Genomic DNA, 57,671 nt, shown 5'->3' with positions numbered 1-57,671 from the left:
CGCACCGCCCCAGGACGTCCTCGACGACGAGCATCCCCTGCGGTCCGCCGAACCCGCGGAAGGCTGTCTGGGAGGTCTTGTGGGTCCGCGCGACCCGACCGGTCACGCGGACGTCGGGGATCCAGTAGTTGTTGTCGACGTGGCACAGGGCCCGGGCGAGCACGGGCTCGGACAGGTCCAGGCACCACCCGCCGTCGGAGGTCAGCGTCGCCTCGAGCGCCTCGAGCCGCCCGTCCTCGGCGAGACCCACCCGCCAGGTCGCGTGGAAGCCGTGCCTCTTGCCCGTCATGGTGAGGTCCTGGGTCCGGGTGAGCCGCACCCGGACCGGACGTCGGGTCAGCACGGCACCCAGGGCGGCGACCGCGGCATACCCGTGCGGTTGCATCTCCTTACCGCCGAAGCCGCCGCCCATGCGCAGGCACTGGACCGTGACCTCGTGCGCGGACAGCCCCAGCACCTGGGCCACGATCGCCTGCGTCTCGCTCGGGTGCTGCGTGCTGCTCTGCACGAACAGCCGGCCGTCCTCCTCGACCGTCGCCAGCGCCGCCTGCGTCTCGAGGGCGAAGTGCTCCTGGCCGGACATCTCCAGCTCGCCGGAGAACACGTGGGCCGCGCGCGCCAGGCCGGCCTCGACGTCGCCGCGCCGGACCGTGGGCTGGGCGCCCTGGAAGTTCTCGGCCGCGATGGCCTCGGCCAGGGTGACGACCGACGGCAGCGGCTCGTAGTCGACCTCGACCGCCGCAGCGCCCCGCCGGGCGGCCTCGAGGCTCTCCCCGAGCACCCAGCAGACCGCGTGCCCGTGGAAGCAGACCTCGGTCGGGAAGAGCGGTTCGTCATCTTTCACGCCGGCGTCGTTGACCCCGGGGACGTCCGCCGCGGTGAGGACCCGGACCACCCCGGGGACGGCGGAGGCCGGCTCCGCCCGCAGGCCGGTGACCCGGGCGTGGGCATGGGGAGCCTGCACGGGCCAGGCGTGCAGGACGTCCTTGGTCCGGGGCGTGAGGTCGTCGGTGTAGAGCGCCCTGCCCGTGACGTGCAGGACGGCGGACTCGTGGGGCACGCTCCGCCCCACGACGGCCCGGGCGGGGCGCTCGGAGAGGGAGGTCACGACCCGTCCTCCCCCGCACGGGGGTGGTCGGCGTGGAGCCTGAGCAGCGCACCGCCGAGCATGGCGCTGCGGTAGCGGGCGCTGGCCCGGTGGTCGGACAGGGGCGTGCCCTCCGAGGCGAGCACGCCGGCGGCCGCGTCGACGGTGGCGCGCGTCCACGGCATACCCTCCAGCGCCTGCTCGGTCCGCAGGGCACGGAGGGGGGTCGCCGCTACGCCGCCGAGTCCGATCCGGGCCCGGGCGACGGTGCCGTCGACCACGTCCAGGGCCAGGGCGACGGCGACGCTGGAGATGTCGTCGAGGCGGCGCTTGGCGACCTTGTGGAAGGCCGCGGTAGGGGCGGGCGGCAGCGGGACGCGGACCTCACGGATGATCTCGCCCGGGGTGCGCACGCTCTGTCGGTAGCCGGTGAAGTAGGCGGCCAGCGGCACCACGCGGTCCCCGTCCGGCCCGGCGAGCACGAGCGAGGCCTCCAGGGCCAGCAGCACGGGGGCCGCGTCGCCGACCGGGGAGGCGGTGCCCAGGTTGCCGCCCAGCGTGGCCGCGTTGCGGACCAGGCGGGAGGCGAACAGGGGCAGGAGCTGGGCCAGGAGCGGGACCCGGCCGTCGAGACGGCGTTCGATCTCGCTGAGGCTCAGCGCGGCCCCGATCCGGACCTCCTCGTCGGTGTGCTCCAGGGCGCGCAGCTCCGGGAGCCGGTCGACGGCGAGGAGGAACGAGGGCCGGGCGCCCCCGAGGGTGAGGTCCACACCCACGTCGGTCGAGCCGGCCAGCAGCACCGCGTCCTGGTGGTCGGCGAGCAGCTGCACCGCCTCGGCCAGGTCCCTCGGGCGCACGATCTCGGCGCCGTCGGACACCAGCCGGGTATGGCGTGGGCGCGGCGCAGGACGCTCGCGCCGCTCGGCGAGGGGGTCGGGCGTCGTCGGCCGGCCCAGGGCGTGGGCGGCGTCGCGGACGGGTCGGTAGCCGGTGCAGCGGCACAGATTGCCCGACAGGGCCTGCAGGTCGAACCCGTCCGGCCCGTGCTCCTCGTCCGGGCCGAGCGTGCGGGCGTCGGCAGCGCCATGGCGGTCGGGCCGGTAGTACTCGGCCGCCATGGCGCAGACGAAACCCGGGGTGCAGTAGCCGCACTGGGACCCGCCCCGGTCGGCCAGCTCCTGCTGGACCGGGTGGAGGTGGTCGGGGGTGCCCAGCCCCTCGGCCGTGACCACCTCCTGCCCGTCCAGGGCGGCCACGGGGACGAGGCAGGAGACGATCGCGTCCCACCGGGTGGGGGTCCTCGTCCCGGTGTCGGGCCGGGCGACCAGGACGGCGCAGGCGCCGCACTCCCCCTCCGCGCAGCCCTCCTTGGCACCGGTGAGCCCGCGGTCCCGCAGCCAGTCGAGCGTGGTGGTGTGGGGCGTCGCACCGGCCAGGGGCACGGACGTGCCGTTGACCGTGAGGGAGGGGGCGGGCGTCTGCGCGGTCGCCGGGCGCGACGTGGGCGTCATACCCGACGATCCTAGCGACCGCGGTGGGCCCGGCGCGGTCTTGTGCACCATGCCCGGGGGTGCGACCGTGTCGGGGACCCCCCCAGCTCTCGACCGCGGCTCCCCGTCACCCTGCCAGACCGAAAGAACGCCCCCGATGCGTCATACCCCCGCCTTCCTCATGACCGATCCCGCCGAGGTCGAGCGTCTGGTCCGCAGGCACCCCTGAGCCACCTTCGTCTCCGCCGCCAGCACCGGCCTGGTCGCCTCCCACTACCCCGTGCTGGTCGAGGAGGGCCGTGGGGACCTCTCGATCGTCAGCCACTTCGGCCGCCCCGACGAGACCCTGCACGAGCTCGGGCAGCACGAGATCCTCGTCATCGTCCAGGGCCCGCACGACTACGTCTCCCCCAGCTGGTACCCGCCCGGCGAGGTCATCCCCACCTGGAACCACGTCACCGCCCACCTGTACGGCACCCCCGAGATCCTGACCGAGGAGGAGAACTACGCCGTCCTGCGCCACCTGACCGACCACTTCGAGCGGCACCACCCGGGTGGCCGCAGCCTGAGCGAGGACGAGCACGGCACGCGTACCGCCGCCAGGGGCACCGTCGGGCTGCGCCTGCGGGTCGAACGCCTCGAGGCCCGGGCCAAGCTCAGCCAGAACAAGCAGCCGGGCGTCGTCGAGAACGTGATCGCCCACCTGGAGCGACGCAACCCCGACCTCGCCGAGGAGATGCGCCGGATCCGTCCCCCGACCGAGGGGGACCTGATCTAGGTACGGGGCCGGTCTGCCGTCGCTGCGTCCGACACCGGTCCGCAGCCCTCCCGGACCCGGCGGCCCGTCGGTCGGGCTACCGCCGCGAGGGCGGGGCCTCGTCGTCGGGTCCAGGGTCGGCCGGGCCGGACAGCCCGGGCAGCACGGCCTGTCCCTCCCGCAGTGCCTGCATGGCTCCGGGGTGCCGGCCGATCAGCGCATGACCCTTCCGGCGGTAGCGCACCAGCTGCAGGGCCCCCAGCGCCCAGAAGGGGAACTGCACCGCCATCGCGACCCGGAAGTCGGCCAGCTCGTACGTCGCGGGGCCGCCCGGAGCCCGTAGGTCCAGGACCAGCCCGATGAGTCCGATCGTCAGCAGGGAAGCGACGAACCCGCCGATGTTGATCATCCCGTTGGCCCGGCCGTAGCGCTCCGAGGGGTGGAAGGTGCGGGCCAGGTCGAAGCTGACCATGGAGCCGGGACCACCGACGGCCGTGACCATGACCATCAGGACCAGCAGCCAGAGCGGGGCCGGACCCGGCCACAGCAGGACCACCGCCCAGACGGTGGCGATGGCGGTGACCAGGACCAGGACCAGGGTGGAGCGGTGGTAGGGGATCCGGCTCGTCAGCAGACCGACCACGGGGCCGGCGACCATCGCGGTCACCGTCATCAGGATGAGCATCCCGCTGGCGAGCGTCGACTCCAGACCCTGCGCGATCAGGAACGGGTAGCCCCACAGCATGGTGAAGACCGTGGGTCCGAACTGGGAGGAGAAGTGGACCCAGAGCCCCAGCCTGGTCCCGGGGTTGCCCCACACCTCGGCCATGGTCCGTGCCAGGGCACGCATCTTGATGCGCTCGACGGCCTCGCCGGTGTACGGCGAGTCACGCACGACGATGACCAGGGCGATACCCAGCACGACACCGACCCCGGCAGCGATGCCGTAGGACCAGGTCCAGCCGAACCGGGCCAGCGCCGCCGCCAGCGGAGTGGCTGCGGCGACCGCCCCGAGCTGGCCGACCATGCTGGTCAGCTGCGTGACCATCGGGGCCTGCTTGACGTGGAACCACAGGGCGATCAGCCGCAGGAGACTGGTGAAGACCATGGCGTCCCCGCACCCCAGGAGGACGCGGGCGGCGACGCCGGCCTCGAAGGTCCCGGCGAGGGCGAACCAGAACTGGCCCGCGGTCATCAGCGTCAGACCGACCAGCAGAAGCAGCTTCGAGCCGTACCGGTCGATGAGCACGCCGACCGGGATCTGCATGGCCGCGTAGACCGCCAGCTGCAGCACCGTGAAGGTCGACAGCTGGGCGGCGGTGATGTCGAACCGCTCGGCGGCGATGATCCCTGCCACGGACAGCGACGTCCGGTGGAAGACCGCGAGGGTGTAGACGGACAGGCCGACCAGCCAGATCGCCCAGGCGCGCCGACGCCCGATGTTGTGCACCTGTCGCCGGAGCTCAGTACCCATCCGCGCCGCCCATGCCCGTCCGTCTCCGGCCCAGCTCGATCAACGGGTGCGCCGCCGCGTCGGTGGCGTGGGGTTCATGCCGAGGGCATCGACAGAACCTGCTCGTCGTCGCAGGTCAGAGGGCATGAAGAACCATCCCGTCTCGACGTCGGACCCAGTCAGCTGACCGTATCGTAGGTGCACGGCCAGGTTGGCGGCCCTGAACGTCGCCGTCCCACCATGGCGTGCCCTTCCCCGACGGTCAGGTGCGTGCCGACGCCGGCCCCGACACTTGACGTCGTGCCCGCGACGGGTGTGGCACGAGGCACGAACGTCTGGGCTGCTCGCTCCACTCCCAGCCGCTGTCGGACGGCCCTCCCGTCACGGGCGGACATCACGCCTCCCCGATGTGCGCTTCGTTCCCTCCTTGGTTCCAGCGGATCGCCCTGCTCGACGACGGACCGGACGGAGACCACCTCCGCGCGCGGCTGCGCGGTGCGGACCTGGCGGCGCCGAACCTGATCGACCTGGAGGTCGTGTCGGTGTGGCGCGGTCTCGCGCGGGGCGGCGAGCTGGACGCTCATCGTGTCGTCCGTCGCCCTGGACGACCTCCGCACACTGCCGCTGCAGCGGGTCGATCGCGGGGCCCTGCTCATGAGGCGCCGGCCGTGCCGCCGGTCGGGGTGGTCTGCGATGGCACGGGACTACCCTTCGAGCCTCTTGACGATGCGTTGAACGGTGAGCCAGCTGCGTGTGGTGATGTCTTTGCCATAGGTCCGTTCCAGCCAGGCCATGAAGCCCGACGTCTGGTTGGCGTCGCTGTTGTCGGTGATCGCCAGGACGACGCGGGCGGCCCCGTCGTAACGGACGACCTCTGTGCGCAGGCCGGGCTGGGCGGGGATGTGCTCCGGGGTTGTCGCGGCGTCCTTGAGGAAGGTCGCCGTCACGTAGGTGTCGTGCCCATGCGTCACTCCGGGAAAGGGGTCGCTGTCAAGGAGCACGCGCAGTTCGCTGTGGGAGCGGATGATCGCGCGGTTGGCCAGGCCGAGGTCGTCAGCGAGCGCGTCCTCGATCCGTTGCTCGAGCAGGTGCGCGTCGGCGTCAGGACTGCGGAAGACGATGTTGCCGCTGGACAGCACCGAGGCCACGTCTGCGAAGCCGAGCCGCTCGAACACGCCGCGCAACTTGTCGTTCGTCATGTTCGTACCGCTCGGCGCGATCCCCCGCAGAAGCGCAGCGTACTGAGGCACCCGGGCAACGGTAGCAAGAGGCAGGGTCGGAGGGGTGCGACCTGATGCGGCCACCGGGGCAGGACCGTGGGTACCGGTCGCCGAGCAGGTTCGACGATGCCTGCGCATCGACGGCGGTGACCGCGCCGAGGCGCTGCGGGGGGATGCTCTCCTGGTCGAGGTCACCTCTGGATCGGCCGACTCCCGTGACCTGGCGCGAGCCTGTGCCGCACGACTGCAGGCGCGCGGGGATGGGACGGCGACACCGACCTGGCCGGACGCTCGCGGCGGGGTGGTCGATGGCCCCCAGCCACTGATGGGGCCGTTCCGTTCGGATGTGGAGGAGCTCGCCGGCGTGCGCGAGGGCGACCCCACCCACGGGGGCGGGCGAGTCGACCTGATCACGGGGCAGGTCTGGCCACAGGCCGTGTACGACGATTCCGCACGGATGAGAGCGACGAAGAAGACGAGACAGCCGGCTCGAGGTGGTTGTGGGTCGCCCCGGTCGGCTCACGATCGGGCTACCGCGACATGGAAGTCTTCATCGCGGCAGTCGGCCAAGCCTCTTAGGCGGGGAACACGCCGCTGGAGAGGTACCGGTCGCCGCGGTCGCAGACCACGAAGACGATCGTCGCCCCCTCGACATCCTCGGCCACCTGCAGGGCGGTCCAGCAAGCGCCGCCCGCGGAGACACCACCGAAGACGCCCTCCTCGCGGGCCAACCGGCGGGCCGTCTCCTCGGCGTCGTTCTGGGTGACCTCCACGGTCCGGTCCACCGCTGACGGATCGAAGATCTTCGGCACGTACTCCGGTGGCCAGGCCCGGATCCCGGGGATCTTCGCGCCCTCCGCGGGCTGTGCCCCGACGATCTGGACACCGGGGTTGCGCGACTTCAGGAACCGCGAGACCCCGGTGATCGTGCCGGTGGTTCCCATCGCGGACACGAAGTGCGTGATCCGTCCCTCGGTCTGGCGCCACAGCTCCGGGCCCGTGCCGTTCTCGTGGGCACGGGGGTTGTCCGGGTTGCCGAACTGGTCCAGGACCCGGCCTCTACCCTCCCGCTCCATCCGCGTCACGACGTCGCGGGCCTCTTCCATGCCGCCCTCTGCCGAGGTGAGGACCAGGTCGGCTCCGTACGCCTCCATCGTCTGGATCCGCTCGGTGGAGGCGTTCTCGGGAATCACGATGACCAGCGGGTAGCCGCTGATCGCCGCCGCCATCGCCAAACCGATCCCGGTGTTGCCGGACGTGGCTTCCATCAGGGTGTCGCCGGGGGAGATCTCCCCTCGCGCCTCGGCGCCCCGGATCATGCTGATCGCCGGCCGGTCCTTGACCGAGCCGGCCGGGTTGTTCCCCTCCAGCTTGGCGAGCAGCACGTTGCCGCGGCGTTCGTTCGCCGGCCCCGGAAGGCGCTGCAGACGCACCAGCGGGGTGCCGCCGATGACGTCCTCCATCGTGAGGTACGGCCCAGAGTTGCTCACCCGCCGGAGTCTAGCGGCGGCAACCGCCGAAGAATCGCGCCGACTGATCGACTCCACACATCGCCCCCGCGACGATGACCCACGCATCGCCCCCGCGAGGATGAGGCTGGCCGGGAGAACGTACACACCCGCTCGAGGGCGTCAGGAGTGGCCGCCGTCGCGGACAGGCGGTCCTTCACGGACCTGAGTGCGCTTGCCGCGTGCACGGTCATAGCCACACGCGTAGCCGCATCTCGTCGCAGCGCCCTATCGCGGGTCGTCCACCGTGCCCGCACGTCGCTGAGGCGCCACGCACGGCAGATGGGCGTTCACCCAGGCCCAGTCGATCCGCTCCTGCTCCAGCCGCACGCGCTCGGCGAACGTGTCGGAGACCAGGTCGGCATATAGCCCGGCCTCGGGCTGGGTGAGCCGATCAAGGCGCGCCGACGTCGGGCTCGGCTCCCGTCCCCAGCGATCGCGATGCTCCAGCAGGGTCTGCCGGTCCATCAGTACGGAGCGTGTCTGCGGCAACCAGGCGCGCAACCGATCCAGGATCGCGAACCCGTGGGTGTCGAGGTCACCCCAGTAGTGCACCTGGGTCTGCCGAAGCCACGGAAGCGCACCCGCTCGGTCGACTTCGAAGCCCTTGCCCCAGATGACTACACCGTCGTCGGGGACGGGCACGCTGAGATAGCTGATCTCGTTCTCGACGATCATCGCCGAACGCACGCTCACCTGGGCCTGAGCCGCCTCCTCCACGCGCAGCACCGCCTCGGAGAACTCCCCTGCCAGTCCCAACGTCGGGTCCATCCGCAACCGGACCAGTTCTGGCTTGGTCCGCAGCCCCAAGGCGGTCACAAATCCTGCCGAGGTCGAAGGGACCTCGAGCAGGTGCGCCAGCACGGAGCGGTGCCGTTCGATGAACTTCGTGTCGACACCCGGGGCGTCGACCTCCCGCAGGTAGCGCCCGCTCCCCCGCGCCGCCAGGAGCCAGCGGTAGGCCTGCATCAACCGATCCCAGGACGCTCCGAACTGCAGAGCCTTGAGCGGGTTGGCCCCCACCCAATGACGCAGCACCGGCTCTTGGGCCAGCAGGGCCAGGATCTGGTCGAGCTGACGTACCTCGGTCGTCACGCCCAGCAGCGCCCACGCCTGCCCGTAGGACCGCACCACCGCCCGACCGGGCAACTCGTTGCGACCGATGACGCGACCGCCGACCTCCTCATAGGTCACGTGGTAGTACGCCCCTCCTTTGGATCCCGCAGCGAGGGCGGCCGCCCAGTCCTGAACAGCTCCGAGATCGTCACCGATCTCCGAAGCACGAGGGCGGCGCAAAGGCACGTCGATCACGGGGAAGGGCTCCCCCGCCGCGTAGCACCGCAGCAGGGTGCCGTCGTCCCAGCGACGTCGCACGGGGGTCCGGACATCGGCTGCCGTGGACCATCTCCTCGTCACACGAACTCACCCTCCACGGCCATCCCTGCGAAGATCCGGGCCGGTCGGCCGCCCACCAACGGCGATCTCATCCGCGCGCTCCGGCCAGTGCCTCCTGGACCTGCTTGGTCCGGACCTCCCGGAACTCCTCGATCGTGAGCGTCTGGAGCCTCGAGTAGCTGCCGGTGGGATTGTCGACGAAACCGATCGCCTGCACGTAGGGCTCGATGACGTGCACCTTCTGCAGCGGGGTCACGATGAGCAGCTGCAGTCCCAGCTTGGCGAACAGGTCGAGCGCGTAGCGGGTGGACACGTCCGAACCGCGCCCGAAAGCCTCGTCGATCACCGCGAACCGGAAGTCCCGCGCGCGCTCGGCACCCCACTCCAGCCCGAACTGGTAGGCCAGCGAGGCGGCCAGGATCGTGTAGGCGAGCTTTTCCTTCTGCCCGCCGGACTTGCCGTCAGAGTCGCGGTAGTGCTCCCACTCCTGATCGGTCTCGCGGTCGCGCTCGGAGGCGGAGAAGGTGAACCAGTTGCGCACGTCGGTGACCCGCCGCGTCCACGCACGGTCCGACTCGGCGTGTCCCTCGCGCCCGCGGAACCGCTCGATGAGGCGTTCGACGTCGAGGAACCGCTGCTCGGAGTACTGGTCGCCCTCCGGCCCGAGCGTGTCGTCGGTGGCCTTGCGCAGGTCGGTCCGGAAGGCCTGGATCTCGGTGTTGACCGTGCGCTCGCTCTCCAGCCGGATGTAGCGGCCCTCGTTGTAAGGGATCGCACCGAGGGCCTCGTTGATCCGGTCGACCCGGCCGTGGATCTCGTCGGACTGCCGCCGCAGCCAGCTGTTGAACTGCGCCAGCTCGCGGATCGTGTTGGTGTTGAGCTGACGCTTGAACTCCTCCTCGAAGCGCGGGAGGTCGTCGTCGGCCACCCGCTGGTAGAGGGCCAGGTAGTCGGCTCGGGCCTCGATGCTGACGTCCATCTCGGTCGTCGCCTCGGGCCAGCGGCGCCGCACATCTCCCATGTACTGCAGCAGGCTCTGCGTGTAGCCGCCGATCTCGCGGCCGATCCGGTCGATGAGGACCTGCAGGTCGGCCGTGAGCACCTCCTGGGCAGGCCCGCACGAGTCGGCGTCGCGCGGCAGGTCGGCACCGAGCCGTTCCTCCAGGGCTTCGTACGACATGCGCGCCCGGGCCAGGTCATCCTGCTGCTGCGAGGTCACGAACCGCTCGTCCCGGTCGCGCGAGCTCTCGGCCCGGTCGATCCGCTCCTGCAGCACCCGCATGTCGCCGGTGAGCCGTGAGAGCGTCTCCCCCAGCTCGCCGGACTCCCGGTCGTTCTCCTCCAGCCGGCGGGTGATCTCGGAGAGCTCGGAGGACCCGGAGACGAGCCGTTGCCGCTCCTGCTCGTCGGTCCCGGCCCGCGCCTCGGCCCCGGCCCAGTCCAGCTCCTCCCAGGAGCCGTATGCCGACAGCTGGCTGAGGGCCGCCAGCCGGGCCGCGAGGGCGGTCACCTCCGCCTGGACCTCGGTCGTGCGTGCCTCGAGAGGCTCGATCTCCCGCTGGAGACCGATCAGCTGCTCGGTGAGGGCCTCGACCTTGCGCTCGTTGGCCCAGCCGAGGACCCAGGAGCGGGCGTCGTCGACGCGGGAACGGTCGTCCTTCTCGTGGCGGTCGCCGGAACGCACCTGACCTTGCGCGGTGACGGCCCGGTGCTCCCGGCGGAACTCCTCCATGGTCTCGACGCAGCGATGGTCGGCACGACGGGTGAGCTGGTCGCGCAGGTAGTCGTGAAAGGGGCCGGCGGAAGCCTCGACCGTGTCCGCGAGCAGCAGCGCACCGGGCACGTCGACGTGCTGCAGCCGGACCCGCCGGGCGGGAACCCGCTCGTAGACGAGACGGGTACCGGTGACACGGCCGTCACCTCGGCGGTGCGTCAGCCGGTGGGAGTCGACCCAGGCTGAGACAGCGTCGTAGTGCTGCTGCGGCACAAGCAGGGAGAGGGCGAAGCCGCGCAGGACCCGCTCCGCGGCGCCGCGCCACCGGCTGAGTTCCTCACGCACGTCGAGGAGCTCTCCGGCGAAGGGCAGCTCGGCCTCGTCCAGCCCGAGCGTCCGGCACAGCTGCGCGCGGACGTCGAGCTGGCTGCTGGGCACGTTGCTGCTGCGACCAGCCAGGCTGGCCAGCTCGGTGCGAATCCGCTCGGCCTCCCTGAGCAGGTCGACCTTCTGGGTATGCAGGGTGGTGCGCTCGTCGTCGAGGTGCTCACGCCGACGGGCCAGCTCGGAGGAAAGCTGCTCGGCGCGGGCCAGCGTCGCCGTGAAGCCGGCGCCGTCGGTGACCGGGTCGAACTCCGCGACGCGGACCGCCGTGTCGAAGCGGGCCCAGCGCTCACGCCGCTGGCCGGCCTCGTCCCGTGCGGCCGCGATGGAGCGCTCGAGCTCGGCTACCCGGTTGCCGCCCGCACGTGCGCGTGCCTCGATGAGGTCAACCTTGGTGCGGCCGACGTCCTGCTGCCGCTGCCTGACCCGCTCGACCTGCCCGGCCACCGCGTCGCGCTCGGCGGTGTTGGCATCGATCTCCGCAGCCAGCAGGTCGATCCGCCGCTCGGCGATGAACATGCGCACGGCCTCCCGCTGAGCCTCGGCATCGTTGCGCCGCGCGGTGGCATCGTCGAACTTGCCGCTGCTGGCCACGAGCGGCTGGAGGGCCTCGAGCTGCTCACGGGCCCGCTTCACCGCGTCGTGCGCCTTCGTGAGGTCCTCGAAGTGGCCCACGATCTCGGCGACCCGCTGGGCCGCGTCGGCGGGCTCCAGCATGTGGTGACGGACGAACTCGTTGAGGTTGCCGACCGACTTCATGGACACCGTCTGGTGGAAGAGCTCCATCGCCTGCACGGACCGGATGCCGAGGAGCCGACGGACCCGTTCGCCGTAGCGTGGGAAGTCGTCGTGCAGGTCCGCCCCGCCGGCGCGAAGCCGGCGGCGCAGGTCGTTGAGCGAGCTGCCGAAGTCGACGAAGTCCGGCTCGATGGCCAGCTCGCGCCCCGCAGTGACGTAGAAACGGTATGGCTGGCCGGAGCTGTCACGCTGCTGGAAGACCTGCGCGAGGGTGATCGTCTCATCCTGTCCCTCGTTGGCGAAGACGGCCAGGATCACCGAGTAGGAACGGCTGTCGCGCAGGCCGATCGCCCGGGAGGCTCCTGTGGCCTCGACCCGCTCGGACTTGTAGTGCCCCTCGACGTAGCTGCGCAGCGTCCGCTCGCGTGACTCGGCGCCTGCTGCCTTGTTGTAGGAGATGCGGTGGGCCGGCAGCAGCAGCGTGGTCATCGCGTCGACCAGCGTGGACTTGCCGCTGCCGATGTCGCCCGTGAGCAGAGCGGTGTCGCCTGCGGGCGTCATCCGCCAGACCCGCTTGTCGAAGGTGCCCCAGTTGAGGACCTCCAGGCGGTGCAGGCGGTACCCGGCGCGGCCGGTCGGCGCAACTTCCACTGCCGAGAACAATGCGTCAGTCATCGTGACCACCCGGGGCAGTGCCGGCATACTCCTGCAGCTTGCCGGCGAAGTCGCCCAGCGTCTGGGCGTCGACGTAGGCCTTCAGAATGCGTCGCACCTCCCACTGGTCGGGCTGGCGAGGAAGCTGGCGCAGGAAGCCCAGTTCGCCAACCTTGCGGATCGTGGTGTCGACCTGATCGATCACGCGTGCCTCGTTGCTCGACTCCGGCAGGAACAGGCGCAGCGCGTCGATCATCTGGTCTCGGGTCAGCACCAGCTTGCCTTCGCTTCCGGAGGCTTCGAACTCCACGAGCCGCTTGCGCAGCAGGACGATCAGGAGGCTCACGTTGTAGGTGAGGCTGCGACGACGAACCAGCCGGGGCAAAGGCTCCTCCGCGTCGTCCTCGTCCGCGTTGCGCAGGTATGCATAACCCTCTACGTCGTCGACGACGAGCTGGACACCGATCGTGCTGAAGTGGTCGCGCACCGCTGCGGCGTGACGTGCCAGCGTGGACCAGCCGTCCTCGTCGGCCTCGCGATAGACGACGCCGCGCATCAGTCGGATGATCGCGGCAGCGACGGCCTGCTCCTCGGGTGTCCTCATCGTCGTCTCACCGTCACGCGAGGGAGACGCGCCCGACGTCGACCGGTGCTGTCGGCATACTCGATGACGCTCTCCTGGGTCTCGTCCATGACGACCTCGAGGTCGTCGTCGCTCAGCGCGAGGTAGCCCACGATCTCCGCAGCGCCCTGCTCGACGGGGTAGAAGTCCACGATGTCCTCCAGCAGCACCGTGCTGGCAGGCGGCACGATCGAGCGGATGTGGTCGGCCAGCCGGGCCTGGTCGACGAAGGTCTGGCCGAGCAGGACAGACAGGTCGACCTGGGCCTCAGCCTGAAGGTCCAGCACACTGTCCACCTCGGCGACCGGGCGCGCGTCATAGAGCGGTCGCTCGAACGGGAGGGAGATCTCGACGCCGGGCACGTCGACGACCAGCCCGAAGGGCGGTGGGGACTCGCGGCGGACCAGAGCGGCTGCCTCGACCGACCGGACCAGGTCGAGGACCCGCCGGTTCTCGAGCCACAGCTGATCGTCGAGGAAGCGGCGCAGCTGCTCGGAGATCTGCCGCACCGTCCGCTGGGTGCGCTCGGCGGCATCGGACCAGTCGTGGTGGATGGTGCGCAGCCGCCGGTCCGGGTCGACCTCCCCCAGGGACTGCACCCTGGTGAGCAGTTCGGACAACTCGTCCTGCCGGGTCTCGGAGAGCAACAGATCGTAGAACGCCTGAAAGCTGCGCCCCTGGTCGGAAGACGTGATGTCGGCCCGGCTGCCGACCAGTTCGGTGAGCAACTCTCCCTTGCCGCCCTGCCAGGAAGCGATCTGTTCACGCGCGCCGCGGTCGAGGGCGCGGAAGTTCTCCTCCACCTCGCGAAAGTCGGACAGGAGCTCTTTGGCAGTACCGGCGAACTGCTGGTAACGCTCACGGAGCGCCGTCGAGTCGAGCAGCACCACCTCGCCCGCCTCGGCGCGCTCGATCTCGGTGTCGAGCTCCTCCCGGCGGCGGTGGAGGTCGGCCAGACGGGCGTCGGGGTCGCGTTCCGCGCCCTGGGCGATCTGGCGTAGCAGGTGAAAGACCGTCTCCAGGCGGGAGGCGGTGCCGACGAAGGAGCGGGCGCGCAGCCCGGTCACCCAGGCGTAGGCCTTCTCCAGGTCGCTGGTGGCCTCATAGTGCACCTCGTCCGACCCGTGCGGGTAGAACCTGCGCAGCCACCCCGCATCAGTAGCCGCCCACTCCTGCAGGTAGTCCGCGGCCGCTCGCGGATAGCGCGGGCGGTCCGGCACGGCGAGGTTGAGCGCATACAGCTGATCGTCCAGGGCCGCCGCCAGCTCGGTCGCGCTCACCGCCCCGTGGGTTTGCTCGACAAAGTAGCGGCCGAGGAAGGACAGCACGAGAGCCGCATTTCCGGCACGCAACAAGCGCCACGAGGGATGCCCATCCCGCAGCAACTCGATCTCGTCGTGCTCCACGTTCAGCCCGTCCGTCGTCCTCGGTGCTCTGCTGTCGGACGTCAGCCTAAGGATGAGCACCGACAGAGCCAGAACCGGGCCTCGCCGGCACAACGGATTCCTACCCCCCGAACCACCTCAGCGCAAGGCGACCCGCTCCACGCAGGCCTGGCGCTTATGTGTGCGGCTCATTGGCTCTCTGCGGCATCGTCGCGGTCGAGGCACCGACCACGTGGGGGTTAACGTCGCCGACAGGGAAGGCCGACCGCGTCTCCGCAGTTCACAGGCCTGTGTGGTGTCCGGAGGGGGACTTGCCCACATGGGACACACACCCTGGACATCCAGATCGGAGCGTAACCGCAGGTCAGAGGGGCATGCAAGGCACACCTCTCTCGACGGCACTCGGGTGAACCCGCGCCCCGGACCGACGTCATGCCATGACGGGCGGGAGTCCCTCACTCCCCCGTCCGCTCCCCAGTGACCCGTCGCTCCATGGCAGGACGTCACGACCCCCTGAGGTACCTGGCTTGGGAACGCACAGGTGCGTTACATCGCTGTCACGCCGATGTGCGCGCTCTTGTTGGATGGCATACCCATGCACTCATGGGGATGTCTATACCGTTGGTGGAGCGTCGGTCACAGAGCGAACCGTTGGCGGCCGACAGGACGCGTACACGCCCGGCGGTCACCTCGCACCCCGGTCTGGACCTCCTCGGCCGTGTCCCACTCAGCACCCCTTGACCGGGCTTCTTCTCGGGCGGGTCTTATCGGACACCCGAACAGGGATGCACTCGCTGACCTGCATCATTCCCGTTCAAGGTTCCTTAATCGGAACGGCGGCGCTGGAGTATCTGGGGTTCGCCAGCTTGCTGCATCGCCAGCTTGACAGCGCCAAGGTGCCGTAGAGAGGCCGAGCTCTAGCTCGTCAGGGACCCGGCGACGCGCCGCGCTACTGACCCCCGCCCGCCCGGCTGGCGGCGTCTTCGCGTTGCGGGCGGTGTCGTTCAGTCGCGGGAGATGCGAAGGGCGACCCAGAGCCCGCACCTTCGGCAGATGTAGGCCGGTTCGCTACCCAGTGCGTGGAGCGACCTGCGTGGCCGCAGGCGGCCGCAGCACGAGCATCGCTGCTGGGTGTCATCGACCATGTCGCGATGGTGCCACGGGCCCGTGACCCTCGGGGGTTACAGGTAGCGGCAGACGTCTTCGGGGGAGCAGGTGGCCGGGTCGCCGGCGGCGGCGTCCTCGCGCAGGTCGGCGATCTTGGCGCGGAGCTGCGCGAGCTCGGCGAGCTGCCGGTCGATCACCTCGAGGCGGGTGTCGAGCAGGTCGGTGACGTGCTGGCAGGGGGCCTGCCCCCGGTCGCGGATGTCCAGCACCTGGCCGATCTGCGCCAGGGTCAGCCCGGCGGCTTGCCCCCGGCCGATGAAGTCGAGCCGGTCGAGCACGTCGAGCCCGTAGTCCCGGTACCCCGCCGGGGTCCGGTCCGCGGCGGGCAGCAGCCCGAATTCCTCGTAGTACCGCAGGGTCTTGGTTGTCGTGCCTGACGCCTGGGCCACCTCACCGATCCGCATGCCACTCATTCTGCCTTGACCTTCCAGTGCCCTGGAAGGTCGATCCTGAGGGCGATGAAGGAGGAGCTCATGACGGCAACGGCAAAGGGCGGGTCGTATGACCTGGCGGTGATCGGGTCCGGTGGGGCGGCGTTCGCGGCCGCGATCCGCGCCACCAGCCTGGGCAAGCGGGTGGTGATGATCGAGCGGGGCACCGTCGGTGGTACCTGCGTGAACACCGGGTGTGTGCCCTCCAAGGCCCTGCTCGCGGCCGCCGAGGCCCGCCACGTCACACTCGACACCGCCCGGTTCCCCGGCCTGCCGGTCCCCGGCGTCGGGCCGGTGGAGATGCCCGCCCTGGTCGCCGGTAAGGATGAGCTCGTCGGATCGCTGCGCGGCGAGAAGTACGTGGACCTGGCTACCGAGTACGGATGGGACCTCCTGCCCGGGGAGGCCACGTTCGTCGGCACGCCGACCGAGCCGGCGCTGCGCGTCACCGGCCCGGGCGGCACGGTGAAGAGGGTCCGCGCCGCGCGCTACCTCATTGCCACCGGCTCCACGCCCTGGGTGCCGCCGGTCCCCGGTCTCCAGGAGGCCGGTTACCTGACCTCGACCACCGCGATGGAGCTGGACCACGTCCCAGAATCGCTGCTGGTCATCGGCGGCGGCTATGTCGCCATGGAGCAGGCCCAGCTCTTCGCCCGGCTCGGCGCCCGGGTCACCATGCTGGTCCGCTCCCGCCTGGCGTCCCACGAAGAACCCGAGGCCGCCACCGCCCTGCAGGAGATCTTCGCCGACGAAGGCATCCAGATCATCCGCGGGGCGGTGCCCACCGCGGTCCGCCGCGACCAGGCCGCCGGCGAGGTCGCGGTCACCGCCACCACCGCCGGCGGCGGCTCACAGGAGCTCCGGGGCGCTGAGGTTCTCGTCGCCACCGGGCGCCGCCCGGTCATCGGCACCCTCGGCCTCGACACCGTCGACGTGCGCACCGGCGACCACGGCGCGGTGGTCGTCGACAATCACCTGCGAACCACAAACACGCGCATCTGGGCTGCCGGTGACGTCACCGCCCACCCGCAGTTTGTGTACGTCGCCGCGGCCCACGGCACCATCGTCGCCGACAACGCCCTCACCGGCGCCGGCCGTGAGGTCGACTACCGCCACCTGCCCCGGGTCGTGTTCACCAGCCCCGCCCTGGCCACCGTCGGGATGACCGGCCAGCAGGCCTCCGCCACCGGGATCCGCTACGACAGCCGCGTCCTGTCCCTCGCGCACGTCCCACGCGCGATCGTCAACCGCGACACCCGCGGGCTCATCAAGATGGTCACCGACGCCGACACCGGACGCATCATCGGCATCACCGCCCTCGCCCAGGACGCCGGCGACCTCGCCGCCGCCGGCGTCTACATCCTCGACGCCGGCATGACCACCGACCAGGTCGCCAACCTCTGGAGCCCCTACCTGACCATGGCCGAAGGCCTCAAGCTCACCGCCCAGGCCTTCACCACCGACATCACCAAACTCTCCTGCTGCGCGGCATGAAACCCGCGTATAGGGATCCCCTTGCGGACACATCGTCAGACAGACGCGCGGCCAGACGTGCTGGCCGAACCGACCCTCAGTCGAACCGCCGCAGGCCATCTCGACAGAGACCTCTGACTGCATAACTATGCACTCACTGGGAGACCTCTCAAACGTCCCCATCTGCCGCTGGTCGTTCTCACCCTGAGGGGGCAGATGGAGATGCGGGGGCTGAGTAGGCAGGTCGTCGTTGACGGGCGACCGAGCTTGCGCCGGTCGCGAAGTGCGGGGTCAAGGTGTGGCTTCGAAGCCGGTGTAGCGCATGAGTCTGGCGGGCACGCCGGCTACGACCGCGTTGGCCGGGACATCCTTGGTCACGACTGCACCGGCGCCGACGATCGCGCCGTCGCCGATGGTCACGCCTGGGACGACCGTCACCGCTGCACCGAGCCACACCTTGTCCCCGATCGTGACCGGGGCCGGGCTCATGTCGGCCCGGCGAGCGGGGTCTACCCCGTGGTTGAGGGTGGTCAGGGTGGTGCCGTGGCCGATGAGGGTGCCGTGGCCGATGACGATGCCGCCTGTGTCCTGGAATCGGCAACCGCTGTTGATGAAGATGTCTTTGCCCAACGTCAGGTTCTTTCCGAACTCGCTGTAGAACGGTGGGAACACGACAACCGACTCGTCTACGGTCTTTCCGGTCAGCCGCGTGAGCAGGCCACGCACCTCTTCGGGGGTGCGGTAGCCGGTGTTGATCTCCGCGACCGTCCGCAGCGCCTCCTGGGCAGCGCCGTGCATAAACCGGTGCTCTTCTGAGCCGCCTTCGATCAGCGCGCCTCGGTTCACGTGGTCCAGGAATTCGTGCAGGTCCATCCTGGCGATCCTGCCACGCTGGTGCCGTGGACGCTCTCACCGGGCAGCCCGCCCAATCAGGCGCCGACGGGGTGGAAGCAGGCGGGCTGGCGCAGCACCGCCGACCCGGTTCTGGTTCGACAGGGCGCATGAGTTGCCGGTGGTGGCCCAAGGCTGTCGTCGGAGACGAGGGCTCGGTTGATGGCGAACAACGCGAACCCGGTGCCGTCCACGATCGTCGAGCAGATTGAGAAGGTGGGTGGACCCGCAGGCTCAGACCCGTGGTGGACGAAGGACGGCGACTCCGCCGAACTGCTGCTGCCCGACGCCGCAGTCGACTGGATCGAGGAATTCGCCAACCGGGAGTTACCACCGAAGCGCTGAAGCCTCCGGTCAGCGCACTCACTTGCCGCACCCCGTGGGCCCGCCGCTACGCTCGTCCCATGGCTCGTGGGGAGGCCGGCGGGGTCCTCGACGTCAGACTGCTCGGCAGGGTGGCCGTTCGCACCGCAGCAGGGTGGCGCGACGACTGGCCACGTCCGGCCGCCCGACGCCTGGTGGCCCTCCTGGCCCTCTCCCCCGCCCGGTCGGCCCCGCGGGAGGTGATCGCCGACCACCTGTTCGGCCATCTGCCGACGGACCGGGCCCTGCGCAACGTGTCCAAGGCGCTGAGCCAGGCACGGACCGTGGTCGGCCCCGGGGTGCTCCTGGGCGATTCCGTGACTGTCTGGATCGCAGGGACGGTGGAGGTGCGCACCGACCTCGCTCGCGACACCGAACTGGCGCAACGTGCCCTGGATTCTCCGCCGCCGAGTGCGGTCTGGCCAGAGCTGCGCGCCGTGCTGGCCCGGGCCGACCAGCTGCTGTCCGAGGACCTCTACGAGGACTGGGCTCAGGAGGAGCGGCGCGCCCACGGGGTACTGGCCAGGGAAACGGCGCTCGCGCTCGCCCGCAGCAGCGGGCGCGAGGCGGACTGGAGCCGGGTGCTGGCCGACGACCCGTGCGACGCCGAGGCCTGGGAGGCGGTGCTGACCGCCGCGGCCGCACGCGGCCCGGCCGAGCTCGACACCGCCTGGGCCGAGTGCCGGCTCGTCCATGCGCAGGAGCTGCGGCGGCCGCCCCCGCCCCCCTTGCGCCGCCTCGCGGAGGGCCGGGAGGAGCGCGGGGAACGCGCGGACGGACCCGACCTCACGGTCGGCCACGAGGCCGAGCTGGGGTGGCTCGCGGAACGGGTGCCGGCCGCGGCCCGGGGCGGGGAGAGCTGGTTGCTCCACGGGCCGGCGGGGATCGGCAAGACGCACCTGCTGCGAGGGGCGGCCCGTGACCTGCGCGACCAGGGGTGCCTCGTCCGGTGGGCCACCTGCGTGGCCGACGACAAGGGAGGACCTTTCACGCCACTGGTCTCGGCGCTGCGGCTCGGGCACACCGGATCCCGTCCCGTGATCGAGGCCCTGGAGCGGGGTCGCCCCGGCAGCCCGCAGGGCTGGTCCGCGGTCCGCCTGGCCGACGACGTCGCCGCCGTGCTCGACGCGTATGCCGAGCCGCTGGCCCTGGTCGTCGACGACGTGCACTGGGCAGACGCCGCGCTGCGGTCGCTGCTGTCCCGGCTCTGTACGCTCACGAACGGTCGGAGGTGGAGCCTGCTGCTGGCCGGCCGCAGCGACGAGAGCGACCACCCGCTGCCCACCGTGCCGTCGACCACCGCGACGTTGCGCATCACGCCGTTGACCTCCCGGGAGACCGCTCGCCTGGCACGCCGGCTGATCGACCAGGACCGCGCCACCGACCCGGTGGCCTCGGAGTCGGTCGTGCAGAGCCTGGTGGCCCGCAGCGGCGGCAACCCGTTCTTCCTGACCGAGCTGGCACGGGGCGCGGGCGGAGCCCCCGTGGTGGGAGGGGACATTCCGGAACGGATCCATGTCCTGCTGCGCCGGCGGCTGTCCCCGCTCAGCACCACCTCACGCCAGGTGCTGGAGGTGCTCACGCTGGCTGCCGAGCGAGCCACCGTCCCGCTGCTGGTACACGTCGTGGGTGAGCAGGAGGTGGACCGCGCTCTTGGCGAGCTGCGGTCGCACTCGCTGCTCGACCCCGTGTCTCCCGCCCCGCGGCCGGTCCATCCGCTGTTGCGCGAGGTGGTGGTCGCAGACCTGACGGCGGTGCGTGCCTGTGAGCTGCACGACCAGCTGGCGCACGCCCTGGGCCACCTCGCCGGGGAGACTGGGCGGCGTGACCTGGAGGAGGCCGCCGCCGGCCACACGCTCGCCGCCTGGACCGCATACCCGACCGGGGAGAGGGCGCCCGGCGCCGCCGCCGCCGGGTTGACCAGCGGTGGCCGCGTGCTGCGCGCCTTCGCCCCCGAGGCGGCCGCGAGGATCCTGGAGCAGGCCCTCGCGGCCTTCGCCGACAGCACTGCCGAGGCCAGGCGACACCTGAGGGCCGCTGCCGTGGACGGCTGGCTGGACCTGGGACGGTGCCGCCTGCTGCTCGGCGACCCGGAGGGTGCGGAACGGGCTCTGCGGGCAGGGCTGGGGCTGGCCGAGCAGCCGCTGGAGCGCGCGCGATGCTACCGCCGGCTGGCCGGCCTGCACTACCGCACCGGACGCATGGCGGAGACGGCCGGAGTGCTCGAGGTCGGCCTCCTGGCGGTGACCGACGAGCTGGCCCGCGCGGTGCTCGAGACCGAGCTGGGGTGGACACTGCACCGGCGCGGTCGCGCCCTGGAAGCGCTGCCGATCCTCGAGCGTGCCACCAGGGTGTTCGAGGACGGGGGCAGCTGGGACCTGGCGGCCTGGTCCCTCGACTACCTCGCCATGACCCACGTGGCTCTCGGGGCCCCGGAGCACGGCTTGACGCTCCTGGACCGGGCGCTCGCCCGGGACGGGGTGGGTGCCGACCACCACCGGCGCGGGGTCATCCTGATCCACCGAGGCCGGGTGCTCCTGCAACTGGGCAGCCTCGACGCGGCCCTGGGTGCCGTCGAGGAGGGCATCCGGATCCTCCGCCGCAGCCGGGACAGGTATGTGCTCAGCGTCGGCCTGCGCATCGCCGCCGACGTCCACGAGGCCCGCGGCGACCCGGCCGGTGCCGTCCGGGCCCGGACGGAGGAGCTGAACCTCCTCCGCGGCACGGCGAACCACCGGCACGCAGCCGTGGCGCAGGCGCACCTGGCCAGCCTCTACCGCAGGCTCGGACGCCCGGAGGAGGCCGACCGGGCCGCGCATGCCGCCCAGGACGCGGTGGAGCGGTCTGCCGACCCCGACGTGGCCGAGGAGGTGGCGCGACGCCTCGCCGACGGGAACACGGCGGGAACACCCGACTCCTAGCGTCCGGTCATCCGGCACCCGCCGGGAGACCGGAGGAGGAGTCTGATGAGCATCATCCAGGGGACACAGTCCGTCGAGGAGACCAGGCAGGTGCTGGAGGCCTACGCGGCCGAGCACGACACGTCGCTGATCGCGCCGGACGCGGTCTTCCACGACGTCGCCTCGGGGCAGGACTACGTCGGGCGTGAGGCCATCGCCGCGATGCTGCACCACGTCTACCACGTCGCCCTCCAGGCGCGGGCGGAGGTGGTGCGCACCACCGTGGGAGAGGGAACCGCGGTCCTCGAGGGGTTCGTCGTGGGCACGCACACCGGGGAGTTCGCCGGTGTAGCCGCGACGGGGCGGCAGGTGCGCGTCCCGCTGGTCGTCAGCTACCGCATCGCTGACGGCTACGTGCAGGAGGCCGACGTCTACCTCCTGGTGTCGAACTTCCTGCAGCAGGTCGCCTGACGCCGGGCGCACGGGACAAGGAGAAAAGATCATGGTCATCCGGCTCGTCGCACCCGTCGTTCTCCTGAGCGGCCTCGGTCTGGTGTTCCCGACCGCGGTCCCCGGGACCCCACCCCCCTCCTGGACCCACGAGCGGGTCCTTGAGTGCGAGGAGGGAACGGTGCACACCTACCTGACCCCTGCCGGTTTCGGCACGCCCTTCCACGTCGTCGGCACGGACGAGGTCATCATCCCCATGCATGTCGAGATCGTCCTACCATCGGGCGAGGGTCCATTTGTGACCATCGACATCCCAGGGTTCGACGCCGAGGACCCGAACGCCGTCCACTGCTGGTATGTGGATCCTGCCGGTCTCGAGGTGGACCTCTGGGGAGTCCGCCGCTAGAGGCAGCCAACCCTGACGCGGACCCGTAGACGGGGCCAGGGCCCGGGCAGCGGGGTGCACCGGCTTGCGGGCCGATATGCACCCTCACCCGCTCGAGGTGCGGCACGGAGCTGACGAAGGTGCGCGTGGACCCGCGTCCACAACGCGTGCGCCCAGGGCTCGCAGGGTCGACGGTGACCTCTCCCACGACCTTGACACCTCGCCCAAGGACACTTCGATCGCCGCCGATCCCGAGCAAGGCCCGGTTCGGAGGCGGATGACGATCCTCATGGTGCTGGGGTCGATCTCGAGCGGGGGATCATCTTCTTGCCACAGGCTGAAGAGCACCCCGAGGACTAGTCCTCCCCGTAACCGCTGCCGCGATCGTTGAGGCAGATCTGACCATCGCGTGGGGGTTCACGTCGCCGATCGTCGAAAATTACCGCGTTTCCGCTGGTCAGAGCCATGACTTGTGTCCGGAGGGGGACTTGCCCACATGGGACACACGCCCTCGACATCGAGATCAGCCCATAACCGCAGGTCAAGGCTGTCAAGGCGCTCGGGAGGTCGTGGATCAGTGCCTCTTGGTGCCGAGGTATGCCGTGATTACCTCCGGGTTCTCCCTCACCTGCGCCGGTTGCCCCTCGGCGATGGTCCTACCGCTGGCCAGGACGTGCAGCTTGTCACACAATGCGGTGATCATGTGCATGTCGTGATCGATGACGAGCACCCCACAACCGAACTCCTCCGGTGAGGTCGAGTCTCGAATGATCTGCTGCAGTTCGTCGGTCTCGACATCGTTGAGGCCGGCGGCGGGTTCGTCCAGGAGAAGGTACCGGGGGCCAGTGGCTAGGGCGCGAGCCACCTCGACACGTCGTTGAAGACCGTAGGCGAGCTCACCCGCGCGCGCATCGGCAAGGTGCCCGATTCGAAGCCGGTCCATCAGTTGGAGCGCCACCTCATCGACAGGTGAGTCGCTACCCCTGACGACGGCGGCGATATTGTCCCGGACCGTGAGCGACCGGAAGAGCCGGACGGTCTGGAAGCTGCGCGACACCCCAGCGCGCGCGATGTGACCGGCCGAGGCCCTGGTCACGTCCTCACCGTCTATGCGCACGCTTCCCGACTCGGCCGTAAGGATCCCGCTGATCACGTTCACGAGCGTGCTCTTGCCCGATCCGTTGGGACCCATCAGTCCTACGATTTCTCCCGGCATGACCGCCATGCTGACCTCTGACAAGGCCTTCACACCAGCGAAACTCTTCGTCACACGATCGACGATCAACCCGACGTTGCCCGCTCCGTGGGTCGCGGAACTCGGTTGGGGCACCTCAATCGGCGCGCTGGCCGTCGTCATTTGACTCTCCCTCCTCTCGGCAGGAGATCGCCGATCTCGCGATTGCCAAAGGCGCCACCTGGGCGCCAGATAAGCACCCCAAGGATGAGGACGGCGGTGGCCAGCTGGATGATGCCTGGCAGCGCCGGCAGGGACAGGGTGCCGATGCTCAAACCGTTCTCCAGGTCACGCAGTAGCTGCGAGAGCACGGTGATGGCGGCTGCTCCGGCAACTGCACCGGTGACCGACCCGAGGCCACCGATAACCAACATCGCCAGCAGCGCAAAGGTCTCGGCGAAGAAGAACTGGGCGGGGCTGAACGCCAGCGCGTTGAGCGCCCACATGCCACCGCCGACAGCCATCAGCACTGCGCTGACCATCCATCCGATGAACCGAGTCAGGGCCACGGGAATCCCGAGCGAGGCAGCCGCGACGGGGTCTTCTCGCACGGCCTGAAGGCGTAACCCCCATGGCGAAGCACCGTAGAGCAGAGCCACGGCGGTGATGAACAGCACGGTGACCAGCGCCTGCGGTACGCCTACCAGGTCCGGCACTCGAGAGATGCCGGTGGGTCCGCCCGTGAGACCGTTCCATCGATTGATGACCGCATGGATGACTACGAGCCAGGCGAGCGTAGCCATGGGTACGACGGAGACGTCCATGCGTGAGAACGGGGCACCGGTGGCGACCGCGAATACCGTGACTACCAGGACCCCCACCCCGACCGCCCCAATCAGGCCCAGCTCAAGGCTCGCGAGAGAATCTGGAAGGGCCGGCAGAGCATCCGTTTTGACGTCAGCAGGGATGGCGGCAAGTGCCGTCCCGTAGGCGGCGAGGCCGAAGAAGGCGACGTGGCCGAAAGAGATGATGCCTGAGTTGCCGACGAAGCACTGGATGGCGATCACCATGCCGGCCGTGAGCAAGAACTCCACTACCACCCGCTGGTCGCTGCGGCCGAGCATGGTCTCCCCCACGACTCCGACAACCAGCATCAGCACCGCCAGGGCCGCGAACGTGACCGCGGCAGCACGCAGCCTCAGCGTGGACCACCGGTTCATGCGAGTCTGCCTTCGACCCGGCGGCCGAAGCCGTGCGGCCGGAAGTACAGCAGGACGATGATCAGCGTTAGCGTGATCGCCTGCACGAACGGGACCAGGGAGTTAGGCAGGAAGACCTGCAGTGAGACCTCGAGAAAGGCTAGCGCAAATCCGCCTGCAACGGCTCCTCGCAGGTTCCCCAGGCCTCCGAGGACCACCGCGACGAACGCTTGAAGCAGCGGGGTGAATCCCATGCCGGGCGTGGCACTGCCGACCCGCATCACCCACAGCAAGCCAGCTACGGCTGCCAGAACCCCGGAGATGAGGAAGGCCAGCCGGATCAAATTTCCCGCCTTGGCCCCCATCAAGCGGGTGGCCTGGAAGTCCTGCGCGGCCGCCTGCATAGCAATGCCGTGACGGGACCGCTGCAAGAGGGCGCTGAGGGCCACCATGGCGACGGCCGCGATGGCGATCGTGATTAACGACAAGACTGGCACCCGAATGGTGCCCAGCGACAGCACCCGGTCAAGCCAGGCGGGGACCGCGATACCTTGCGGGCGCGGGGAGATCACGTTACGGATGGTCGCCTGGATGATCACAGCCACGGCGAAAGAGGAGAACACCACCGCGTATGCAGGCGCTCGACGCATCGGCCGGAACGCCACGGCCTCAGTGACCAACGAGGTTAAGGCCCCCAGCGTGAAGCCCACCACGACAGCCAGGAACAACGGCGCGCCCGCGGCCACGCACAGGACAACGCCGTAGCTGGTGACCGTCACGATCTCCCCATACGCGAAGTTCAACAGACCCAGCACGCTGAAGACGACGGCGAGGCCGAGGGCAAGCAACGCGTATATCGAACCCAGGCTCAGCGCATTGATGAGCTGTTGCGTCAATAGGGTAAGGCTCATGCCGACTGCCCCCCCAGGTAGGAGGCCTCCAGATCGTGTGCCGCCGCCGCGATCTGCGCACTCGTGCCGCTCGTCGTGAACCGGCCACCCGACAACACGTAGGCGTGATCGGCCAGCTCGAGGGCCTGGGAGATATTTTGCTCGACCAGGACGACCGTGAGCCCGTCCCGAGCGTGCAGCTCGGCGACCAGCTCGAACACTTGCTGGGCCATGACAGGGGCGAGTCCCAGCGAGGGTTCGTCGAGGAGGATGATCTCGGGCCGGGACATTAGTGCCCGGCAGATGGCAAGCTGCTGCTGCTCGCCCCCGGACAGGGTCCCGGCGTGCTGGCTGCGACGCTCACCGAGCACCGGGAACCGGTCAAACATCTCGTCTATGTCCTCGGCCATGGCCGTCCGGTCGCTGCGCGAGTACCCCCCCATCCGCAGGTTGTCGGCAACGGTCAGGCGCGGGAACACGCGACGCCCTTCCGGGACGAGCGTGAGGCCTCGACGGACGATGTCCTCCGGCGGCCGCCCCTGGACCGGTTGACCGAGAAGGGTTACCGTTCCAGCTCGGGGTTGGACCATGCCCACCAGCGCCTGTAACAGCGTGCTCTTGCCTGCCCCGTTGGCTCCCAGGACCGCGACGACCTCACCACGCCGCACCGTGAGGTCGACACCGTGTAGGACTCGGACCGGCCCATAGCCCGCCTCGAGTCCTTCGACACCGAGGATCTCGTCCCGCACCGTCATTGACTGCTCAACCTGCGCTGGGGACGTAGTCCGGCAACAAGGTCTCGATGAACTCGTACTGGCCGTCCGTCACCTCGATCAGGGTGACGGCCTTGTCCGCCTGGTGTGTTTCGGGGTCCATCTGCAACGAGCCGGTCACGCCGCTGAACTCGATGTTGTCCAGCTCTTCGGCGATCGCCTCCGGGTCGGCCTCCCCGGCCGCCTCGATGGCCTGCGCGACCAGGTATGCCTCGTCGTAACCCACGGCGGTGACAATGTTCTGCGGGGACGAGCTCGGGTTTGGGTCCTCAAAGGTCTCCAAGAATTCTGCAACTTGGTTCTCCTCGGAAGGCCACGCGTGATAGGTTGCGACCAGGCCCTCGGCGGCGTCACCGGCCTCCAGGACGCTCGAGTCGACCGACCCGTCGCCGGAGATGACCGGGATGTCAACCCCGGCCCCTCGCAGCTGGCGCAGGAACTGGGGCGTGTCCGGCGTGAACATCGACGTGAAGATGACGTCGGGCGCCGGGTCGAGGGCGGCAATGTTGGTCACCTGGACGTTGAAGTCGCTGGCCCCGATCCGAAATTCCTCCTCAGCCACGACCTGGCCTCCGTTCTCCGTGAAGGCGTCGGCGAAGTAGGCGGCCAGGCCCTCCGTATAGGCGTCGTCACTGGAACCAAGGACATAGGCGGACTCGTAGCCGAGCTCGTCGACCGCGTACTGCGCGGTGGCACCGGCCTGCACGGTGTCGAGCATGAGCAGGTGGTAGGCGCAGTCACCCGCCGAGGGCACCAGCGTGGGTGAGGTGCCATCGCCCGTGGAGATCGGGACTCCCTCCCCGCAGGCGACGGACGCCTGCGCACCCCATGGCCCCGACGCGGTCGTCCCGGTGATGTACACGGCGCCGTCGTCGAGCGCCTCCTCGACGCCGCGGACTGCCTCTGCCTGGTCCCCGCCCGTGTCGGCCGTGATCAGCTCGATGTCCCGATCCAGCACGCCACCGTTCGCGTTGATCTCCTCCACCGCCATCTGCAGCCCGTCACGAATTGGCACGTCGTAGAAGGACCAGTCACCGGAGTAGTCACCGATGTGCGCGATCCTGATGGGATCGTCGTCACCCGTCCCGCCGGAGCATCCAGCCACGAGGGTAAGGGCCGCGGCCACGGCAGCGGTTGTGACGGCTCGTGTCGAGCCGCGAGGGGCAGTGGTCATAGCAGCCTCCTGGCTGGGCTAGCTGGTCGTCCGGGGCGCTGGCACGCCTAAGGGCGAGCCCCGGACCGGTACCCGAACGTTATGAGCGCAACAACCTTGCTGTCAACGGGTAGCACATATAACGTACGCGTCATGCAGACTGTCTCCCAGCGGCTGCGCGCGAAGATGCCGCAGTTGCCGCCGGCCGAGTTGAAGGCTGCGCGCGTTCTGCTGGCCGACTATCCGGTCGCCGGCCTGACCACCACGGCCGCCGTCGCCGCGGCGGCCGGAGTCAGCGCTCCAACCGTGCTGCGCCTGGTCGATCGTCTGGACTTCAGTTCCTATCCAGCGTTCCAGGAGGCATTACGGCGCGAGTTGCAGGAGCAGGCTCGGATTCCGTTGCGGCAGGCCAAGGAGTACCAGGCGGAAGACGATCCGCTCGGCCGCTCGAGACAGGTGTTCGTACGAGGCCTAGAGGAAACTTTTGAGCGGCTGGACCCGGCCGACTTCGCTAAGGCGGTCACCCTGCTCGCCTCGCCAAGAAGCACGGTTTATGCCACCGGCGGCAGGTTCACCACTGTGGTGGCCAAGACTCTGGTGATGCTGTTAGAGGTGCTGCGGCCAAGGACTCACTACCTCAGCGTGGAAGATCGCACTTCCGTCATCGTCGACCTGGGGCCGAAGGACGTCGTGTTTGTGACAGACCTCCGGCGGTACCAACCGAGCACGGTGACATTTGCCGCAGAGGCCGCACGGCGGGGCGCGAAGGTGATTTTGTTGACAGACCACTGGATGAGCCCAATCGCGCAGCACGCCGACGCAGTTCTCACGACCAGTCTGGTCGCTCCTCACCCATTGGACTCCGTCGTCCATGCCATGGCCGTCGTCGAGGCCGTGGTCACGGGGGTCCTAGACGCCATGGGAGACCTCCCGATTTCGCGCATGAAAGACTACGACGAGGCTTGGGCGACGCACGGCTTCAGCAGCCCTTCAACCACCCGCTCAACTTCCACATCAGAGAACTGACGGAGGACCCGTGCCTGCCACTACCGACCTGGGCCTGATCGACCACCACTGCCACGGCTTACTGAGGCAGGCACCCAGCCCACAGGAGTTCCGCCTGCTCAGCACGGAGGCACACTGGCCGGCGCCGGAAGGCACCGAAAGCCTGGATTCCCCCGTGGGACTGGCCATCCGGGCGATCTGCGGTCCCGCGCTCGGTCTCCCCCGTCACGTCCCAGTGGCGGAGTATGTCGACCATCGTGCCAACATGTGCGCCCAGGACGCTCATGCGGCACTCATGCCGCTCACCGGAATCGAGCGGTATCTCATCGACACCGGATTCGCTGCTGACCAATTGATGAGCCCCGAGGATATGGCCGTTGCTACGGGATCGATCGGCGAGGAGATCGTGCGTCTGGAGGCCGTGGCCGAGCAGGTTGGACCAGGAAGTAGTGCCGAAGGCTTCGCCGCAGACTTCACCGCAGCCCTGGACGAACGCGCCATCGGTGCCGTCGGTTTCAAGTCCATCATCGCCTACCGGTGGGGCTTCGACCTCCGTGGTGAGGCTCCCGGGGACGGTGAGGTCCGTGACGCGGTGGGGCGCTGGCTGGCCGGAGCCGAGTCCTCCGGCGACTACCGGATTTCCGACCCCACCTTGTTGCAGCACCTCATCTGGGCAGCCATCCCCTACCAGAAACCCATTCAGTTCCACACCGGTTACGGGGACAGCGACGTGCTGCTACACCGTTCCGACCCCTCACGCCTGCGCGACTTCTTCGTGGCGACAAGGACAACGGGCACAAACATGATGCTGCTTCACTGCTACCCGTACATCAGAGAGGCCGCCATTGCCGCCCAGCTGTTCCCGCACGTGTACTGCGATGTCGGACTGGCGACGCAGTACCTGGGTCCGAGCGCCACGGTAGCCGTCCGGCAGGTCATGGAAATCGCCCCCTTCTCCAAGGTGCTGTTCTCCTCCGATGCCTACGGGCTCGCTGAGCTGTACACCGTCAGTGCCCATCTTTGGCGGCACGAGATGGACCGGCTGCTGGATGCGTGGATTGCCGAGGGCTGGACCTCGGCCGACGACGCGCGACGAATCGCCACCATGATCGCTTCCGGAAACGCCCTGCGCGCCTACAACCTAGGAACTGGGGGTCGCGAGGACGCCCGGGTCCTCGGGCGGGGCGGCTCGTGACAACAGGTAACGACAATCGTCCGACCACTGAGGCTGACTGGACCCAGTTGCGCCGTCGGGCGAATGAAGAACTGTCCCGTCGTCTCCCATCGGCTCGCCTCCTGCGGCGTGATATTCACGCCCATCCTGAGGTGGGTGGAGACGAGCAGGGGACGGCTCTTAGGGTCTTGGACCTCCTTGGCGAATCCGACCCCGTAAGGATCAAAGGAGGTTTCCTTGTCTGGGCAGGTGGTGGGCAGCAGGGCCCGGCTGTGGCCCTTCGGTCAGAACTGGACGCGCTTCCGATCCAGGAGGACAGCAATGAACCCTGGCGCTCCACTGTTCCCGGCGTGGCCCACCTGTGCGGTCACGACGTCCACACCGCGGCCCTCGTGGCCGTTCTCGGCACCGTGCAGGCCATCGGGACGCCAGTACCACTCATCGGTGCTTTCCAGCCACGAGAGGAGGTCTACCCCTCCGGAGCCAAGGACTTCGTCTCGAGTCCCGCGTTGGCCGGGAAGGACATCCGCGCGATGATCGGCGTGCACCTTCAGCCCATGATCGCGGCCGGTACCTTTTCCGCAGTGGCTGGCCCCATCAACGCAGCATCCGACAACTTCGATCTGCGGATCTGCGGGGTCCCCTCGCACGCGGCCTATCCGCACCGTGGACGCGACCCGATCGTCGCCGCCGCCGCAGTGATCCAGGCGCTGCAGCATGTGGTGTCACGGCGGGTCGATCCCATGAGTCCCAGCGTCGTGTCGGTCGGGCGGGTGATCGGCGGCGACTCCCACAATGCCATCCCGGAGGAGGTGCTGCTCCAGGGCACCGTGCGCACGTTCTCCGAAGATGACCGCCGCCTGGTCACCGCCGCCATCGCCCAGGTCGCAGAAGGCGTTGCAGCGGCTCACGGGTGCACGGCGAACTGCAGGTTCGAGTGGGGAGAGCCCGTCCTGGAGAACGACCATCGGTTGGCACACCTGGTCACCCGCGCCCTCGAGGATCATGGTCTTGCAGAGGCCGACCCGGTCCGTTCCTGTGGGGCCGACGATTTCGCCTGGTACGGCTCCTTGTTCCCGTCGCTGATGATCTTCGCCGGGATCGGTGAAGCGACGTCGCAAACTCCCGGGCTTCATCACCCCCGCTTCGTGCCGGCCGACGATGCCGTCGACACCGTGGCGACGATCATGCTCGTCGCCTACCTTTCAGCCGCACAGAGCCTGACTTCAACGACAGAGGCAACACATCCGCCGCACCGTGAAAGCCGAAGCAGCACGCCAAACCGACCACAGCCCGTCTGAATGCCGTGGGCTGGGCAGGCGTAGAAAGGGATCCGATGACTTCACCCCATAAGGCAAACGAGACAGGAACCGAGGACGGCGTGTTCGATGGCGTCTCCGCCCTGCTGGTCGCCTACATCGACAACGCCGGCCTTGCTCGGTCCAAGGTGCTTCCGCGTGCCCGCCTAGACACTGCTGCGGCCGGCGGAGCCACCATTTCCCGTAGCGTCGCGAGCCTGCTCGCCGTAGATGACGCGGTGCTGAGTACGCCCAACATCGATGCTGCCATCGGTGACCTCCGTTGCATACCGGACCTGGGTGCCCTGGCGGTCCTCGACGCAGAACGCGGCTTGGCCTGGGCTCCCTCCGACTTGTGCCGTCTGGACGGTGCGCCCGATCCGATCTGTCAGCGAACCGCTCTCAAAGACGTTCTCGCGACCGCGGAGGTGGCTGGGTTCGACTTCACCGTAGGTTTTGAGCTGGAGTTCTCCGTATTCCGCGGGACCAAGGATGACCCGGTCCTTGCCCATGCCGGCCCTGGCTACGGGAACACCCCCTTCATCGAGCTCGAAGCCTTCCACCTCGATCTGCTGGAGGCCCTGGCCGCGGCAGGCGTCCCCGTGTCACAGCTGCATCCGGAGTACGGCAATGGTCAGCTGGAGGTCTCGCTGGAGCCTGCAGACCCCGTGACTGCCGCAGACCAGTTCCTGCTCGCCCGGTTGGTGATAGCGCGCACCGCACAGGCCCACGGCCTGCTCGTCTCGTTCTCCCCCGTCCCCGTGCCGGGCGAGGCAACGAACGGCTGCCACATCCACCTTTCGGCCCGGCGGGACGGGCGCAACGTGTTCCACGACCCCAATTCCCCCACAGGCATCGGAGTGGCCGGTGAGCACATGATCGCAGGTGTCCTTGCCCACGTCGGGGACACTGTTGCCCTGCTGGGCGGCAGCGTGCTCAGCTTCACTCGGCTCCGTCCTCACAGCTGGGCCGGTTCCTATATTTGCTGGGGCAAAGGCAACCGCGAGGCGTCAGTTCGGTACATGGCCGGCCAGCAGGGCCGGGAGGATGCCCAGGCCAACATGGAGTTGAAGGTGGCCGATGCCGCCGCCAACCCCTACCTCGCCGTCGCCGCGTTCCTCGCCATGGCTCTCGACGGGGTCGACAAGGATCTGACTCTTTCCCCGGAGATCACCGTAGACCCAGACACGCTGACGGAGGCAGAGCGAGCGGAGCGAGGCGTGCGGACCTTCTCGCCCGACCTCGGTCAGGCCCTCGTAGCATTGGAGTCGAGTGAGTTGGTGACCCGTACCTTTCACCCGCTCCTGCTGGAGGCCTATCTCACCGTACGGCGTCACGAGTGGACAACGTACGGGCGTATGGTCGCCGAAGAGGTCGCGGCGCGTCTCCGGTTCCGATACTGACTTCCGAGGCCCTACCAGCCGGTGAATGCAGAAACTTCGGCGTTCGACACGAGCCCTCGTTCAACGTCAGCGAACGCCTGGTCCAGGACCGCCAGGGCCAGGTCGATATCGGAATCGGCGATGATCAAGGCGGGAGTCAGTTCGATGACGTTGCCGTGTGCTCCCACGCAGTAAGCGATCACGCCGAGCTGATAGGCCCGGAATACCACCTTTGCCGTCGTATCACCCGCAGGTCGCCCGTCTCGGTGGGACACTTCCACGCCACGAACCAATCCACGCCCGCGAATGTGTGTAATACACGAATGGCGGCTGGCCAGTTCGTCAAGCCCGCGCGCCAGCCGCTCCCCCTGCTTCTGGGCGCGGGCCGCAAGACCATCGCGCAACAAGACTCTCAGGACAGCACGTCCCGCCGCGGCTGCCACTGGGTTACCCGCCGTCGTCAGCAGCGCTGAGGCCGGAGCGGCGTCCAATATGCTCGCCGGCCCGACGGCGGCGGACAACGGAAGGCCGCCGCCCAGCCCCTTGCCGAATGTCACTATGTCGGGGGTCACGTCATCAACTTGAAAGGCGTGCAGCAGGCCCGTACGCCCTAGTCCAACCTTGGCCTCATCACAGATCAGCAACGCACCGAAGGCGCTGCACGTATCAGAGAGAGCCGTCAGGAACCCTGCGGGTGGAACTCGGACACCACCGTCGCACTGCAATGGCTCGACGATGACGGCCGCCACATCACCGCGCCCCAGCTCAGTGCGCACTGCAGTAAGGGCGGCTGCACTCGATCCGGGGATGGATTCGGAGGGGTAGGCAACCACGGCCACCGCCGACGCATCGGCACCCGCGCGCGAAAGATATAGACCGGAGACGCCTTCGGCATCCCCGAGTCCACCGTGGTAAGACCCGTCAAAAGTGACGACGCGTGGCCGCCCTGTCGCGGTACGGACGCTGCGAATCACGGCACTGTTAGCATCGCTGGCCGCGTGTCCCAGGTACACTTTTCTGTCCTCTTCACCCGGGACCAGGCTACGCAGTTCCTCGGCCAGTGAGACCGCCTCCGGATTGGTCATCGACAGGATGCTGGCTCCCGGCATCGAGCGGACGGCTGAGGAGACCGCCGCCACGACTTCCGGGTGGCTGTAACCGATCGTGGCAGCACCCCAGGCCGCCGACATGTCAAGGACGCGTCGACCGTCCTCGTCGATGAGGTGCGTGCCATTTCCTTCGATGGCGTGCGCCGGGAAGAAACGCAGATGCTGGATACGGGCAATCACTTCGCAGTCGCGGTCGTACAACCCTGCTGAGTTTGCGGTCATAATCGCGCCTTCCGGCCCGGGGGCGGTTGGGTCCAGGGTAGTTCAGACCTTACGTCTATTGGTCGACACGCCCATCAAGGCGTGGCTGGATGAGCAGGGCATGGACTACGCCAAGCGGGGGCGCCTGCACCAGAGACTGACGAGCAGTGGGAGAGCGCCCACCGGTCCTGACATCCCTGAGGGACAACCCCCTGGCAGCCTCTGGCCGCCGGGGGGTTGCTGCTGTCCCCGTGCACCGTTCGCCCCACCGCATGGTCCTGCCGCGATTGGTGGACCCCGCACCGACCCGCTTGCCGCGTGTGGTGGCCAGGAGGACCCCACCCGTCGGGGGTGGGGATCAGGCGAGGGGAGCAGGAGATGACCGACGACACGTCGCCCCACCCGGAGGTGGTGAGCCCCGCGATGACGGACCCGCACCGGCGGGCAGTTCGGGGCCTGGTGCCGGGCGCCTACGACACCGGGGAGGGAGGCCGTCGTGTGATGGTCGGCCGCGTGTCGTGGCTGGGGGTGATCTGGGGTGGGTGAGGAAGACAGGTCGGGGTCCATCGAGCTGTGCGAGGCACGGGGTGTCCTGACCGAGGTGGCCCAGGTGCTGCCGCGGGCACGGTGGGAGCTGTCTCGGATGCGGCTGGACGTGCTGGACGCCGAGGCCCGGTTCAGGTCCCTGGGCAGCCACGAATCGCAGCGCCCATCTGGCGCCACTTCGGTCACCCGTGGTCAGGCCCTGCGTGGTGTGGTCATCTCCTGCCGGTCCGCGGCAGCCGCCGGTGGGCGGGTCGAGCAGCGATTGAATGAGGCGGTGGCCGGGGTCAGGGCTGCCGGCGTCCTCGTGGACGCCCTGGCCCGAGCGTGTCAAGTTTTCTGTGTGAGTGATGTGGGTCACAATGGGTTTACAGGTAGGTGTTGACGCGGTCTGGGTAGACGAGGGAGAGCTCGCCGAGAGCGGCTTTCCAACCTTGGACGACGGAACCCTCCACGAGTTTGCCGGGGGCCTTGCGCGGCGAGCCCTTGGGCAGGCCGGCCTCCTTGGCGCGTTCTCGGGCGCGCTTGTCCTCGATGTTGCGGATCGCCAGCCACAGCAGCTTGATCGCGGCGGCGTCGTTGGGGAAGTGGCCGCGGTTCTTGATGATCTTGCGCAGCTGGTAGTTCAGGCTCTCGATCGAGTTGGTCGTGTAGATGACCTTGCGCAGCGCGGGCCCGAACGCCAGGAACGGGGTGAACCGGTCCCACGCGTTCTCCCAGGTGTGGTTCCCCCCAGATCGTGGAGGGTTTCGGGCTACGCGGCGTCCGGGACGGACGCTGCGGTGGACTGCTCGTAGTTGACGGGTGACATCATGCCAGCCGCGCTGTGGCGGCGCTGGTGGTTATAGAACCCGTAAGCCCAGTCGATGACGACCGCGCGGGCCTGGGCGCGGGTGTCGAACTCGTGCCGGGAGAGAACTTCCCACTCCAGGGATGAGAAGAACGCCTCCGCGGCTGCATTGTCGAAGCATTATCCGGTTAATCGGGGCCTTGGTGGGGGCGCGGGGGCACGTGTTGTGCTGTTGGTCACGCAGGGGTGCGGCGTGTCGCTGCCTGCTCGATGTGGGTGTTGAGCCGGCTGATCAGGCGTAGGTGTCGTTCGGTCTCGGCGTCCCAGCCTCGGTCGGTGGCGTCCTGGGCGAGGGCGGCGGCATCGTCGCGCTGGGCGGTCAGGACGGGGATGTGCTCGATGGTGGTCCGGTAGGCGGGGCAGTGCTCGCACAGGTTGGCGTAGGCGCAGGGCCCTTGCGCCGGGGCGCGGAGGCAGTAGCCACCGGCCAGGGCGGTCTTGATGGTCGGCGTGGTGCGCCAGTCGTGGTCCTGGTCCGGCTCGTCGGTGGCGTGGTCGGGCGTGGGTAGGGGGCCCAGGCGCGACTTGGCCAGGCTGAGGGCGCGTTCGTACTCGGCGCGGACGGTGCTGTCGAAGAGACGGGCGTAGCGCAGGCTCATCTCGGCGCTGACGTGGCCGAGGATGACCATGAGGGCTTGCAGGGAGACGCCGGCGTTGACCAGGGCGGTGGCGTAGGTGTGCCGCAGCTGGTGGGGGGTGATGTGTCCGAGCCCGGCGGCGCCGGCGGCCCGGTCGAGCTCGGCGCGCAGCCGGGACTGGCTGAGCCGGTGGCCGTGTGCGGTGAACAGGAAGTCCGCGGGTCTTCCGGTGCGTGGGTGCGGGAGAGGTCGGCCGGGGCTGCGGGTGGTGCTGATGCGGTCGACCAGGGTGAGGGTCTCGGTGTCGATCGGGACCATCCGCTCGGTGTCCAGCTTGCCGAGGGGCACCTTGAGCCAGGAGCCGGCGCCGGGGACGTCGATGACGGCGTCGAGCTCGAGGTCGACCAGCTCGCCGATGCGGAGTCCGCAGGCGCGTTGCAGCAGGAGGGCGTCGGCGGCCAGCCGGTTGGGTGAGTCGGCCAGTGCCTGGGTCAGGGCCTGGTCGGCCGCGGGCGGGAGGAACCGGGGCAGGGGCTGGGGCAGGCGCGGGTTGTCCGAGGCGTAGAGCAGCTTGCGCAGCGGTGCTTCGGGCCAGTCCCACTCGGTGATGTCGGTGAAGAAGTTGGCCACTGCCAGGATCCGTCGGGCCTGCTCGGGCACGGACAGCAGGCCGCCGGACCTGGTGTTCTCGGTCCGGGTGAGCGCGACCAGCCACGGTTCGATGTGCGTGACCCGGTCCAGACCCGCGGGGGTGAGGTCCGCCTCGAGGGTGGTGACGAAGGTGCCGAAGTGGGCCAGGCGGGTCGCCAGGGAGGAGACGGTGGTCATCTTGCAGGTCACGGACTTGCGGTCCAGGTAGCGCACCAGGATCGAGTGCATCGGCTCGGGCACGCCGCCCAGGCGTCGGGCGAACGGCCAACGCTGCTCCCACGGCGCAGGTGGGGCGGGGAGGACGCCGTGGTGGAACAGCACGGTCCGGGTCGCGGTGGCGCAGGCACGGTAGTGCTTCCAGGTGCGTCCGGTGGCTTCCTGTCGTGCCTGGCCGGCGGCCGCGAGGGCGTCGAAGTCGTCGTGGGTGACCTGGTCCAGGCGTTTGCCGGTGGCGAACAGGACCCGGGCCATCACTTGGGAGGCCATGGCCGAGGCGACCCGTTCGGAGTAGCCGACGGCGCGGGCGGCGGTGATGAACTCCTGGACGTCCTGCCCGATCACGGTGCCGGGCAGGTCGCGCCACAGGGAGGAGAACTTGCGGTGCACCAGGTACTCCCACGAGGGCCGCAACCGCCCGGTGACGAGCAGGAACGTCAGGAACGGGCGGGTGGCGGTGCTTGCGGACAGCTGCACTCTCAGCGGCTCGGCCGCCCAGTCCTGCACGTACGGCCAGCGCCGCAGGAACGCTTTCGCCGCGCCCGTGAAGGCGCTGTTCCCGCGACCGGTGCGGCCCTGGTGGGCGTGGTAGGCGGCCAGCACCTCTCGTGGTGTCTCCGCACGGTCGTGCTGTTCAGCTGGACGTGTCGCGTTGCCGGGTGCGGGCAGCATCGTAGGAAGCCTTCACGTGGGTCGGGGCGAGGTGGATGTACCGGGCGGTGGTGTCGACGTGGGCATGCCCCAGCAGGGACTGCATGACGGCCAGGTCGACCCCGGCCTCGGCCAGCGCGGTACCGAACGTGTGCCGCAGCGCGTGCGGGGCGCCGGCGCCGACCCCGCTGCGGGCGCGGTGGTAGCGGAAGATCGTGCGCAGCCCGGCCGGGGTCAGCGGATGACCTCGGGTAGGGCCCTTGGCCACCACGAACAACGACGGGCTGGGCGTGTCCGGGCGCTCGGTGAGCAGGTAGGCGTTGATCGCCGCGGCGAGGTCCCCGTCCAACGGGACCCGGCGGTCCTTGCCGCCCTTGCCGTGCACCAGCAACCACCGGCCGCCGATGTCGACGTCGGTCACGGCCAGGGCCAGCACCTCGCACGAGCGCAGCCCGCAGTACAGCATCAGCCCGGCGATCGCCAGGTCCCGTCGGCTGCGCAGGCTGGCCAGCAGCGCCCTGGTCTCGGCCGGCGTCAGGGCCCGAGGCAGTCGTCGCGGGGTCCGTAAGCGCAGCCGGGACCGGGGCGCGGGTCGACGCTTGGTGTGGGCCAGCAACCCGGAGCGTTCACCTTGGGCGAACCAGCTCGAGGGCCGTCCCTTGGGCACTGGAGAGACCCGGCCGGGCTCACGCATCGCCAGGTACTCATACATCCCCGCCACGGCGGCCAGGCGCAGGTTCACCGAGGCCGGGGCAAGGCGGTCGGTGCGGCGCCCGGTCAGGTCGAGCACGTTCGGTCCGCCCCGACCGGCCACGACCTGCTGGCGGCACGCGGACAAGAACGAGAGCAGATCATCAGTGCTCACCGCCTCGATGTCCGTGCCCGTGCGGTAGGCCCAGCGGCAGAACGCCACCAGCCCGAAGCCGTACGTGCGCACGGTGCGAGGCGAGTAGTTCCGGTCAACCAGGTACCCCAGGTAGGCGTTGGGGACGGCGACGAGCTCGGGCCGGGTGGGACAGAACAGCTCCCAGCGCTGCTCGACCTGGCGAAGACTGACAGCACCGGCGTCGGTGTCCATGCCTCATACCTACGCCTCCGCACCGCCCGAAGCGAACACCCCCACTGCGAGGTCGGCCACCTCCAGGACGTCCCTGCCGGGGCGATTGGCCGGTTAACAGGCACGACCCCACCCGGCCCATCGACTGACGGATCCCCAGGTCGGCGCACAACGTGGTGAACGAGGTCGCCGTGTAGGTCGACCCGCGGTCGGTGTGGAACACGAGACGTTCGGCCTGGTCCTCTCGCCAGATCGCCTCCTTGCCGCCGCGGGCCGTCACGGCCATCCGGATCGCCGCGCACGCCAGCTCAGCGTCGGGGTGGGCACTGGTCGCCGCGCCGAGCAGCCGGCGGGAGTACAGGTCGATGACGGTGGCCAGGTACAGCTTGCCCTCGGCCGTCGGGATCTCAGTGATGTCACCGACCCACCTGCAGTTCGGCGCTGGCGCGGTGAAGTCCCGGCACAGCAGGTCCGGGAACGGCTTCTTGGTCTTGTCTTGCCTGGTCAAGCCACCGCGCCGCTTGATGACGCGGGCGACCAGACCCTGGCGGCGCATCGATTCGGCGACCGTCTTCTCGCTGATCTCCCAGCCAGCGTCGCGCAGGTCGGCATGCAGGCGCGGGGAGCCGTGCAGCCCCTTGGCGTCCTTGAACGCGACCTTCACCGCGCGGTCGACGGAGTCGCGGCGCCGGTCGGTGTCGGTGAACAACCCGCTCGCGGCGCCCGGGCCGTTGGCGCGCTTGATCCACTTGTAGAACCACGCCAGGGAGACCCCTAGCAGGGCGCAGACGAGGGTGTGTGGCACGGCGTAGTTGGTCCTCTGGTCGGCGATGAAGCGTGCCACGCTCACTTCGTCGCCTCCAACACCGGCAGGACCACGGATCGCTTGAGGACATCACGCTCCATCCGCAGCTCGGCGTTCTCCGCGCGCAGACGCTTCAGCTCCTTGTGGTCGTCCTTGGACAGCTCGCCACGGCCCTCGCGTGCGGCGCGGGCCCGCTGGACCCAGTTGCCCAGCGTGCCCTCGTTCACACCGAGATCGCGGGCGACCTGCGCGATCGGCTTGTTCGTCTCCTCGACGATCCGGACCGCTCCCTCACGGAACTCCCGGTCGTACTTCTTCCTTGTCTCTGGCATCTCGATCCTCATTGTGGATGCCTCTACGCTCCGGGGGGAACCTCAGTGTCTTGGACGCCAGGTTGACGGCGACCTTGCTCCACCCGTGGATTTCCCCGTCGGCCAGCTCAAGCCGGAACGTGTGGCGGCTGAGGTCAGACATGGGCGTTCGGCACGTGGGACGCGGGGCTTAGTGCATTGCTGCACGCCCGAAGGGGGTGCAGGTGTGGTGCGGACCCACGAAGGGGCCACCGAGGCGAGCTTGCTGTCCACCCGGCTGCCGACTGCCCCAGCGTGGCCTGCCAGACCTTGTCCGTGCCTCAGTCCACTACTACAACACCTACGAGGAGCTCGAGCAGCTCCTCGCCGCACTTCCCCGCCCCCAGCTGAGCCGGAGCACCCGACCCCCTTTTGCGCTGCAGAGGCACAGCGCCTCCACCCATAACGACGCACTCGCGAAAGGTGGCCATCGCGTGGGGGTTTGTGTCGGAGACCGAGGAAACTGACGGCATATCCGCAGGTCAGCGGCTTGTCTTGTGTCCGGAGGGGGACTTGCCCACATGGGACACACACCCTGGACATCCAGATCGGAGCGTAACCGCAGGTCAGAGGATCGTGCAACGCACACCCATTTCGACGGCACTCGGGTGAACCCGCGACTCGGACCGACGTCATGCCACGACGGGCGGGAGTGCCTCACTCCCCCGTCCGCTCCCCTGTGACCCATCGCTCCATGGCATGACGTCACGACCGTGAGGTACCCGACTTCGGAGCGCGCAGGTGCGTGACATCGCGACTCCGCCGATGTGCGCGCTCTTGCTAGATGGCATACACATGCACTAGCGGGGATGGCTATACCGTTGGTGGAGCGTCGGTCACAGAGCGAACCGTTGGCGGCCGACAGGACGCGCACGCGCCCGACGGTCACCTCGCACCCCGGTCTGGACCTCCTCGGCCTTGTCCCACTCATCACCCCTTCACCGGGCTCTTTCTCGGGCGGGTCTTGTGGGACACCCGCACAGAGATGCACTCGCTGACCTGCATCGTTCCCGTTCAAGGTTGGTCTTACGGGACACGCGGGGGCAACTGGGCATGAAGTCTGTCGGTGGCCTCTGAGATGATTGCTTCATGAGCGGAGACCAACAAGGAGGTGAACGTTCCCTCGCGCTGTTCCCGTGTGGACCCCCCAGCGCGCAACAGGCGACGGCTCACGTGCAGGACTCGCTGACAAATGAGCTGTCCCGCGCCCGGTAGGCCCATGAGTTCAGACCCATTGACCGTCCGCGAGTTGAGCGAGCGACCGTTCACGATCCACTCGCTCAACAACTACACGCATGTAGGCCTGACGAGCCTCATCGACCACCTAGACCTGAAACCGGAACAGGTGCAGAAGATTATCCGAGTCGGCCACTACGATCTGGTGGAGAAGTTTAAGGCCGCGGGCGTCGATTACTCAGAACTCCGCAATGCGCTTGTTCCGCAACCCGGCCGGCATGAGGCGGCCTTCATCTTCGACTCCACGCGCTCCGAAAAGGACATGTACGGCTACTTCTTTGCGGAGAAGTGGATCCCCGCGCTGAAGCAGCATGGGCCAGAAAAGACCGCGCTTCGCGTCGGCGACATCCTCATGCTGCCTAACGAGTTCGTCTGGCGAGAGCTAGATCGACACCTCGTGGGGCCAGCAGGGTTCCCGCGACAGCCGCACGATCAGTACTTCGTCGTCTACATGACGAACCTGTCAGCTGGCCAATTGCGGCACGTCGACGCAGCGCTCACCGGAGCGACCGAGGCGTACCTCGGCTACGTCGACTGCTCAACGTGGAACCCACTCAAAGCAGGGATGTATCTGCCGCAGGTCGGCTTACGTTTGCGCGATCACATAATCACCGAAATGGAGGACGATGGAACGGCAAATCAGGTTGGTTACCCGTGCGAAAATAGCGGGTTCCGGGTCGTCGGTATCGAGGAGTACCTCTACGGTCCGTACCTCGGGCATCGCCTGAACAATGGGGTGCCAGCCTGGGCAGATGAGGACAGTGCGCTTGCGTTGACTGTCCTTGGCGGTGACCGTCAGCCGGTCACGAGCACGGACGTGGTCATCGATGAGAAGCGAATCGAGTACCTCAAAGGTAACCATGGCTCGTCGCTGAGTCGAGCCAGGCTCGACGCGCTAGATAAGGATGCCCTCGCCGCGGCGATCAAGGCCAAGTTCACCAACGGTCTTGTCTACAACCTGCGATTCAAATCGGGCTCACGAGACGGTATGCTGGCGCCTGAGCTCGACGCGATGATGTACAGCGTCCAGGTGGAGTTTCCTGATGACGACGGTGAGATCAAGCGGTATCAGGTCGGCCTAAAGTACACGGCGGAAGCTCACACCACCGAGATAGTCACCTTCTACTAAAACAAGACCGCAGGGGGATCCCTTCGGACCGGCGACAAGCCGGCCCGCAACGGGTCGGCAGTGCTACCGCGTTCACCAAGGTGCGGCAGTTCGTCGTGGTCAGTCTTCGCGGAGGCTGGCGTCGACCTTGGTCCAAGCGGGCGGCCACCCAGGGACAGCCACACAGTTGAGTCCCGCAACCTTCCACTCGTCACCGCCGTCCACCTCGACAGCGACCGTGACCACTCTGGCCGATGCACCGGGAGCGAAGGAGCCGCCAGGAACGTCCTCCTCGACGAAGAGCGCAACGAGTTCCACACCTGGGCTCACTACCCGGGCGGCGGTTCCTGCGGCCAATTCCAGATCGCCTAAGTAGGCGAGCGACGCTCGTAAGTCGCGGGCAAGAACTCGCCGTAGATGGATGAAGAGATCGTGATCGCCGGTGCTTATCTCTCGGGCAAGGGCGTCGCGGGTCTTCCCCGCTGCGGCTGGGTGCTCCAGCACACCGGGGTTGGCCAGCATCCACCATTGCGTCAGCGCCAGCCGGTAGTCGCGGGTCGTGAAGGGCCAGAGAGCGTCGACATCGCCGCGTCGCAGGCTGCTGACCCAATGCAAAGCGACGCGCACCGCCGCAAGGTCGACTCCCTGAGGGTGGGGGTCCGCAGATTCAGGCTCCACTCTGGGTACCTCGCAGCCTCTTAACGTGACGCTCGTCAATCCAGATTGTTGGTTGCCATCTGCCAGGCTCTCTACTCGACACGCCGACGAGTCTTCCGGAGTAGGAAGGGGCGACGTGCGGTGCCGGCCAGCGCTCGACAGCTTCCCCGGTTGAGGATGGTCTTACGGGACGATGGCTGCGGGATGGCACGGCGCGCTTCAGAGCCCGGGTGAGGGTCGGACCAGCGGGTATTGCATGTGGCCCGTCTCGCGGCGAAAGGGCGCGTTGGCGCGGTATCGGGCAGGGGGCCGGTGCGAGTTGGGAGTCGCGACGGGCTGGGCGCGGCCCCGGTCTCGGCTCAGCCGCCGTGGTCAGGTGTGTGTTGGTCCCCCGACTCGTGCCAGGTTAGTGTGTCTGCCACTCGGTGCCCGTGGCGGTGAGAATGTCGCGGGCGGTGTCGGTGAGCGGGTCGGCGGCGGTGTGCTCGTGACCGGCGATGTCGATGGTGATCTGCTGCAGCGGGCGTAGTGCTCGGACGATCTTGCGGATGCTGATCCCGGTGCTGTCCTGTAGGTGACGGGCGATGGCCAGGGCGGCCATGACCACGGTGAGGTGGGCCTCGATCGCGTCACGCTCGTGATGGAACACCGGGCGGGCGGCCAGGTCGCTCTTGGACAGCCGGAACGAGGCCTCGACCTGCCACAACGAGTGGTAGGAGGCGATGACCTCGCCGGCGGGCATCACGTCGGCGGGCAGGTTGGTGACGTATCCCTTGAGCCCGACGAGGCGCCTGGCGCGGGCCAGCGCTGCCTCATCCAGCTTCGTCGAGCCGTTCTTGGTCTTGACGAACCTGGGTGCGCGGGCGGCCTTCTCACCAGCGACGACGGCCTCGGCCCGGTTCTCCTGCAGGGTGAGCGTCTTGGCGTCACGGGCGGCGCGCTTGGCGGAGTAGGCCCACACGGCCCGCCACGATCGCTCGTGCACCGTGGGGTCCCAGACTGTGGTTCCCCCCAGATCGTGGAGGGTTTCGGGCTACGCGGCGTCCGGGACGGACGCTGCGGTGGACTGCTCGTAGTTGACGGGTGACATCATGCCAGCCGCGCTGTGGCGGCGCTGGTGGTTATAGAACCCGTAAGCCCAGTCGATGACGACCGCGCGGGCCTGGGCGCGGGTGTCGAACTCGTGCCGGGAGAGAACTTCCCACTCCAGGGATGAGAAGAACGCCTCCGCGGCTGCATTGTCGAAGCATTATCCGGTTAATCGGGGCCTTGGTGGGGGCGCGGGGGCACGTGTTGTGCTGTTGGTCACGCAGGGGTGCGGCGTGTCGCTGCCTGCTCGATGTGGGTGTTGAGCCGGCTGATCAGGCGTAGGTGTCGTTCGGTCTCGGCGTCCCAGCCTCGGTCGGTGGCGTCCTGGGCGAGGGCGGCGGCATCGTCGCGCTGGGCGGTCAGGACGGGGATGTGCTCGATGGTGGTCCGGTAGGCGGGGCAGTGCTCGCACAGGTTGGCGTAGGCGCAGGGCCCTTGCGCCGGGGCGCGGAGGCAGTAGCCACCGGCCAGGGCGGTCTTGATGGTCGGCGTGGTGCGCCAGTCGTGGTCCTGGTCCGGCTCGTCGGTGGCGTGGTCGGGCGTGGGTAGGGGGCCCAGGCGCGACTTGGCCAGGCTGAGGGCGCGTTCGTACTCGGCGCGGACGGTGCTGTCGAAGAGACGGGCGTAGCGCAGGCTCATCTCGGCGCTGACGTGGCCGAGGATGACCATGAGGGCTTGCAGGGAGACGCCGGCGTTGACCAGGGCGGTGGCGTAGGTGTGCCGCAGCTGGTGGGGGGTGATGTGTCCGAGCCCGGCGGCGCCGGCGGCCCGGTCGAGCTCGGCGCGCAGCCGGGACTGGCTGAGCCGGTGGCCGTGTGCGGTGAACAGGAAGTCCGCGGGTCTTCCGGTGCGTGGGTGCGGGAGAGGTCGGCCGGGGCTGCGGGTGGTGCTGATGCGGTCGACCAGGGTGAGGGTCTCGGTGTCGATCGGGACCATCCGCTCGGTGTCCAGCTTGCCGAGGGGCACCTTGAGCCAGGAGCCGGCGCCGGGGACGTCGATGACGGCGTCGAGCTCGAGGTCGACCAGCTCGCCGATGCGGAGTCCGCAGGCGCGTTGCAGCAGGAGGGCGTCGGCGGCCAGCCGGTTGGGTGAGTCGGCCAGTGCCTGGGTCAGGGCCTGGTCGGCCGCGGGCGGGAGGAACCGGGGCAGGGGCTGGGGCAGGCGCGGGTTGTCCGAGGCGTAGAGCAGCTTGCGCAGCGGTGCTTCGGGCCAGTCCCACTCGGTGATGTCGGTGAAGAAGTTGGCCACTGCCAGGATCCGTCGGGCCTGCTCGGGCACGGACAGCAGGCCGCCGGACCTGGTGTTCTCGGTCCGGGTGAGCGCGACCAGCCACGGTTCGATGTGCGTGACCCGGTCCAGACCCGCGGGGGTGAGGTCCGCCTCGAGGGTGGTGACGAAGGTGCCGAAGTGGGCCAGGCGGGTCGCCAGGGAGGAGACGGTGGTCATCTTGCAGGTCACGGACTTGCGGTCCAGGTAGCGCACCAGGATCGAGTGCATCGGCTCGGGCACGCCGCCCAGGCGTCGGGCGAACGGCCAACGCTGCTCCCACGGCGCAGGTGGGGCGGGGAGGACGCCGTGGTGGAACAGCACGGTCCGGGTCGCGGTGGCGCAGGCACGGTAGTGCTTCCAGGTGCGTCCGGTGGCTTCCTGTCGTGCCTGGCCGGCGGCCGCGAGGGCGTCGAAGTCGTCGTGGGTGACCTGGTCCAGGCGTTTGCCGGTGGCGAACAGGACCCGGGCCATCACTTGGGAGGCCATGGCCGAGGCGACCCGTTCGGAGTAGCCGACGGCGCGGGCGGCGGTGATGAACTCCTGGACGTCCTGCCCGATCACGGTGCCGGGCAGGTCGCGCCACAGGGAGGAGAACTTGCGGTGCACCAGGTACTCCCACGAGGGCCGCAACCGCCCGGTGACGAGCAGGAACGTCAGGAACGGGCGGGTGGCGGTGCTTGCGGACAGCTGCACTCTCAGCGGCTCGGCCGCCCAGTCCTGCACGTACGGCCAGCGCCGCAGGAACGCTTTCGCCGCGCCCGTGAAGGCGCTGTTCCCGCGACCGGTGCGGCCCTGGTGGGCGTGGTAGGCGGCCAGCACCTCTCGTGGTGTCTCCGCACGGTCGTGCTGTTCAGCTGGACGTGTCGCGTTGCCGGGTGCGGGCAGCATCGTAGGAAGCCTTCACGTGGGTCGGGGCGAGGTGGATGTACCGGGCGGTGGTGTCGACGTGGGCATGCCCCAGCAGGGACTGCATGACGGCCAGGTCGACCCCGGCCTCGGCCAGCGCGGTACCGAACGTGTGCCGCAGCGCGTGCGGGGCGCCGGCGCCGACCCCGCTGCGGGCGCGGTGGTAGCGGAAGATCGTGCGCAGCCCGGCCGGGGTCAGCGGATGACCTCGGGTAGGGCCCTTGGCCACCACGAACAACGACGGGCTGGGCGTGTCCGGGCGCTCGGTGAGCAGGTAGGCGTTGATCGCCGCGGCGAGGTCCCCGTCCAACGGGACCCGGCGGTCCTTGCCGCCCTTGCCGTGCACCAGCAACCACCGGCCGCCGATGTCGACGTCGGTCACGGCCAGGGCCAGCACCTCGCACGAGCGCAGCCCGCAGTACAGCATCAGCCCGGCGATCGCCAGGTCCCGTCGGCTGCGCAGGCTGGCCAGCAGCGCCCTGGTCTCGGCCGGCGTCAGGGCCCGAGGCAGTCGTCGCGGGGTCCGTAAGCGCAGCCGGGACCGGGGCGCGGGTCGACGCTTGGTGTGGGCCAGCAACCCGGAGCGTTCACCTTGGGCGAACCAGCTCGAGGGCCGTCCCTTGGGCACTGGAGAGACCCGGCCGGGCTCACGCATCGCCAGGTACTCATACATCCCCGCCACGGCGGCCAGGCGCAGGTTCACCGAGGCCGGGGCAAGGCGGTCGGTGCGGCGCCCGGTCAGGTCGAGCACGTTCGGTCCGCCCCGACCGGCCACGACCTGCTGGCGGCACGCGGACAAGAACGAGAGCAGATCATCAGTGCTCACCGCCTCGATGTCCGTGCCCGTGCGGTAGGCCCAGCGGCAGAACGCCACCAGCCCGAAGCCGTACGTGCGCACGGTGCGAGGCGAGTAGTTCCGGTCAACCAGGTACCCCAGGTAGGCGTTGGGGACGGCGACGAGCTCGGGCCGGGTGGGACAGAACAGCTCCCAGCGCTGCTCGACCTGGCGAAGACTGACAGCACCGGCGTCGGTGTCCATGCCTCATACCTACGCCTCCGCACCGCCCGAAGCGAACACCCCCACTGCGAGGTCGGCCACCTCCAGGACGTCCCTGCCGGGGCGATTGGCCGGTTAACAGGCACGACCCCACCCGGCCCATCGACTGACGGATCCCCAGGTCGGCGCACAACGTGGTGAACGAGGTCGCCGAGTAGGTCGACCCGCGGTCGGTGTGGAACACGAGACGTTCGGCCTGGTCCTCTCGCCAGATCGCCTCCTTGCCGCCGCGGGCCGTCACGGCCATCCGGATCGCCGCGCACGCCAACTCAGCGTCGGGGTGGGCACTGGTCGCCGCGCCGAGCAGCCGGCGGGAGTACAGGTCGATGACGGTGGCCAGGTACAGCTTGCCCTCGGCCGTCGGGATCTCAGTGATGTCACCGACCCACCTGCAGTTCGGCGCTGGCGCGGTGAAGTCCCGGCACAGCAGGTCCGGGAACGGCTTCTTGGTCTTGTCTTGCCTGGTCAAGCCACCGCGCCGCTTGATGACGCGGGCGACCAGACCCTGGCGGCGCATCGATTCGGCGACCGTCTTCTCGCTGATCTCCCAGCCAGCGTCGCGCAGGTCGGCATGCAGGCGCGGGGAGCCGTGCAGCCCCTTGGCGTCCTTGAACGCGACCTTCACCGCGCGGTCGACGGAGTCGCGGCGCCGGTCGGTGTCGGTGAACAACCCGCTCGCGGCGCCCGGGCCGTTGGCGCGCTTGATCCACTTGTAGAACCACGCCAGGGAGACCCCTAGCAGGGCGCAGACGAGGGTGTGTGGCACGGCGTAGTTGGTCCTCTGGTCGGCGATGAAGCGTGCCACGCTCACTTCGTCGCCTCCTTCACCCACAGGACCACGGATCGCTTGAGGACGTCACGCTCCATCCGCAGCTCGGCGTTCTCCGCGCGCAGACGCTTCAGCTCCTTGTGGTCGTCCTTGGACAGCTCGCCACGGCCCTCGCGTGCGGCGCGGGCCCGCTGGACCCAGTTGCCCAGCGTGCCCTCGTTCACACCGAGATCGCGGGCGACCTGCGCGATCGGCTTGTTCGTCTCCTCGACGATCCGGACCGCTCCCTCACGGAACTCCCGGTCGTACTTCTTCCTTGGCTCTGGCATCTCGATCCTCATTGTGGATGCCTCTACGCTCCGGGGGGAACCTCAGACCGGCTCGGCGCGCTTCTTGGTGTCGTTGGCGCTGCGGGCAGCGGTGGTGGACACCCGCGGGGTGATGGTGTCGATGATCTGCCCGTCGGTGAATGCGTCTCCGTGCCAGCGGAAGTGGGACGCCAGGTCATTGGGTGCCTTGGCGGCTCGGGAGCCGACGATGAACCGCAGGTGCGCGGCGTCGAGGTCCTTGAGGTTTGACGCGGACAGCATCCCGGCGTCGGCGACGATGACCATGTCGGCCAGCCCGTGACGTTCCTGGAACGCGCGGATGATCGGCAGGATGGTGGCGGTCTCGGCCTGGTTTCCTTCGAAGCAGCCGACCTCGAGGGGGAATCCGTTCCGGTCCACGAGCAGCCCGACGACAATTTGTGGGTCGACCCGGCGTTCCTTGCTGAATCCGACCTTGCGCAGGTCGTCCTCCTTCTCGGCCTCGAAGTACAGCGTGGTCACGTCGTACAGGCACAGCGTCAGGTCACCGTGCGCGGCGGCGTGGGCGAAGCAGGCGGCGGCGATCTGGTCGCGGTAGCCCCACGCCTGGGCGCGGGCCAGGGACCGGAACATCGTGCGCAGCGAGACGTGCGGGACGCCGAGCTCATCGAGAACGCGGACCGAGTCGGCCTTGCTGGTCGGCTCTATGACCCGGGCCAGGACCAGCTGCTCGAACGCCGCGTCGCCCAGCACGTCGAACCCCAGTCGGGCGTAGGCGCTGGACAGCACGTGCCACAGCAGCGCGCTGGACTTGCCCGTGATCATCGACTGCCCCGCCGGCACCGAGCCCGCGGTCAGGTCCAGCTCTCCCTGCCCAGGAAAGATCTTGCGTCGAGCCGCCTCCAGCAGCGCGGTCAGCTCGGCATCGTCGTGGGCCGACCCCAGGTGCTCAAGGACCTTGTCCCGACCGCCCTGGCGCTCAGCGATCTGCACCGCCGTCGCCCCGGACGCGGTCCGGACCTTGCGAACGAACACCACCCGACGAGCCTATCGACCCGAATTAGTGTGTCGCCGCCCTTCAGCGCGAGCCGCTGACCAGCAGCAACGTCACACCAGGTCGCGACTCAACCGAAAGTGGCACGAGTCAGGGCGAAAGGGCGCGTTGGCGCGGTATCGGGCAGGGGGCCGGTGCGAGTTGGGAGTCGCGACGGGCTGGGCGCGGCCCCGGTCTCGGCTCAGCCGCCGTGGTCAGGTCTGTGTTGGTCCGTCCTGGTTGGTCTCGCGGCCCACCGGCTGGACTGCCTCGCTGGTGTGGGTGTAGGCGGCGTCGCGCACGTCGTCGTAGTCTTCCAGGCCCGCGCCGAGGGCGCCGCCGACCGTGGCGATCGTCGCCGTGAGCCAGGCAAGGCGCCCGTACTCCGCTGCGCCAAGTGCCGTGCCCGCCGAGGTGGCATACACCGATCCCTGGACGAGGAGCAGCGCGCCGAGCCATGCCAGGACGAACAGCGCGAGGTAGTAGACCAGCACGCCGATGACGACGGTCGCGAGGGTGGCGAGATTGAAGAGGACCACCTGCTCGCGTTCCCGGCGGTGCCGTGCGCGTTCCCACAGGCCGCCGCCGAGGACGAGCGCGAGGGTGAGGGCGCCGACCGACAGCACCCCGAGGCCGGTGAGTCTGAGCGACCCGTAGGAGGCGGACAGCGACCACAGGTCGGAGGTGACGAGCGCCGCGACGCCGCTGGCGGCGGCGACGGTGAGCGAGCGCGACAGTCGGAGGGCGAGGCGCCATGGTTGGTTCGCGCGCACCATCCCGAGCAGAACCCAGAGGTTCCCGCCGAGCACGCGGGCTGCGAACTCCACCGCGTTGTCACCCGGATGGTCCTTGGTGTCGGCCGCGAGCTGACGCAGCCGCCGATCTGGCGAGCGCCCTTCGGCCTCCGCGCCGAGCAGCGTGGTCACGACACCGACGACGGTCTCCTCCGCCCGCCGCTGTACTCGCACTGGTCCTAGCGCCGGGACGGAGACCAGGCCGACGCCGTGCACCGGGCTGGTGACGACGGCGAGGGTGCGGTGCCCGTCGCGTAGTGGGGAGTCGGTCAGGACGATGGCGAGGTCCCAGTCCGCGTCGAGCATGCGGTCCCGGGTCTCCTCGAGGAGCTCGGTGCGGCCGGCCGGTGGCCGGGTGAGGACCTCGTGGACTACGGACACCGTCCACCGGGTGTCGGGAAAGCGGGCGGCCAGGCGCTCGGGCAGGGTTGTCTCGAGTGCCGAGCGCACGAGCTCGGCCGCGCGGGGTTCGAGCACGACACCGAGGTGGAGCGTGAGCGGGGGGGCGGGGGCGGCTGAGCGGGATGTGGCATGGGCCAAGTCTCGGGGATCGCGATGACGGCGGGGGGATCGATGCCCGTGCCGGTGCGATCAGGGTCATCCAGCGGCGAGGGCCGGCGGTGCCGTAGCCCCTGTACGGGATCGGTGGGGCCTGTTGACGAGGTGCACGTCGCGGGCCGGGAGTGTTCGGTCAGTCGGGTTCGGCGCCGGACCGCTCCTTGGAGATCGCCATGACCCAGAACCCAGCGACCAGTGGCCGGGCGGACTGCCGCACACTGGCGGAGTTCGCCGACTACGCGGGCGCCCAGCGCCTTGTCGATCTCCTCTCCGATCGCGGCTTGCCTGTGGAGAACGTTCGCATCGTCGGGACCGGCATGCGGTCGGTGGAACAGGTGACCGGCCGGCAGACGAACGCTCAGGCGGCTCTGCGGGGTGCCGTCGGAGGTGCCTGGTTCGGACTGCTCATCGGTCTGCTGTTCTCGATCTTCGTCATCGGCGGCTGGTTCTGGCTGTGGATGCTCCTCCTCAGCGCCCTGATCGATGCCGTTTTCGGCGCGATTTTCGGGTTCATCGACCACGCGGCGACCGGTGGACGGGCGCGACTTCACCAGCGTGAGCACACTCCGGGCGAACGCCTACCACGTCGAGGTCGCGAGCACGCAGTTCGCGGAGGCGCAGCGAGTCGCGAACCTCGTCTGAGCGGCGCTCCTCCCCGGGACCGGCGATCCTCCCCTGGGTCCTGTGACGCGTCTCTCGCCCCTCGCCGAGCGCCTGTCCCTCTCGTACGAGTCACCGCGGAGCTGCCCTTCCGGGCGCCTTTTGTCGCCCCGCAGCGGGACGTCAGCCCGCCGTTTCCTGAGGGGCTCCGGCGCCGGTGTCCTGTGCTGTCTCGTGGGCGGCGCTCATCTCCGGGCCCGTCATCTGGCCCGGCGGCGGTTCGCCGTCGGTTTCGGTGTCCCGGGTGGTCGCGAAGTGCAGCCGTCCGTCGCTGATGGTGACGGTGACGGTGTCACCCGGGCTCAGGTCGCCGGCCAGGAGGAGGCGGGAGAGCTGGTTGTCGAGCTCGCGCTGGATGGTGCGCCGGAGCGGGCGGGCGCCGAACTCGGGCTGGAAGCCGCGGTTGGCGAGCCAGTCCAGGGCCTTGTCCTGGATGTCGAGGGTGATGTACTGGGCGCGCAGCCGCCGTCGCGTCTGCTCCAGGAGCAGGGTGGTGATCTTGCGCAGCTGGGTGCGGTCCAGGCCGTGGAAGATGATGATCTCGTCGATCCGGTTGAGGAACTCGGGCCGGAAGGACTGGCCGAGCATGTTCATGAGGGTCTCGCGTAGGTCCTCCATGGAGCGGCCGGCCTGGGTGGCCGCCAGGATGCGCTCGGCGCCCACGTTGCTGGTCATGATCACGACCGTGTTCGAGAAGTCCACGGTGCGGCCCTGGGCGTCGGTGAGCCGGCCGGCGTCCAGGAGCTGCAGGAGGGTGTTGAAGACGTCGGGGTGGGCCTTCTCGATCTCGTCGAGCAGCAGCACTGTGTACGGGGTGCGGCGGACGGCCTCGGTCAGCTGGCCGGCCTCCTCATAGCCGACGTACCCCGGAGGGGCGCCCATCAGCCGGGAGACGGTGTGGCGTTCTTGGAACTCGCTCATGTCGAACCGGACCATCCGGGCCTCGTCGCCGAAGAGGGCCTCGGCCAGGGCTCGGGCGAGCTCGGTCTTGCCCACGCCGGTCGGGCCCAGGAAGAGGAACGAGCCGACGGGCCGGTTGGGGTCGGACAGCCCGGCGCGGGCCCGCCGGACCGCCTCGGCGACCGCCTCCACGGCCTCCTGCTGCCCCACCACCCGGGCGTGCAGGGTCTCCTCCAGCCGCAGCAGGCGCTCCTTCTCCTCCTCGGTCAGCTGGGCGACCGGGATGCCGGTCGTGCGCGAGACGACCTCGGCGATGTCCTCGGCGGTGACCTCCGGCACGGGGGCGCGCTGGCTGCGGGCTTCCTCCAGGCGGGTGCGGGCGGCATCCAGCTCGGCCTTGAGGGTGTTTGCCCGTTCGTAGTGCTCGGCCGCGACGGCGGCGTCCTTGTCCCGCTGCAGCCGGGCGGCGTTCTCCTCCAGGTCCCGGACGTCGGGCGGGGCGGTGCGGGCCGCAGCCGGACCCGGGCGCTGGCCTGGTCGATCAGGTCGATCGCCTTGTCGGGCAGGAACCGGTTGGTGATGTACCGGTCGGAGAGCGTGGCTGCGGCCACGGTCGCCTCGTCCGTGATCCGGACCTGGTGGTGCGCCTCGTACCGGTCGCGCAGGCCGCGCAGGATCGCGATCGTGTCCTCCACCGACGGCTCGGGCACCAGGATCGGCTGGAAGCGGCGCTCCAAGGCCGGGTCCTTCTCGATGTGCTTGCGGTACTCATCGACCGTGGTAGCCCCGACGACCTGCAGCTCACCGCGCGCCAGGGCCGGCTTGAGCATGTTGCCGGCGTCCATCGAGCCTTCCGCGGCGCCCGCGCCGACGACCGTGTGGAGCTCGTCGATGAACACGATCACCTCCCGCTCGGCGGCCGTGACCTCATCGATCACGCCCTTGAGGCGCTCCTCGAACTCCCCGCGGTACTTGCTGCCCGCCACCATCCCGGCCAGGTCCAGGGCGATCACCCGCCGGTCCTTGAGGGTGTCCGGGACGTCGCCGTTGACGATCCGCTGGGCCAGGCCCTCGACGATGGCCGTCTTGCCCACCCCCGGGTCCCCGATGAGCACCGGGTTGTTCTTCGTGCGCCGGGACAGCACCTCCAGGGTCTGCTCGACCTCGCTGTCCCGGCCCACGACCGGGTCCAGGCGGCCCTCACGGGCGGCCTCGGTCAGGTCCCGGCCGTACTCGTCCAAGGTCGGGGTGCTCGACTGCGCCCGGCCCGACCGGGCCGGGCCCTCGGCGCCGGCCGGGCTGGTCGGGCGGACCGCGTCGGTGTCCGGCAGCGCCCGGGCCAGCAGCCTCCCAGCCACGGACTCGGTGTTCGCTGCCAGCCCCAGCAGCAGGTGCTCTGGGTTGATCGACGCCGACCCCGCACCCCGCGCCTGCCGGTACGCATCCAGCAGCGCCCGCTTCGCGGCCGGCGTCAGCGACAACCCCTCACCCTGAGGTGCCGGCTCACCGTGCGGAACCGCCTGCTCCAACTGGGAGGCCAACGCGGCGACGTCCACCCCGGCCTGTTCGAGCAACGTCCGGGTCGCAGGCTCCTGGGTCACCGCCCACAGCAGATGCTCGGCGTCGACGTCGCCGTTGCCCCACTGCGCCGCCTGCGCCGCTGCTCGCGAGATCAAAGCGCGCGCCTCCGCCGACAAGGACCGCGACAGGTCCACCCGCTGCATCGACGGCGCCGTGGTCTGGCGGGCGCCGAGCAAGCTGAAGGGGTCCCGTCCGCCGAAGAACTGGTTGATCAGGTCATCGAAGGGGGAGTCGAACCCGAACCCACTGGTCATGGCTACCTCCGAACCGGCCACGAGCGCCGCCGCTTGGCGCCGGCGCCCGCGACGACGTCACTGTGCCTGGCCGGACCCCTCATCAGAACCCTGCTGGCCGCCCTGCTCGATGCTCTTCTGCCCGCCGGAGGCGGTGACCTGGATCTTGTGGGGCTTGGACTCCTCCGCCAGCGGGATGGTCAACGTCAGGACACCGTCGGCGTAGTTGGCCTGGATGCGGTCCACCGCCAAGCCCTGACCCAGCGTGAGCTGGCGAGCGAACGTCCCCGCGGGGCGCTCCCGCACCAGCCACTGGGCCTCGCCCTCCTGCTGCGGGCGCCGCTCGGCGCGCACCGTCAGCGTGCGGTCCTCGACGTCGATGTCGATCGAGCCGGGGTCCACGCCGGGCAGGTCGATCTTGACCACGAACTCCTCTCCGGAGCGGTACAGGTCCAGCGGGATCAGCGCAGCGGACGGGCTCTGACGCAACGCCGAGCCGAGCAGGCGCTCGACCTCACGGAACGGATCGAGAACGGTCATCGCGCTCATCACCTCTCTGTGCTGGTGCCAGGACAGTCCCGGCCGGACATCCGGGGCACCACGACTGCCCCGCAGCGCGCATCTCGACCGGAGCTCGCCGGGTGACGCCCCACTGAGTGGTGTAAGTAGCCGGTGGCCCCTCCGGCCCTTCAGACCGAACCTCGAGCTTCGCGGTTCAGCGCTTATAGACGTGTTCCGTTCAAGGATCCCTACGGAACGTCGGCGCTCCGGACCACTCATCAGGCGCCGGAGTACCGGGGTTCGTCAGCGTGCTGCACCGCCAGCTTGACAGCGCCACGGTGTATTTGCCTGAGGAGGCCGTCGGGTGGTGGTCGCGGCCGTGGCCGGCGACGTCCGTCGTCGTCACGCGGGCAGGCCGAGCCGGTCCCGCAACGTCCCGGCCGTCGGCGTCGTCGGCAGCCGGCCGCGCCGGCGTAGCTCCGGGCTGACGCCGTCGACGAAGTCCTCGACCGAGGATGGGTACAGGGCCGGCATGATGGCGAACCCGTCCGCCGCACACGAGTCCACCAGGTCGCAGAGGTAATCGGCGACGGTGGCGGGTGAGCCGGTGGGCTGTGGCTTGAGCTGGCTCATCGCCTGCCGGAACGCGAGCCCCCGGACCGTCAGGTCCTCGGCCCGGGACGCCCGGATGAGCATCTCCTCGAAGCCGTCGCTGCCCGTCGCGCCCCGGTGCGCCTCGATCAGGGCGACGGCGTCCCCGTCCGGGTCCACCGTGGCCGGGTCGGCGTGGAGGAGCCGGGCGAGGATGGTCAGGACCTCGGTCTCGTCGAGGAAGGACTCCAGCTCCGCGAGCCGGTTGCGCGCGCCGTCGTCCGTGGCGGCGACGACCGGCTGGACGGCGGGCAGGACGAGCATCGCGTCCGGGTCACGGCCCGCCGCGCGCGCCCGCTCGCGCAGGTCGGCGCGGAGGGACCGCATCGTGTCGGGGCTGTCGGCGACGACGAAGACCAGCTCGGCCCAGCGTGCGGCGAAGGTCCGGCCGCGCTCGGAGGCGCCGGCCTGCATGAGGACCGGTCGGCCCTGCGGGCGGCGGGGCAGGGTGATGGGTCCCCGGCTGAGCTGACGGCCGCCCCGGTCGGGCACGCGCGAGACGAGGGCGGGGTCGGCGAAGACGCGGGCGTCGCCGTCGAGCCGGAGCGCGTCCGGCGACCAGGTCGCCCACAGGTCGAGGACGGTGCGGACGACGTCGTCGGCGTGGTCGTAGCGCTCGGCCTTGCCCGGGATCGCCGCCATCCCCATGTTCCGCGCCTCGGCGTCGGTGGTGGAGGTGACGATGTTCCAGGCCGTGCGGCCGCCGGAGAGGTGGTCGAGGCTGAGCATGGTCCGCGCGATGGCGTAGGGCGGGAGGAAGGTCGTCGACATGGTCGCGCCGATCCCCAGGTGGGAGGTGGAGGCGGCGACGACGGAGGCGACCACGACCGGGTCGAGGTAGATCGTCCCCTTGCCGCCGGTGCGGACCGTGGTGGCGTAGCTGCCGGTGCCGTCCTCGGGGATCGCCAGCGCGTCGGGCATGAACATCATGGCGAAGCCGCCGCGCTCGAGGGTGCGGCCGAGGTCGGCGTAGAAGCGCGCGTCGAACCAGTCGGTACGCGCCAGCGGATGACGCCAGTTTCTCGGAGTACTGGCTCGTCGGCGGGTTGACCATCGCGACGAGCGGGATCTCACGCGAAGAGCGCACCGGGGCCCTCCAGGTGACCGAGCCACGCACTGGCCGAGACCACCAGGGCGACGACGGCGCTCACGCCGGCGAACATGAGCCAGTCGGCCGCGGTGACCCGGACCGGCCGCCAGGTGGTGCGCGGGGTCAGGCCCAGGCCCCGGGACTCGAGCGCCTGCGCCATGCGCTCGCCCTTGCGGACCGAGACCACCAGCAGGGTGAAGATCACCCCGGCGAGGTGGTGGGGTCCGCGCGGCGCAACCGCGCCGTCGGTCGCGTCGGGGCGCAGCGGGGCGCGGACCGTATGGGCTGCCCGGATCGTCGCCCACTCGCGCGGCATCTCCTGCAGCATGCGGTAGCCGGCGAGCACGGCGTAGGTGATCCGCGGGCCGAGGCGGGCGTTCTGGTGGAGGCTGGTCATCAGGGCGACGCCGTCGGTGGAGAGCAGGAAGCCGATGGCGAGGATGCCGATGAGCAGCGTCCGGGCGGCGAGCGCCCCGCCGATCTCGAGGCCCTCGACCGTCACGCGCAGCGGACCGCCCTGCCACAGCACCTCCCCGGGCCGGGCCAGGGTGTTGACGATCAGCACGCCGAGCGCGAAGAGCACGAACGGCACGTGCGCGAGCGCCAGGGTGCGGGCCGGGGCGCGCACTGTGGCGGCGACGCCGACCAGCGCGAGCAGGTAGAGGACGGCGGGCGTCACCGGGTCCAGCAGGAATACGGCGACGACCGAGATCGCGAGGAGCAGCGCCAGCTTCACGGTGGGGTTGCGGTGGGCGAGGGGCGAGTCGGCGACCGCCGGCGCGGTCAGGGTGCTCATCCGGCCACCTCCTGCCGAGAGCAGGCTCCCGCGCCAGAAGCAGGTGCTTGGGCGCCTGCTTCTGGCGCAACTCGCTGCTCTCGGCGTCCGACGGCGTCGTCCAGCCGGCGCAGCACCGTGCGCAGGTGGTCGCGGTGGTGCTCGAGGAGCCAGGAGACCAGGGCTGGGAGCCGCAGGCCCGCGCGGGCGAGGGTCTCGCCGTCGCGCAGCACGTCGGCGGTCGGGCCGTCGGCGAGGACGCCGCCCTCGCCCAGCACGACGACACGCGTGGCGAGGGAGGCCACCAGGCGCAGGTCGTGGCTCACCAGCACGACGGCGCCACCGGCGTCGGCGACGTCGCGGAGCGTCTCGGCGGTGGCGATCGCGTCGCGGCGGTCGAGGCCGAGGGTGGGCTCGTCCGCGAGGAGGACCGGCCGGTCGTGGGCGAGCATCGCGGCCAGGCTGACGCGGCGCTTCTCCCCGCCGGATAGCCGGAACGGGTTCTGGTCGGCGAGATGGGTGAGGCGGTGTCGCTCGAGCTGCCGGTCGACGATCGGCTCGCTCCTGTCCGCGGCCAGGCCGTGAGCGATCTCGGCCCGGACCGTGCTTGCGACGAGCTGGTGCTCGGCGTTCTGGAACACCAGGCCGGGGCGCGGCCCGGTCACCGTGCCGGTCCGCGGCCGCAGGAGCCCGGCCAGGGTCAGCAGGAGTGTCGACTTCCCGACGCCGTTCGCGCCGAGCACGGCGACCACCTCGCCGGCCCGGACCGTGAGGTCGATGCCGGTGAGCAGCGGCGGCGGTTCTGGGTCCCGGCGGCGCCGTCGGCCCGTCGACCGGGTGACGGCAAGGCCGCGCGCGGCCAGCACCGGCTCGTCTGCCTCCGCAGCCTGCTCTCGTGAGTCGGCGGCCAGCGAGTCCAGGAACGCGACGTTCTCGCGGTTGCTGAGGCCGCCGTCGGCCCCGGTGAGCG

43 protein-coding genes and 7 pseudogenes (2 of these 50 running past the window's edge) are annotated in these 57,671 nt (G+C 69.5%); 13 read left to right on the top strand and 37 right to left on the bottom strand.

Translation table 11 applies throughout. The features are described from left to right. A protein-coding gene (gene xdhB / locus ACWHYA_RS13240) for a xanthine dehydrogenase molybdopterin binding subunit (RefSeq protein ID WP_425942523.1) crosses the window boundary here: on the bottom strand, nt 1–1,108 show its 5' portion. 1,337 nt of this gene lie to the left of the window's left edge; the window shows 1,108 of its 2,445 coding nt (coding positions 1–1,108); it begins with the start codon at nt 1,106–1,108; its stop codon lies beyond the left edge, outside the window. Beyond that, nucleotides 1,105–2,598 (bottom strand): xanthine dehydrogenase small subunit, encoded by a 1,494-nt coding sequence (locus ACWHYA_RS13235; protein WP_425942522.1) that lies wholly within the window; start codon nt 2,596–2,598, stop codon nt 1,105–1,107. The genes xdhB and ACWHYA_RS13235 overlap by 4 nt, the downstream gene beginning before the upstream one ends. Before the next feature lie 220 nt (nt 2,599–2,818). Here ACWHYA_RS13235 and ACWHYA_RS13230 point away from each other — a divergent pair. Beyond that, nucleotides 2,819–3,355 (top strand): annotated as a pseudogene (locus ACWHYA_RS13230) (FMN-binding negative transcriptional regulator); the annotation flags it as partial. A 76-nt stretch (nt 3,356–3,431) separates the two neighbouring features. Here ACWHYA_RS13230 and ACWHYA_RS13225 read toward each other — a convergent pair. The 8 genes from ACWHYA_RS13225 to ACWHYA_RS13190 form a co-directional block, all read right to left on the bottom strand. Then, nucleotides 3,432–4,808, bottom strand: a complete 1,377-nt coding sequence (locus ACWHYA_RS13225) for an MFS transporter (RefSeq protein WP_425942521.1) — start codon at nt 4,806–4,808, stop codon at nt 3,432–3,434. 683 nt (nt 4,809–5,491) lie between these two features. Beyond that, nucleotides 5,492–6,037 carry a DUF1697 domain-containing protein gene (locus ACWHYA_RS13220; RefSeq protein ID WP_425942520.1) on the bottom strand — a complete coding sequence of 182 codons (546 nt, stop codon included), beginning with the start codon at nt 6,035–6,037 and terminating at the stop codon, nt 5,492–5,494. Between the two features lie 545 nt (nt 6,038–6,582). Beyond that, nucleotides 6,583–7,497 (bottom strand): cysteine synthase CysM, encoded by a 915-nt coding sequence (gene cysM / locus ACWHYA_RS13215; protein ID WP_425942519.1) that lies wholly within the window; start codon nt 7,495–7,497, stop codon nt 6,583–6,585. Nucleotides 7,498–7,743: 246 nt separating this feature from the next. Continuing rightward, complete coding sequence (locus tag ACWHYA_RS13210) at nt 7,744–8,931, bottom strand: Wadjet anti-phage system protein JetD domain-containing protein (RefSeq protein WP_425942518.1); 1,188 nt, start codon at nt 8,929–8,931, stop codon at nt 7,744–7,746. Between the two features lie 67 nt (nt 8,932–8,998). Next, nucleotides 8,999–12,421, bottom strand: coding sequence for an ATP-binding protein (locus tag ACWHYA_RS13205; RefSeq protein WP_425942517.1), 3,423 nt, complete (start codon nt 12,419–12,421; stop codon nt 8,999–9,001). Further along, nucleotides 12,414–13,004 (bottom strand): DUF4194 domain-containing protein, encoded by a 591-nt coding sequence (locus ACWHYA_RS13200; protein ID WP_425942516.1) that lies wholly within the window; start codon nt 13,002–13,004, stop codon nt 12,414–12,416. Before ACWHYA_RS13200 ends, ACWHYA_RS13205 begins: the two co-directional genes overlap by 8 nt. Then, on the bottom strand, nt 13,001–14,428 hold the full coding sequence (locus ACWHYA_RS13195; protein ID WP_425942515.1) for a DUF3375 domain-containing protein: 1,428 nt from the start codon (nt 14,426–14,428) through the stop codon (nt 13,001–13,003). The genes ACWHYA_RS13200 and ACWHYA_RS13195 overlap by 4 nt, the downstream gene beginning before the upstream one ends. A gap of 1,160 nt (nt 14,429–15,588) precedes the next feature. Next, complete coding sequence (locus tag ACWHYA_RS13190; RefSeq protein WP_122263854.1) at nt 15,589–15,978, bottom strand: heavy metal-responsive transcriptional regulator; 390 nt, start codon at nt 15,976–15,978, stop codon at nt 15,589–15,591. A gap of 69 nt (nt 15,979–16,047) precedes the next feature. Between ACWHYA_RS13190 and merA the strand changes: the two genes are divergently transcribed. Continuing rightward, entirely contained in the window at nt 16,048–17,499 is a 1,452-nt protein-coding gene (gene merA, locus ACWHYA_RS13185) for a mercury(II) reductase (RefSeq protein WP_425942514.1), read from the top strand. A gap of 270 nt (nt 17,500–17,769) precedes the next feature. Here the strand turns inward: merA and ACWHYA_RS13180 are convergent, their stop codons facing one another. Then, nucleotides 17,770–18,351, bottom strand: coding sequence for a DapH/DapD/GlmU-related protein (locus ACWHYA_RS13180; RefSeq protein ID WP_425944347.1), 582 nt, complete (start codon nt 18,349–18,351; stop codon nt 17,770–17,772). Nucleotides 18,352–18,531: 180 nt separating this feature from the next. On the opposite strand from ACWHYA_RS13180, the gene ACWHYA_RS13175 reads away from it, so the two are divergent. From ACWHYA_RS13175 to ACWHYA_RS13160, 4 genes are read left to right on the top strand one after another with little or no spacing between them, the layout of a single operon-like run. Further along, nucleotides 18,532–18,714, top strand: a complete 183-nt coding sequence (locus tag ACWHYA_RS13175) for a hypothetical protein (protein ID WP_425944345.1) — start codon at nt 18,532–18,534, stop codon at nt 18,712–18,714. 59 nt (nt 18,715–18,773) lie between these two features. Next, the gene (locus tag ACWHYA_RS13170; protein WP_425944343.1) at nt 18,774–21,653 is read left to right on the top strand and encodes an ATP-binding protein; all 2,880 of its coding nucleotides are present in this window, start codon (nt 18,774–18,776) and stop codon (nt 21,651–21,653) included. A gap of 45 nt (nt 21,654–21,698) precedes the next feature. After that, the gene (locus ACWHYA_RS13165) at nt 21,699–22,103 is read left to right on the top strand and encodes an ester cyclase (protein WP_425944341.1); all 405 of its coding nucleotides are present in this window, start codon (nt 21,699–21,701) and stop codon (nt 22,101–22,103) included. A 31-nt stretch (nt 22,104–22,134) separates the two neighbouring features. Beyond that, entirely contained in the window at nt 22,135–22,488 is a 354-nt protein-coding gene (locus ACWHYA_RS13160; protein ID WP_425944339.1) for a hypothetical protein, read from the top strand. Nucleotides 22,489–23,041: 553 nt separating this feature from the next. Here ACWHYA_RS13160 and ACWHYA_RS13155 read toward each other — a convergent pair. From ACWHYA_RS13155 to ACWHYA_RS13135, 5 genes are read right to left on the bottom strand one after another with little or no spacing between them, the layout of a single operon-like run. Next, nucleotides 23,042–23,824, bottom strand: a complete 783-nt coding sequence (locus tag ACWHYA_RS13155) for an ABC transporter ATP-binding protein (RefSeq protein ID WP_448095603.1) — start codon at nt 23,822–23,824, stop codon at nt 23,042–23,044. Beyond that, on the bottom strand, nt 23,821–24,861 hold the full coding sequence (locus tag ACWHYA_RS13150) for a branched-chain amino acid ABC transporter permease (RefSeq protein ID WP_425944335.1): 1,041 nt from the start codon (nt 24,859–24,861) through the stop codon (nt 23,821–23,823). The genes ACWHYA_RS13155 and ACWHYA_RS13150 overlap by 4 nt, the downstream gene beginning before the upstream one ends. After that, nucleotides 24,858–25,751, bottom strand: a complete 894-nt coding sequence (locus tag ACWHYA_RS13145) for a branched-chain amino acid ABC transporter permease (RefSeq protein WP_431472894.1) — start codon at nt 25,749–25,751, stop codon at nt 24,858–24,860. Before ACWHYA_RS13145 ends, ACWHYA_RS13150 begins: the two co-directional genes overlap by 4 nt. Beyond that, the gene (locus ACWHYA_RS13140; protein WP_425944331.1) at nt 25,748–26,485 is read right to left on the bottom strand and encodes an ABC transporter ATP-binding protein; all 738 of its coding nucleotides are present in this window, start codon (nt 26,483–26,485) and stop codon (nt 25,748–25,750) included. The genes ACWHYA_RS13145 and ACWHYA_RS13140 overlap by 4 nt, the downstream gene beginning before the upstream one ends. A 7-nt stretch (nt 26,486–26,492) precedes the next feature. Next, nucleotides 26,493–27,677 carry an ABC transporter substrate-binding protein gene (locus ACWHYA_RS13135; RefSeq protein WP_425944329.1) on the bottom strand — a complete coding sequence of 395 codons (1,185 nt, stop codon included), beginning with the start codon at nt 27,675–27,677 and terminating at the stop codon, nt 26,493–26,495. 132 nt (nt 27,678–27,809) lie between these two features. On the opposite strand from ACWHYA_RS13135, the gene ACWHYA_RS13130 reads away from it, so the two are divergent. The 4 genes from ACWHYA_RS13130 (at nt 27,810) to ACWHYA_RS13115 (ending at nt 32,536) form a co-directional block, all read left to right on the top strand. Next, on the top strand, nt 27,810–28,682 hold the full coding sequence (locus ACWHYA_RS13130; protein ID WP_425944327.1) for a MurR/RpiR family transcriptional regulator: 873 nt from the start codon (nt 27,810–27,812) through the stop codon (nt 28,680–28,682). A gap of 10 nt (nt 28,683–28,692) precedes the next feature. Further along, entirely contained in the window at nt 28,693–29,856 is a 1,164-nt protein-coding gene (locus ACWHYA_RS13125) for an amidohydrolase family protein (RefSeq protein WP_425944325.1), read from the top strand. Then, nucleotides 29,853–31,136 (top strand): M20 metallopeptidase family protein, encoded by a 1,284-nt coding sequence (locus ACWHYA_RS13120; RefSeq protein WP_425944324.1) that lies wholly within the window; start codon nt 29,853–29,855, stop codon nt 31,134–31,136. The genes ACWHYA_RS13125 and ACWHYA_RS13120 overlap by 4 nt, the downstream gene beginning before the upstream one ends. 80 nt (nt 31,137–31,216) lie before the next feature. Then, nucleotides 31,217–32,536: a hypothetical protein gene (locus tag ACWHYA_RS13115; RefSeq protein ID WP_448095602.1), complete on the top strand. Its 1,320-nt coding sequence runs from the start codon at nt 31,217–31,219 to the stop codon at nt 32,534–32,536. A gap of 11 nt (nt 32,537–32,547) precedes the next feature. On the opposite strand, the gene ACWHYA_RS13110 is transcribed toward ACWHYA_RS13115, so the two are convergent. Beyond that, nucleotides 32,548–33,846, bottom strand: a complete 1,299-nt coding sequence (locus tag ACWHYA_RS13110; protein ID WP_425944320.1) for an aspartate aminotransferase family protein — start codon at nt 33,844–33,846, stop codon at nt 32,548–32,550. Nucleotides 33,847–34,203: 357 nt separating this feature from the next. Here ACWHYA_RS13110 and ACWHYA_RS13105 point away from each other — a divergent pair, with 357 nt between their 5' ends. Further along, nucleotides 34,204–34,371 carry a hypothetical protein gene (locus ACWHYA_RS13105; protein WP_425944318.1) on the top strand — a complete coding sequence of 56 codons (168 nt, stop codon included), beginning with the start codon at nt 34,204–34,206 and terminating at the stop codon, nt 34,369–34,371. A 365-nt stretch (nt 34,372–34,736) separates the two neighbouring features. On the opposite strand, the pseudogene ACWHYA_RS13100 reads toward ACWHYA_RS13105, so the two are convergent. The 6 genes and pseudogenes from ACWHYA_RS13100 to ACWHYA_RS13075 form a co-directional block, all read right to left on the bottom strand. Continuing rightward, nucleotides 34,737–35,090: pseudogene (locus tag ACWHYA_RS13100) on the bottom strand (transposase); the annotation flags it as partial. Between the two features lie 32 nt (nt 35,091–35,122). Beyond that, nucleotides 35,123–35,320, bottom strand: a pseudogene (locus ACWHYA_RS13095) (IS3 family transposase); the annotation flags it as partial. Nucleotides 35,321–35,394: 74 nt separating this feature from the next. Further along, nucleotides 35,395–37,335, bottom strand: coding sequence for a tyrosine-type recombinase/integrase (locus ACWHYA_RS13090; RefSeq protein ID WP_425943978.1), 1,941 nt, complete (start codon nt 37,333–37,335; stop codon nt 35,395–35,397). Continuing rightward, nucleotides 37,298–38,392 carry a tyrosine-type recombinase/integrase gene (locus ACWHYA_RS13085; protein ID WP_425943976.1) on the bottom strand — a complete coding sequence of 365 codons (1,095 nt, stop codon included), beginning with the start codon at nt 38,390–38,392 and terminating at the stop codon, nt 37,298–37,300. The genes ACWHYA_RS13090 and ACWHYA_RS13085 overlap by 38 nt, the downstream gene beginning before the upstream one ends. Continuing rightward, nucleotides 38,274–39,215, bottom strand: a complete 942-nt coding sequence (locus tag ACWHYA_RS13080; protein ID WP_425943974.1) for an IS3 family transposase — start codon at nt 39,213–39,215, stop codon at nt 38,274–38,276. Before ACWHYA_RS13080 ends, ACWHYA_RS13085 begins: the two co-directional genes overlap by 119 nt. A 2-nt stretch (nt 39,216–39,217) precedes the next feature. Further along, nucleotides 39,218–39,508: a transposase gene (locus ACWHYA_RS13075; protein WP_425943984.1), complete on the bottom strand. Its 291-nt coding sequence runs from the start codon at nt 39,506–39,508 to the stop codon at nt 39,218–39,220. 1,267 nt (nt 39,509–40,775) lie between these two features. Here ACWHYA_RS13075 and ACWHYA_RS13070 point away from each other — a divergent pair. Then, nucleotides 40,776–41,891, top strand: coding sequence for a hypothetical protein (locus ACWHYA_RS13070; protein ID WP_425943982.1), 1,116 nt, complete (start codon nt 40,776–40,778; stop codon nt 41,889–41,891). Nucleotides 41,892–41,990: 99 nt separating this feature from the next. On the opposite strand, the gene ACWHYA_RS13065 is transcribed toward ACWHYA_RS13070, so the two are convergent. The 9 genes and pseudogenes from ACWHYA_RS13065 to ACWHYA_RS13025 form a co-directional block, all read right to left on the bottom strand. After that, a complete protein-coding gene (locus tag ACWHYA_RS13065; RefSeq protein WP_425943980.1) occupies nt 41,991–42,392 on the bottom strand; it encodes a hypothetical protein in 402 nt (133 codons plus the stop codon). Between the two features lie 541 nt (nt 42,393–42,933). After that, nucleotides 42,934–43,527, bottom strand: a pseudogene (locus tag ACWHYA_RS13060) (IS1634 family transposase); the annotation flags it as partial. Between the two features lie 33 nt (nt 43,528–43,560). Further along, a pseudogene (locus tag ACWHYA_RS13055) lies at nt 43,561–43,758 on the bottom strand (IS3 family transposase); the annotation flags it as partial. Between the two features lie 74 nt (nt 43,759–43,832). Continuing rightward, complete coding sequence (locus ACWHYA_RS13050; RefSeq protein WP_425943978.1) at nt 43,833–45,773, bottom strand: tyrosine-type recombinase/integrase; 1,941 nt, start codon at nt 45,771–45,773, stop codon at nt 43,833–43,835. After that, entirely contained in the window at nt 45,736–46,830 is a 1,095-nt protein-coding gene (locus ACWHYA_RS13045; protein ID WP_425943976.1) for a tyrosine-type recombinase/integrase, read from the bottom strand. The genes ACWHYA_RS13050 and ACWHYA_RS13045 overlap by 38 nt, the downstream gene beginning before the upstream one ends. After that, nucleotides 46,712–47,659 carry an IS3 family transposase gene (locus tag ACWHYA_RS13040; RefSeq protein ID WP_431472898.1) on the bottom strand — a complete coding sequence of 316 codons (948 nt, stop codon included), beginning with the start codon at nt 47,657–47,659 and terminating at the stop codon, nt 46,712–46,714. Before ACWHYA_RS13040 ends, ACWHYA_RS13045 begins: the two co-directional genes overlap by 119 nt. Then, nucleotides 47,656–47,946 (bottom strand): transposase, encoded by a 291-nt coding sequence (locus ACWHYA_RS13035; protein ID WP_431472899.1) that lies wholly within the window; start codon nt 47,944–47,946, stop codon nt 47,656–47,658. The genes ACWHYA_RS13040 and ACWHYA_RS13035 overlap by 4 nt, the downstream gene beginning before the upstream one ends. 45 nt (nt 47,947–47,991) lie before the next feature. Next, nucleotides 47,992–48,963, bottom strand: a pseudogene (locus ACWHYA_RS13030) (IS1634 family transposase); the annotation flags it as partial. 210 nt (nt 48,964–49,173) lie between these two features. Next, entirely contained in the window at nt 49,174–50,229 is a 1,056-nt protein-coding gene (locus ACWHYA_RS13025) for a hypothetical protein (RefSeq protein WP_425943970.1), read from the bottom strand. A gap of 254 nt (nt 50,230–50,483) precedes the next feature. Here ACWHYA_RS13025 and ACWHYA_RS13020 point away from each other — a divergent pair, with 254 nt between their 5' ends. Next, nucleotides 50,484–51,245 carry a general stress protein gene (locus tag ACWHYA_RS13020; RefSeq protein ID WP_448095646.1) on the top strand — a complete coding sequence of 254 codons (762 nt, stop codon included), beginning with the start codon at nt 50,484–50,486 and terminating at the stop codon, nt 51,243–51,245. Here the strand turns inward: ACWHYA_RS13020 and ACWHYA_RS13015 are convergent. The 5 genes and pseudogenes from ACWHYA_RS13015 to ACWHYA_RS12995 all read right to left on the bottom strand — a co-directional run. After that, nucleotides 51,211–53,705 (bottom strand): annotated as a pseudogene (locus ACWHYA_RS13015) (ATP-dependent Clp protease ATP-binding subunit); the annotation flags it as partial. The gene ACWHYA_RS13020 and the pseudogene ACWHYA_RS13015 sit on opposite strands and share 35 nt — an antisense overlap. 57 nt (nt 53,706–53,762) lie before the next feature. Beyond that, a complete protein-coding gene (locus tag ACWHYA_RS13010; RefSeq protein ID WP_425943964.1) occupies nt 53,763–54,233 on the bottom strand; it encodes an Hsp20/alpha crystallin family protein in 471 nt (156 codons plus the stop codon). Between the two features lie 354 nt (nt 54,234–54,587). Continuing rightward, complete coding sequence (locus ACWHYA_RS13005; protein ID WP_425943962.1) at nt 54,588–55,910, bottom strand: NtaA/DmoA family FMN-dependent monooxygenase; 1,323 nt, start codon at nt 55,908–55,910, stop codon at nt 54,588–54,590. Further along, the gene (locus ACWHYA_RS13000; RefSeq protein ID WP_425943960.1) at nt 55,907–56,722 is read right to left on the bottom strand and encodes an energy-coupling factor transporter transmembrane component T family protein; all 816 of its coding nucleotides are present in this window, start codon (nt 56,720–56,722) and stop codon (nt 55,907–55,909) included. The genes ACWHYA_RS13005 and ACWHYA_RS13000 overlap by 4 nt, the downstream gene beginning before the upstream one ends. Further along, on the bottom strand, nt 56,719–57,671 hold the 3' portion of the coding sequence (locus ACWHYA_RS12995; RefSeq protein WP_425943958.1) for an ABC transporter ATP-binding protein. It continues 799 nt past the right edge of the window; only the last 953 of its 1,752 coding nucleotides appear in the window; its start codon lies beyond the right edge, outside the window; it ends in the stop codon at nt 56,719–56,721. Before ACWHYA_RS12995 ends, ACWHYA_RS13000 begins: the two co-directional genes overlap by 4 nt.

The organism is Ornithinimicrobium carbonis (assembly GCF_977012275.1).
This window is presented reverse-complemented; position numbering and strand designations above follow the sequence as displayed.

Excerpts from the sequence above, each read along its gene's own strand:
- ACWHYA_RS13200 (WP_425942516.1), bottom strand. The coding sequence starts at position 13,004 with ATGAGGACACCCGAGGAGCAGGCCGTCGCTGCCGCGATCATCCGACTG.
- ACWHYA_RS13010 (WP_425943964.1), bottom strand. The coding sequence starts at position 54,233 with ATGAGCGCGATGACCGTTCTCGATCCGTTCCGTGAGGTCGAGCGCCTG.
- ACWHYA_RS13150 (WP_425944335.1), bottom strand. The coding sequence starts at position 24,861 with ATGAACCGGTGGTCCACGCTGAGGCTGCGTGCTGCCGCGGTCACGTTC.
- ACWHYA_RS13160 (WP_425944339.1), top strand. The coding sequence starts at position 22,135 with ATGGTCATCCGGCTCGTCGCACCCGTCGTTCTCCTGAGCGGCCTCGGT.
- ACWHYA_RS13000 (WP_425943960.1), bottom strand. The coding sequence starts at position 56,722 with ATGAGCACCCTGACCGCGCCGGCGGTCGCCGACTCGCCCCTCGCCCAC.
- ACWHYA_RS13190 (WP_122263854.1), bottom strand. The coding sequence starts at position 15,978 with ATGCGGATCGGTGAGGTGGCCCAGGCGTCAGGCACGACAACCAAGACC.
- ACWHYA_RS13235 (WP_425942522.1), bottom strand. The coding sequence starts at position 2,598 with ATGACGCCCACGTCGCGCCCGGCGACCGCGCAGACGCCCGCCCCCTCC.
- ACWHYA_RS13225 (WP_425942521.1), bottom strand. The coding sequence starts at position 4,808 with ATGGGTACTGAGCTCCGGCGACAGGTGCACAACATCGGGCGTCGGCGC.
- ACWHYA_RS13175 (WP_425944345.1), top strand. The coding sequence starts at position 18,532 with ATGGCGAACAACGCGAACCCGGTGCCGTCCACGATCGTCGAGCAGATT.
- ACWHYA_RS13105 (WP_425944318.1), top strand. The coding sequence starts at position 34,204 with ATGACCGACGACACGTCGCCCCACCCGGAGGTGGTGAGCCCCGCGATG.
- ACWHYA_RS13145 (WP_431472894.1), bottom strand. The coding sequence starts at position 25,751 with ATGAGCCTTACCCTATTGACGCAACAGCTCATCAATGCGCTGAGCCTG.
- ACWHYA_RS13035 (WP_431472899.1), bottom strand. The coding sequence starts at position 47,946 with ATGCCAGAGCCAAGGAAGAAGTACGACCGGGAGTTCCGTGAGGGAGCG.
- ACWHYA_RS13165 (WP_425944341.1), top strand. The coding sequence starts at position 21,699 with ATGAGCATCATCCAGGGGACACAGTCCGTCGAGGAGACCAGGCAGGTG.
- merA (WP_425942514.1), top strand. The coding sequence starts at position 16,048 with ATGACGGCAACGGCAAAGGGCGGGTCGTATGACCTGGCGGTGATCGGG.
- ACWHYA_RS13045 (WP_425943976.1), bottom strand. The coding sequence starts at position 46,830 with ATGGACACCGACGCCGGTGCTGTCAGTCTTCGCCAGGTCGAGCAGCGC.
- ACWHYA_RS13020 (WP_448095646.1), top strand. The coding sequence starts at position 50,484 with ATGACCCAGAACCCAGCGACCAGTGGCCGGGCGGACTGCCGCACACTG.
- ACWHYA_RS13130 (WP_425944327.1), top strand. The coding sequence starts at position 27,810 with ATGCAGACTGTCTCCCAGCGGCTGCGCGCGAAGATGCCGCAGTTGCCG.
- ACWHYA_RS13140 (WP_425944331.1), bottom strand. The coding sequence starts at position 26,485 with ATGACGGTGCGGGACGAGATCCTCGGTGTCGAAGGACTCGAGGCGGGC.
- ACWHYA_RS13090 (WP_425943978.1), bottom strand. The coding sequence starts at position 37,335 with ATGCTGCCCGCACCCGGCAACGCGACACGTCCAGCTGAACAGCACGAC.
- ACWHYA_RS13085 (WP_425943976.1), bottom strand. The coding sequence starts at position 38,392 with ATGGACACCGACGCCGGTGCTGTCAGTCTTCGCCAGGTCGAGCAGCGC.
- ACWHYA_RS13170 (WP_425944343.1), top strand. The coding sequence starts at position 18,774 with ATGGCTCGTGGGGAGGCCGGCGGGGTCCTCGACGTCAGACTGCTCGGC.
- ACWHYA_RS13050 (WP_425943978.1), bottom strand. The coding sequence starts at position 45,773 with ATGCTGCCCGCACCCGGCAACGCGACACGTCCAGCTGAACAGCACGAC.
- ACWHYA_RS13065 (WP_425943980.1), bottom strand. The coding sequence starts at position 42,392 with ATGCTGGCCAACCCCGGTGTGCTGGAGCACCCAGCCGCAGCGGGGAAG.
- ACWHYA_RS13135 (WP_425944329.1), bottom strand. The coding sequence starts at position 27,677 with ATGACCACTGCCCCTCGCGGCTCGACACGAGCCGTCACAACCGCTGCC.
- ACWHYA_RS13110 (WP_425944320.1), bottom strand. The coding sequence starts at position 33,846 with ATGACCGCAAACTCAGCAGGGTTGTACGACCGCGACTGCGAAGTGATT.
- ACWHYA_RS13155 (WP_448095603.1), bottom strand. The coding sequence starts at position 23,824 with ATGACGACGGCCAGCGCGCCGATTGAGGTGCCCCAACCGAGTTCCGCG.
- ACWHYA_RS13180 (WP_425944347.1), bottom strand. The coding sequence starts at position 18,351 with ATGGACCTGCACGAATTCCTGGACCACGTGAACCGAGGCGCGCTGATC.
- ACWHYA_RS13075 (WP_425943984.1), bottom strand. The coding sequence starts at position 39,508 with ATGCCAGAGACAAGGAAGAAGTACGACCGGGAGTTCCGTGAGGGAGCG.
- ACWHYA_RS13205 (WP_425942517.1), bottom strand. The coding sequence starts at position 12,421 with ATGACTGACGCATTGTTCTCGGCAGTGGAAGTTGCGCCGACCGGCCGC.